Annotated in this window: 53 protein-coding genes (1 of these 53 only partly in view); 27 read left to right on the forward strand and 26 right to left on the reverse strand. The window is 68.8% G+C overall.

Annotation, left to right across the window (positions count from 1 at the left end):
* Positions 1-351 precede the first annotated feature (351 nt).
* Positions 352-624: a 30S ribosomal protein S20 gene (gene rpsT, locus CFB82_RS14365; protein ID WP_006482211.1), complete on the forward strand. Its 273-nt coding sequence runs from the start codon at positions 352-354 to the stop codon at positions 622-624.
* A gap of 157 nt (positions 625-781) precedes the next feature.
* On the opposite strand, the gene CFB82_RS14370 is transcribed toward rpsT, so the two are convergent.
* Positions 782-1,102, reverse strand: a complete 321-nt coding sequence (locus CFB82_RS14370) for a DUF3579 domain-containing protein (RefSeq protein WP_069248689.1) — start codon at positions 1,100-1,102, stop codon at positions 782-784.
* Between the two features lie 413 nt (positions 1,103-1,515).
* Here CFB82_RS14370 and argF point away from each other — a divergent pair, with 413 nt between their 5' ends.
* A complete protein-coding gene (gene argF, locus CFB82_RS14380; RefSeq protein WP_069248690.1) occupies positions 1,516-2,445 on the forward strand; it encodes an ornithine carbamoyltransferase in 930 nt (309 codons plus the stop codon).
* Positions 2,446-2,535: 90 nt separating this feature from the next.
* Here the strand turns inward: argF and murB are convergent, their stop codons facing one another.
* On the reverse strand, positions 2,536-3,585 hold the full coding sequence (gene murB, locus CFB82_RS14385) for a UDP-N-acetylmuramate dehydrogenase (RefSeq protein ID WP_089484475.1): 1,050 nt from the start codon (positions 3,583-3,585) through the stop codon (positions 2,536-2,538).
* 137 nt (positions 3,586-3,722) lie between these two features.
* On the opposite strand from murB, the gene CFB82_RS14390 reads away from it, so the two are divergent.
* Positions 3,723-4,208: a YajQ family cyclic di-GMP-binding protein gene (locus CFB82_RS14390; protein WP_039368282.1), complete on the forward strand. Its 486-nt coding sequence runs from the start codon at positions 3,723-3,725 to the stop codon at positions 4,206-4,208.
* Between the two features lie 79 nt (positions 4,209-4,287).
* Here the strand turns inward: CFB82_RS14390 and plsY are convergent, their stop codons facing one another.
* Positions 4,288-4,926, reverse strand: coding sequence for a glycerol-3-phosphate 1-O-acyltransferase PlsY (gene plsY / locus CFB82_RS14395; protein ID WP_027789279.1), 639 nt, complete (start codon positions 4,924-4,926; stop codon positions 4,288-4,290).
* A gap of 108 nt (positions 4,927-5,034) precedes the next feature.
* Positions 5,035-5,526 (reverse strand): Cys-tRNA(Pro) deacylase, encoded by a 492-nt coding sequence (ybaK, locus tag CFB82_RS14400; protein ID WP_069248692.1) that lies wholly within the window; start codon positions 5,524-5,526, stop codon positions 5,035-5,037.
* A gap of 243 nt (positions 5,527-5,769) precedes the next feature.
* Between ybaK and CFB82_RS14405 the strand changes: the two genes are divergently transcribed.
* Entirely contained in the window at positions 5,770-7,332 is a 1,563-nt protein-coding gene (locus CFB82_RS14405; protein ID WP_089484476.1) for a class I adenylate-forming enzyme family protein, read from the forward strand.
* Positions 7,333-7,380: 48 nt separating this feature from the next.
* On the opposite strand, the gene xerD is transcribed toward CFB82_RS14405, so the two are convergent.
* The 3 genes from xerD to queG form a co-directional block, all read right to left on the reverse strand.
* Positions 7,381-8,331, reverse strand: coding sequence for a site-specific tyrosine recombinase XerD (xerD, locus tag CFB82_RS14410; RefSeq protein ID WP_089484477.1), 951 nt, complete (start codon positions 8,329-8,331; stop codon positions 7,381-7,383).
* Entirely contained in the window at positions 8,331-8,798 is a 468-nt protein-coding gene (locus CFB82_RS14415; protein WP_034190552.1) for a methylated-DNA--[protein]-cysteine S-methyltransferase, read from the reverse strand. The genes xerD and CFB82_RS14415 overlap by 1 nt, the downstream gene beginning before the upstream one ends.
* Before the next feature lie 64 nt (positions 8,799-8,862).
* Positions 8,863-10,098, reverse strand: a complete 1,236-nt coding sequence (queG, locus tag CFB82_RS14420) for a tRNA epoxyqueuosine(34) reductase QueG (protein ID WP_069248696.1) — start codon at positions 10,096-10,098, stop codon at positions 8,863-8,865.
* Between the two features lie 17 nt (positions 10,099-10,115).
* Here queG and tsaE point away from each other — a divergent pair, with 17 nt between their 5' ends.
* Together tsaE and CFB82_RS14430 are read left to right on the forward strand one after the other, a co-directional pair.
* The gene (gene tsaE / locus CFB82_RS14425; RefSeq protein WP_089426181.1) at positions 10,116-10,670 is read left to right on the forward strand and encodes a tRNA (adenosine(37)-N6)-threonylcarbamoyltransferase complex ATPase subunit type 1 TsaE; all 555 of its coding nucleotides are present in this window, start codon (positions 10,116-10,118) and stop codon (positions 10,668-10,670) included.
* Positions 10,652-12,172, forward strand: a complete 1,521-nt coding sequence (locus tag CFB82_RS14430; protein WP_089484478.1) for an N-acetylmuramoyl-L-alanine amidase — start codon at positions 10,652-10,654, stop codon at positions 12,170-12,172. The genes tsaE and CFB82_RS14430 overlap by 19 nt, the downstream gene beginning before the upstream one ends.
* A gap of 54 nt (positions 12,173-12,226) precedes the next feature.
* Here CFB82_RS14430 and CFB82_RS14435 read toward each other — a convergent pair whose 3' ends face one another.
* Positions 12,227-13,105, reverse strand: coding sequence for an EamA family transporter (locus CFB82_RS14435; protein ID WP_174943614.1), 879 nt, complete (start codon positions 13,103-13,105; stop codon positions 12,227-12,229).
* 247 nt (positions 13,106-13,352) lie between these two features.
* Here CFB82_RS14435 and CFB82_RS14440 point away from each other — a divergent pair, with 247 nt between their 5' ends.
* Together CFB82_RS14440 and trxA are read left to right on the forward strand one after the other, a co-directional pair.
* The gene (locus tag CFB82_RS14440; protein ID WP_089484480.1) at positions 13,353-14,234 is read left to right on the forward strand and encodes a pirin family protein; all 882 of its coding nucleotides are present in this window, start codon (positions 13,353-13,355) and stop codon (positions 14,232-14,234) included.
* Positions 14,235-14,286: 52 nt separating this feature from the next.
* Positions 14,287-15,135 (forward strand): thioredoxin, encoded by an 849-nt coding sequence (trxA, locus tag CFB82_RS14445; protein ID WP_069248701.1) that lies wholly within the window; start codon positions 14,287-14,289, stop codon positions 15,133-15,135.
* Between the two features lie 113 nt (positions 15,136-15,248).
* Here the strand turns inward: trxA and tcdA are convergent, their stop codons facing one another.
* A complete protein-coding gene (gene tcdA, locus CFB82_RS14450; RefSeq protein WP_089484481.1) occupies positions 15,249-16,106 on the reverse strand; it encodes a tRNA cyclic N6-threonylcarbamoyladenosine(37) synthase TcdA in 858 nt (285 codons plus the stop codon).
* A gap of 128 nt (positions 16,107-16,234) precedes the next feature.
* Between tcdA and pdxH the strand changes: the two genes are divergently transcribed.
* The 3 genes from pdxH (at position 16,235) to CFB82_RS14465 (ending at position 19,540) form a co-directional block, all read left to right on the forward strand.
* The gene (gene pdxH, locus CFB82_RS14455) at positions 16,235-16,879 is read left to right on the forward strand and encodes a pyridoxamine 5'-phosphate oxidase (protein WP_069248703.1); all 645 of its coding nucleotides are present in this window, start codon (positions 16,235-16,237) and stop codon (positions 16,877-16,879) included.
* 121 nt (positions 16,880-17,000) lie between these two features.
* Positions 17,001-18,221 carry an SAM-dependent methyltransferase gene (locus CFB82_RS14460; protein ID WP_069248704.1) on the forward strand — a complete coding sequence of 407 codons (1,221 nt, stop codon included), beginning with the start codon at positions 17,001-17,003 and terminating at the stop codon, positions 18,219-18,221.
* Positions 18,222-18,244: 23 nt separating this feature from the next.
* Positions 18,245-19,540 (forward strand): DUF72 domain-containing protein, encoded by a 1,296-nt coding sequence (locus CFB82_RS14465; RefSeq protein WP_089484482.1) that lies wholly within the window; start codon positions 18,245-18,247, stop codon positions 19,538-19,540.
* 42 nt (positions 19,541-19,582) lie between these two features.
* On the opposite strand, the gene msrA is transcribed toward CFB82_RS14465, so the two are convergent.
* Positions 19,583-20,143 (reverse strand): peptide-methionine (S)-S-oxide reductase MsrA, encoded by a 561-nt coding sequence (gene msrA / locus CFB82_RS14470; RefSeq protein ID WP_046544550.1) that lies wholly within the window; start codon positions 20,141-20,143, stop codon positions 19,583-19,585.
* 580 nt (positions 20,144-20,723) lie between these two features.
* Between msrA and CFB82_RS14475 the strand changes: the two genes are divergently transcribed.
* The 3 genes from CFB82_RS14475 to CFB82_RS14485 all read left to right on the forward strand — a co-directional run bounded on the left by CFB82_RS14475 (position 20,724) and on the right by CFB82_RS14485 (position 23,606).
* Positions 20,724-22,130, forward strand: a complete 1,407-nt coding sequence (locus CFB82_RS14475; protein ID WP_089484483.1) for a selenium-binding protein SBP56-related protein — start codon at positions 20,724-20,726, stop codon at positions 22,128-22,130.
* The gene (locus CFB82_RS14480; protein ID WP_069248707.1) at positions 22,127-22,792 is read left to right on the forward strand and encodes a hypothetical protein; all 666 of its coding nucleotides are present in this window, start codon (positions 22,127-22,129) and stop codon (positions 22,790-22,792) included. The genes CFB82_RS14475 and CFB82_RS14480 overlap by 4 nt, the downstream gene beginning before the upstream one ends.
* A 304-nt stretch (positions 22,793-23,096) precedes the next feature.
* The gene (locus CFB82_RS14485; protein WP_069248708.1) at positions 23,097-23,606 is read left to right on the forward strand and encodes a flavin reductase family protein; all 510 of its coding nucleotides are present in this window, start codon (positions 23,097-23,099) and stop codon (positions 23,604-23,606) included.
* Here the strand turns inward: CFB82_RS14485 and CFB82_RS14490 are convergent.
* Positions 23,593-24,093 carry an Lrp/AsnC family transcriptional regulator gene (locus CFB82_RS14490; RefSeq protein ID WP_006477992.1) on the reverse strand — a complete coding sequence of 167 codons (501 nt, stop codon included), beginning with the start codon at positions 24,091-24,093 and terminating at the stop codon, positions 23,593-23,595. The two genes, CFB82_RS14485 and CFB82_RS14490, sit on opposite strands and share 14 nt — an antisense overlap.
* A gap of 130 nt (positions 24,094-24,223) precedes the next feature.
* Here CFB82_RS14490 and kynB point away from each other — a divergent pair, with 130 nt between their 5' ends.
* The 3 genes from kynB (at position 24,224) to kynA (ending at position 27,155) form a co-directional block, all read left to right on the forward strand.
* A complete protein-coding gene (gene kynB / locus CFB82_RS14495; RefSeq protein WP_089484484.1) occupies positions 24,224-24,865 on the forward strand; it encodes an arylformamidase in 642 nt (213 codons plus the stop codon).
* A gap of 25 nt (positions 24,866-24,890) precedes the next feature.
* Positions 24,891-26,144, forward strand: coding sequence for a kynureninase (gene kynU, locus CFB82_RS14500; RefSeq protein WP_205191042.1), 1,254 nt, complete (start codon positions 24,891-24,893; stop codon positions 26,142-26,144).
* 78 nt (positions 26,145-26,222) lie between these two features.
* Positions 26,223-27,155: a tryptophan 2,3-dioxygenase gene (gene kynA, locus CFB82_RS14505; protein ID WP_069248711.1), complete on the forward strand. Its 933-nt coding sequence runs from the start codon at positions 26,223-26,225 to the stop codon at positions 27,153-27,155.
* 30 nt (positions 27,156-27,185) lie between these two features.
* On the opposite strand, the gene CFB82_RS14510 is transcribed toward kynA, so the two are convergent.
* The 4 genes from CFB82_RS14510 to mdlC all read right to left on the reverse strand — a co-directional run bounded on the left by CFB82_RS14510 (position 27,186) and on the right by mdlC (position 32,900).
* Positions 27,186-28,583 carry an MFS transporter gene (locus CFB82_RS14510; protein WP_089484485.1) on the reverse strand — a complete coding sequence of 466 codons (1,398 nt, stop codon included), beginning with the start codon at positions 28,581-28,583 and terminating at the stop codon, positions 27,186-27,188.
* A 266-nt stretch (positions 28,584-28,849) separates the two neighbouring features.
* Complete coding sequence (locus CFB82_RS14515; RefSeq protein WP_089484486.1) at positions 28,850-29,788, reverse strand: ketopantoate reductase family protein; 939 nt, start codon at positions 29,786-29,788, stop codon at positions 28,850-28,852.
* A gap of 14 nt (positions 29,789-29,802) precedes the next feature.
* A complete protein-coding gene (locus tag CFB82_RS14520; RefSeq protein WP_089484487.1) occupies positions 29,803-31,254 on the reverse strand; it encodes an aldehyde dehydrogenase in 1,452 nt (483 codons plus the stop codon).
* Positions 31,255-31,292: 38 nt separating this feature from the next.
* Positions 31,293-32,900 (reverse strand): benzoylformate decarboxylase, encoded by a 1,608-nt coding sequence (gene mdlC, locus CFB82_RS14525; RefSeq protein WP_089484488.1) that lies wholly within the window; start codon positions 32,898-32,900, stop codon positions 31,293-31,295.
* Positions 32,901-32,997: 97 nt separating this feature from the next.
* Between mdlC and CFB82_RS14530 the strand changes: the two genes are divergently transcribed.
* The 4 genes from CFB82_RS14530 (at position 32,998) to CFB82_RS14545 (ending at position 38,137) form a co-directional block, all read left to right on the forward strand.
* Positions 32,998-33,909: a LysR family transcriptional regulator gene (locus CFB82_RS14530; protein WP_089484489.1), complete on the forward strand. Its 912-nt coding sequence runs from the start codon at positions 32,998-33,000 to the stop codon at positions 33,907-33,909.
* 187 nt (positions 33,910-34,096) lie between these two features.
* Positions 34,097-35,491 carry a D-arabinitol 4-dehydrogenase gene (dalD, locus tag CFB82_RS14535; protein ID WP_089484490.1) on the forward strand — a complete coding sequence of 465 codons (1,395 nt, stop codon included), beginning with the start codon at positions 34,097-34,099 and terminating at the stop codon, positions 35,489-35,491.
* A gap of 83 nt (positions 35,492-35,574) precedes the next feature.
* Entirely contained in the window at positions 35,575-37,056 is a 1,482-nt protein-coding gene (xylB, locus tag CFB82_RS14540) for a xylulokinase (protein ID WP_089484491.1), read from the forward strand.
* 124 nt (positions 37,057-37,180) lie between these two features.
* A complete protein-coding gene (locus CFB82_RS14545; protein ID WP_089484492.1) occupies positions 37,181-38,137 on the forward strand; it encodes a sugar-binding transcriptional regulator in 957 nt (318 codons plus the stop codon).
* Here the strand turns inward: CFB82_RS14545 and CFB82_RS14550 are convergent.
* A complete protein-coding gene (locus CFB82_RS14550; protein WP_373558803.1) occupies positions 38,088-39,413 on the reverse strand; it encodes an MFS transporter in 1,326 nt (441 codons plus the stop codon). The genes CFB82_RS14545 and CFB82_RS14550 overlap by 50 nt on opposite strands.
* Entirely contained in the window at positions 39,410-40,606 is a 1,197-nt protein-coding gene (locus CFB82_RS14555; protein ID WP_089484493.1) for a serine hydrolase domain-containing protein, read from the reverse strand. Before CFB82_RS14555 ends, CFB82_RS14550 begins: the two co-directional genes overlap by 4 nt.
* 113 nt (positions 40,607-40,719) lie before the next feature.
* On the opposite strand from CFB82_RS14555, the gene CFB82_RS14560 reads away from it, so the two are divergent.
* Positions 40,720-41,604, forward strand: a complete 885-nt coding sequence (locus tag CFB82_RS14560; RefSeq protein ID WP_089484494.1) for a LysR family transcriptional regulator — start codon at positions 40,720-40,722, stop codon at positions 41,602-41,604.
* Positions 41,605-41,630: 26 nt separating this feature from the next.
* Here the strand turns inward: CFB82_RS14560 and CFB82_RS14565 are convergent, their stop codons facing one another.
* The 7 genes from CFB82_RS14565 to CFB82_RS14595 form a co-directional block, all read right to left on the reverse strand.
* On the reverse strand, positions 41,631-42,740 hold the full coding sequence (locus CFB82_RS14565) for an ABC transporter ATP-binding protein (protein WP_089484495.1): 1,110 nt from the start codon (positions 42,738-42,740) through the stop codon (positions 41,631-41,633).
* Positions 42,741-42,802: 62 nt separating this feature from the next.
* Positions 42,803-43,489: an HAD family hydrolase gene (locus tag CFB82_RS14570; protein ID WP_069248724.1), complete on the reverse strand. Its 687-nt coding sequence runs from the start codon at positions 43,487-43,489 to the stop codon at positions 42,803-42,805.
* Complete coding sequence (locus CFB82_RS14575) at positions 43,486-44,337, reverse strand: carbohydrate ABC transporter permease (protein WP_089484496.1); 852 nt, start codon at positions 44,335-44,337, stop codon at positions 43,486-43,488. The genes CFB82_RS14570 and CFB82_RS14575 overlap by 4 nt, the downstream gene beginning before the upstream one ends.
* Entirely contained in the window at positions 44,334-45,287 is a 954-nt protein-coding gene (locus CFB82_RS14580; protein ID WP_069248726.1) for a carbohydrate ABC transporter permease, read from the reverse strand. Before CFB82_RS14580 ends, CFB82_RS14575 begins: the two co-directional genes overlap by 4 nt.
* A 99-nt stretch (positions 45,288-45,386) precedes the next feature.
* Entirely contained in the window at positions 45,387-46,712 is a 1,326-nt protein-coding gene (locus tag CFB82_RS14585; RefSeq protein ID WP_089484497.1) for an ABC transporter substrate-binding protein, read from the reverse strand.
* Positions 46,713-46,770: 58 nt separating this feature from the next.
* The gene (locus tag CFB82_RS14590; protein WP_089484498.1) at positions 46,771-48,129 is read right to left on the reverse strand and encodes a D-tagatose-bisphosphate aldolase, class II, non-catalytic subunit; all 1,359 of its coding nucleotides are present in this window, start codon (positions 48,127-48,129) and stop codon (positions 46,771-46,773) included.
* A complete protein-coding gene (locus CFB82_RS14595) occupies positions 48,117-49,073 on the reverse strand; it encodes a sugar kinase (RefSeq protein ID WP_089484499.1) in 957 nt (318 codons plus the stop codon). Before CFB82_RS14595 ends, CFB82_RS14590 begins: the two co-directional genes overlap by 13 nt.
* A gap of 170 nt (positions 49,074-49,243) precedes the next feature.
* Here CFB82_RS14595 and CFB82_RS14600 point away from each other — a divergent pair, with 170 nt between their 5' ends.
* The gene (locus CFB82_RS14600; RefSeq protein WP_089484505.1) at positions 49,244-50,296 is read left to right on the forward strand and encodes an RNA-guided endonuclease InsQ/TnpB family protein; all 1,053 of its coding nucleotides are present in this window, start codon (positions 49,244-49,246) and stop codon (positions 50,294-50,296) included.
* 18 nt (positions 50,297-50,314) lie between these two features.
* On the opposite strand, the gene CFB82_RS14605 is transcribed toward CFB82_RS14600, so the two are convergent.
* Positions 50,315-51,091: an L-iditol 2-dehydrogenase gene (locus CFB82_RS14605; RefSeq protein ID WP_089484500.1), complete on the reverse strand. Its 777-nt coding sequence runs from the start codon at positions 51,089-51,091 to the stop codon at positions 50,315-50,317.
* Positions 51,092-51,418: 327 nt separating this feature from the next.
* Between CFB82_RS14605 and CFB82_RS14610 the strand changes: the two genes are divergently transcribed.
* From CFB82_RS14610 to CFB82_RS14625, 4 genes are read left to right on the forward strand one after another with little or no spacing between them, the layout of a single operon-like run.
* Entirely contained in the window at positions 51,419-51,880 is a 462-nt protein-coding gene (locus tag CFB82_RS14610) for a Fur family transcriptional regulator (protein WP_046546250.1), read from the forward strand.
* A 46-nt stretch (positions 51,881-51,926) separates the two neighbouring features.
* Positions 51,927-52,841, forward strand: coding sequence for a metal ABC transporter solute-binding protein (locus CFB82_RS14615; RefSeq protein ID WP_089484501.1), 915 nt, complete (start codon positions 51,927-51,929; stop codon positions 52,839-52,841).
* 15 nt (positions 52,842-52,856) lie between these two features.
* Complete coding sequence (locus CFB82_RS14620; RefSeq protein WP_069248732.1) at positions 52,857-53,747, forward strand: ABC transporter ATP-binding protein; 891 nt, start codon at positions 52,857-52,859, stop codon at positions 53,745-53,747.
* A complete protein-coding gene (locus CFB82_RS14625) occupies positions 53,740-54,522 on the forward strand; it encodes a metal ABC transporter permease (RefSeq protein ID WP_027789245.1) in 783 nt (260 codons plus the stop codon). The genes CFB82_RS14620 and CFB82_RS14625 overlap by 8 nt, the downstream gene beginning before the upstream one ends.
* Positions 54,523-54,659: 137 nt before the next feature.
* On the opposite strand, the gene fghA is transcribed toward CFB82_RS14625, so the two are convergent.
* Positions 54,660-55,329, reverse strand: the 3' portion of a protein-coding gene (fghA, locus tag CFB82_RS14630) for an S-formylglutathione hydrolase (RefSeq protein ID WP_060312451.1). Its footprint extends 179 nt past the window's final position; the window shows 670 of its 849 coding nt (coding positions 180-849); the start codon falls outside the window, past its right edge; it ends in the stop codon at positions 54,660-54,662.

The following is a 55,329-nucleotide window of genomic DNA, read 5'->3' on the forward strand; positions in this document are numbered from 1 at the left end:
ATGGCACAACAGCAGCAGCCCAAAAAGGTCAGCCTGAAAAACATTCGCAACCTCGCCGCATGGGACACCGCTATGCGCGAGTCCGTTCTGGGCCTTGCCTGACAAGGGCCTTCATGCGGAAGCCCTGGGCGGGTGTCACGTTGAACTTGCCACGCGCTTGATTTTGTTGCTATAATCGCCGGTTTCTGGGCTCGTACATGCACGGCAACTGCCGTTTTCATGTCCCTGCCTCGGTTAAAATCACCGTTTTTTTATGCGCCCCTGGGCAATCGTTCTCAGGGGACGGATCGAAAAGCAGCGCTTGGCCGTCAGGCTCCAAGCTCTGGAAACAGGACAGGATAAGGAACCGTCATGGCTAACTCCGCACAAGCACGCAAGCGCGCCCGCCAGGCCGCGAAGGCAAACTCGCACAACTCGGCGCTGCGCTCGAAATTCCGTACCGCGATCAAGTCGGTTCGCAAGGCTGTTGAAGCCGGCGACCAGGCAAAGGCTGCCGAGCTGTTCAAGGCTGCCGTGAAGACGATCGACACGATCGCCGACAAGAAGATCGTTCACAAGAACAAGGCCGCTCGCAGCAAGAGCCGCCTGGCCGCAGCCGTCAAGGGTCTGCAGGCAGCAGCGTAAATCCGGTGCGCCCGCTCACGCGGGCGTTCCTGTTTCCTGCGATCGCAAAAAAGCCCGCCTAGGCGGGCTTTTTTGTCGCCTGTCGCCGGCGCATCCTGCCAGCCGACGACGGTTGCCACGAGGGCGGGCGCGGCAAGCGCCCTCGCCCGCACCGGCATCACTTCTTCGCGCCGTAGTCCGGCAGTTCGCACGCCTCGGTCACGACGAGGTTGTTGTCCTTCGCGAAATTCAGCACGAAATCGAACGCCATCGGCTCGACATCGCGCAGCCGGGAATCGAGGATCACGCATTTCAGGTCGCCGAGCATCGTCGGACGCACGTAGAGCGAATACTTGAGGCGCGCGTTCGGCCCGCTCGCCCCCGGCCCGAAGCAGGCCATCACACCGGCCAGACGTTCCGACCAGTCGCTCGGGCGAAACTTTTTCCCGTCTTTCGTGATGCCCTGGATGAAGAATTCGGTCGGAGGGGTTTCAGCCATGTGGTTACCCAAGTGACGGCCCGGCGATGTCCAGGCAACGGCGCCTGGATACGCGAACACAAAGCTGAAACGGACGGCGGCACAAGCAGTCCGATATCCCGAAAACGGGACGTCGGTGCGCGCCACCGGCGGACTGCACCGGATTTGTGCAGCGCACGGCTTGTGTCCGGCAGAGCGCGAAAAGGCTTGCCTGCCGGGCTGGAGAAAACTTTTGGATTATACCGCAGCGCGCCATCGCGCGCCGTCCCGACACCCCTCCTCCTGCGTCGCCTGCCGCGCGCGGCGATCGAGCCCCGGCTCTTTCCGCGGCTCGTCAAAGCACAGAAAATCCTTTATGCTGCTTTGAGTTATCCACACCCGACGGCGGCGCCGTCCGGCCTTGCTGCCGGGTGCAACCCGCCGTATTTCGCTTCATGACCGCCAAAACCATTCGTCACTACCTGCAGTTCAAGGATTTCTCGCTGGAAGACTACGAGTACGTGCTCGAACGCACGGGTATCCTGAAGCGCAAGTTCAAGAACTACGAGACCTATCACCCGCTGCACGACCGCACGCTCGCGATGATCTTCGAGAAGAGCTCGACGCGCACGCGCCTGTCGTTCGAAGCCGGGATCTTCCAGCTCGGCGGCCACGCCGTCTTCATGAGCACGCGCGACACGCAGCTCGGCCGCGGCGAACCCGTCGAGGATTCCGCTCAGGTCATCTCGCGGATGGTCGACATCATCATGATCCGCACGTTCGAGCAGGACGTCATCAAGCGCTTCGCGGACAATTCCCGCGTGCCGGTGATCAACGGCCTGACGAACGAGTACCACCCGTGCCAGGTGCTCGCCGACATCTTCACGTATTACGAGCACCGCGGCCCGATCGCCGGCAAGACCGTCGCGTGGGTCGGCGATGCGAACAACATGCTCTACACGTGGATCGAAGCCGCGCAGATCCTCGGCTTCAAGCTGCGCCTGTCCACGCCGCCCGGCTACGCGCTCGACATGAAGCTCGTATCGCCCGACAGCGCGCCGTTCTACGAAGTGTTCGACGATCCGAACGAAGCGTGCAAGGGCGCCGATCTCGTCACCACCGACGTATGGACGAGCATGGGCTTCGAGGCCGAGAACGAGGCCCGCAAGCAGGCGTTCGCCGACTGGTGTGTCGACGAGGAAATGATGGGCCACGCGAACCCGGACGCCCTCTTCATGCACTGCCTGCCCGCGCACCGCGGCGAGGAAGTGACGGCCGGCGTGATCGACGGCCCGCAGAGCGTCGTGTGGGACGAAGCGGAAAACCGCCTGCACGTGCAGAAGGCACTGATGGAGTTCCTGCTGCTCGGCCGCCTCAAGCACTGACGCGCCGGCAACTCACCATCCATGAAAAAAGCGCCGATCGTCGATCGGCGCTTTTTGTTTGGGCGCGAGACAAGCTGCGCCAAACCCGCGTTACAGACAGACCGGTTCGGGCTCGAGTTCGACGCCGAAACGTGCGCGTACGTCGGCCTGGATCGCCTGCGCCAGCGCAAGCACGTCGGCACCGGTCGCGCCGCCGCGATTGACGAGCACGAGCGCCTGGCGGTCGTGCACGGCCGCCGCGCCCAGCGCGCGCCCCTTCCAGCCGCAGCGGTCGATCAGCCAGCCGGCCGCGAGCTTGACCTGCCCGTCCGGCTGCGGATACGACACGACTTCCGGCGCGCGGGCGCGCAGCGCATCGAACTGCGCGGCATCGATCACCGGATTCTTGAAGAAACTGCCCGCGTTGCCGAGGACGAGCGGATCGGGCAGCTTCGCGCGGCGGATCGCGACGACCGCGTCGAACACGTCGCGCGCCGTGGCCGCGTCGGCTGCAATGCCACGTGCGTCGAGCTCGCGTGTGACGTCCGCGTAGCCGAGCCGCGGCGCCCATTGCTTCGGCAACCGGAACGTCACCGACACGATCGCGAACCGGCCGCGCCCTTCCCGCTTGAAGAAGCTGTCGCGATAGCCGAACGCGCAGCGCGCGGCGTCGAAATGCTCGCTGCGCCCCGTCGCCAGCTCGACCGCGACCAGCGAGTCGAAATACGCCTTCATCTCGAGGCCGTATGCGCCGATGTTCTGGATGGGCGCGGCGCCGACCGTGCCGGGAATCAGCGCGAGGTTCTCGAGGCCCGCCATCCCGTGCTCGAGCGTCCACGCGACGAATGCGTGCCAGTTCTCGCCGCCGCCGGCCTCGACGTACCACGCGTCGTCGTCCTCGCGCACGACGCGGCGCCCCGCGATCTCGTCGAGCAGCACGACGCCGTCGAAGTCGCGCGTGAACACGACGTTGCTGCCGCCGCCGAGCACGAGCTGCGGCAGGTTCGCGACGCGCGGGTCGCGATGGAGCGCCTCGAACTGCGACGCGTGCGTAATGCGCGCGGCAAAGCGCGCGGTCGCGGCGATGCCGAACGTGTTGTGCGCGGCGAGCGGATGGTCGGGAAGCAGCGACAGGGTGGAATCGTCAGGAGGCATCGGCATTCGCGGTCACGTCCGCCCGGTCGGCGCATGGCCGGCCTTGGGCAAACGGAGGGGCATCGGTAAAATGGCAAACAGTCCGCAATTATAGCGAGTGCCCGCGCGCGAGCCGGGTGCCCGCATCTCAAGGGAGGAATGCCATGCCATCGTTCGACGTCGTTTCCGAAGCGAACATGATCGAAGTGAAGAACGCCATCGAGCAGTCGAACAAGGAAATTTCGACGCGCTTCGACTTCAAGGGCTCCGACGCGCGCGTCGAGCAGAAGGAACGCGAGCTGACGCTGTTCGCCGATGACGATTTCAAGCTGGGCCAGGTCAAGGACGTGCTGATCGGCAAGCTGGCGAAGCGCAACGTCGACGTGCGCTTCCTCGACTACGGCAAGGTCGAGAAGATCGGCGGCGACAAGGTCAAGCAGATCGTCACCGTGAAGAAAGGCGTGACCGGCGATCTCGCGAAGAAGATCGTGCGCCTCGTGAAGGACAGCAAGATCAAGGTGCAGGCGAGCATCCAGGGCGACGCCGTGCGCGTGAACGGCACGAAGCGCGACGACCTGCAGAGCGTGATCGCGATGCTGCGCAAGGACGTGACCGACACGCCGCTCGACTTCAACAACTTCCGCGACTGATCGCCGGGCGATCCGTCACGTCATCCCGCCGGGCCCCGCACACGCGGCGCGCCCGGCTGCGGCCAAGCGCCGCGCTTCCTCAGGCTTTCCCGCCGTCCTGCGCGCCGCCATCCGCGGCCGCCTTCTTCTTGTCGCCGATCCGGCTTTCCTGCCCCGCCAGCAGCTTCGAAATGTTGCCGCGGTGGCGCCACACGAGCAGCACGCTCATCGCGAGCACGGCCCACGCGACCGGGTTGTGGCCCGTGCCGAACAGGAACACGTCGAACACCGGCGCGAACACGGCCGCCACCAACGCCGCGAGCGACGAATAGCGGAAGAAGAACGCGACGATCAGCCAGGTCAGCGCGGTCGCGAGCCCGAGCACCGGGTGCACCGCGAGCAGTACACCGGCCGCGGTCGCGACGCCCTTGCCGCCCTGGAAGCGGAAGAACACCGGATACAGGTGGCCGAGGAACACGGCGATCGCGACCCATGCGACCGCGACGTCGGGCAGGCCGAAGCGCCGGGCGAGCCAGACGGCAATCCAGCCCTTGAATGCATCCCCGACGAGCGTCAGGATCGCGGCCTTCTTGTTGCCGCTGCGCAGCACGTTGGTCGCGCCGGGATTCTTCGACCCGTACGAACGCGGGTCGGCCAGGCCCATCGCGCCACTGACGACGACGGCGAATGACACCGAACCGATCAGGTAGGCAACGAGGGCGGCGAGCAGGATCTGCATGCGGAGGACTCTTCTTTCAACGTATCGGTAAAGGGACGGCTGCGCGCGGCACGCCGAAACGGCGCCCATTCTACCGAACGCGCGCGGCCTGCCACGAAGGTGAAACCCTCAGTCGGCACTGGCGCACTGCACGGGCTGCGCGCCGAGCAGCGACGTGAGCACGGCCGGCGCGAGGCTGACGAGGTAGCCGCGACGCCCGCCGTTCAGGTAGATCGTCGGCAGCTCGAGGATCGTCGCCTCGACGTAGACGGGCATCGTCTTGCGCGTGCCGAACGGCGACGTGCCGCCGACGAGATAGCCCGAATGGCGGTTCGCGACCTCGGGCTTGCACGGCTCGACGCGCTTCGCGCCGATCTGCCGCGCGAGGTTCTTCGTCGACACGGTGCGGTCGCCGTGCATCAGCACGATCAGCGGCTTCGCGTGCTCGTCTTCCATCACGAGCGTCTTCACGACGCTGTGCTCGTCGACGCCGAGCTGGCGGGCCGATTCGCCGGTGCCGCCGTGCTCGACGTAGTCGTACGGATGCTCGCCGAACGCAACGCCGTGGCGGCGCAGCAACTGGGTCGCGGGGGTTTCGGACACATGCCTGGATTTGCTCATGGCGGCATTTTAATGGTGAACGACCGGCGCGCGCGATAACGCCCTCGCGCCGGCCCGGCGGTATACTCGCGGCCCGTTTTTTCGCCGGGCGGCCTGCTGCGGCGCCGCAACGATTCCGTCCATCATCATTGCGGACATCGCGAAGCGCTATTGCCCGAATGGCCGATTGTGGCGCGCGCGCCGTCATGGCACGATCGTTCGCCAACCTCGTCAGCCGCCGCCCGCCCTTTTTCTGGAGACGCCATGCTCTCGTCCCTCCGTTCTTCCGAGCCGCTCGACGTCGACGCACTGCTCGCCGCGCTGCCTCGCCGCATCGCCGACGTGCCCGCACGGTGGGCCGCGCAGGCGCCCGCGCATCCGGCGCTGATCGAGGACGCGCGCCGCCTGTCGTACGGCGACCTGTCGCAGGCCGTCGATGCGGCAGCCGCGCTGCTTGCCAACCTCGGCGTGCAAGGCGGCGACCGCGTGATGATCGTCGCCGAAAACTGCGTCGCGCAAATCGTGCTGCTGTTCGCAGTCGCCCGCCTCGACGCGTGGGCACTCGTGTCGAACGCGCGGTTGTCCGCCGGTGAGCTCGACGCGATCGCCGCGCATGCGCGGCCGAAGCTGATCGCGTTCACCACCGACGCATCGCCCGACGCGCGCACGCATGCCGCGCGGTACGCCGCAACGCCCGCCGGCGCACTGCCGGTCGACGTCGGCGCATGGTCGTACCACGTCGACGCGAGCGCGCCGGGCGAACCGGTCGCCGCCGACGGTGCCGCGCAATGCGCGGCGCTGATCTACACGACCGGCACGACCGGCACGCCGAAAGGCGTGATGCTGTCGCATCGCAACCTGCTGTTCATCGCGGCGACCTCGAGCACGCTGCGCCGCGTGTCGCCCGACGACGTCGTCTACACGGTGCTGCCCGTGTCGCACGTGTACGGGCTCGCGTCGGTCTGCCTCGGCAGCCTGTACGCGGGCGCGACGCTGCGGCTCGCGCCGCGCTTCTCGCCGGAAGCCGTGCGCGTCGCGCTCGCCGACGAAGGCGTCACGATCTTCCAGGGCGTACCCGCGATGCACGCCAAGCTGCTCGAACACCTGCACACGCACGGTCACGCGTGGCGCGCACCGCGCCTGCGCTTCGCGTATTCGGGCGGCTCGCCGCTCGACGCGAACCTGAAGGCGCGTGTCGAGCGCCTGTACGGCGTGCCGCTGCACAACGGCTACGGGATGACCGAAAGCAGCCCGACGATCACGCAGACGCCGCTCGACGCGCCGCGCACCGACAGCTCGGTCGGCGTGCCGATTCCCGGCGTGGAGATGCGGATCGTCGCGCCGGACGGCACCGACGTGCCGCCGGGTGAAGTCGGCGAGATCCGCGTGCGAGGGCCGAACGTGATGCTCGGCTACTACCGCAACGCGGACGCCACGCACGCGGCCGTGTCGCCGGACGGCTGGCTGAGCACCGGCGACCTCGCGCGGCAGGAGGCGGACGGCGCGGTAACGATCGCGGGCCGGAGCAAGGAGCTGATCATCCGGTCGGGCTTCAACGTCTATCCGGTCGAAGTCGAGCAGGTACTGAACGCGCATCCGGACGTCGTGCAGGCGGCCGTCATCGGCCGCGCGGTCGAAGGCAACGAGGAAGTGCTCGCGTTCGTCGAGCTCGTGCCCGGCGCGACGGCAGACGAAGCGGCATTGCACGCATGGTGTGCGGAGCGGCTCGCGCCTTACAAGCGCCCCGCGCACCTCCGCGTGCTCGACGCGCTGCCGGCCGCGTCGACGGGCAAGGTGCTGAAGCACAAGTTGCGCGAGCTGGTCTGAATTGGGCAGGCCGTCGCACGTGGCGCGGGCGGCGCCGCGCCGGATGCGCTAACCGCGCGGATGGTGTTGCGCGTGCAGCGTCTTCAAGCGCTCGCGTGCAACGTGCGTATAGATCTGCGTGGTCGAGATATCGCTGTGGCCGAGCAGCAGCTGCACGACGCGCAGGTCGGCGCCATGGTTCAGCAAGTGCGTCGCGAACGCGTGCCGCAGCGTGTGCGGCGACAGGTGCGCGCGCACGTCCGCGTGCTGCGCGTGGCGCTTGATGATGTTCCAGAACTGCTGGCGCGTCATCCCGTCGCCGCGCGCGGTCACGAACAGCGCGTCGGCCGCGCGCGCACCGAGCAGCGCCGGCCGCGCCTCGCGCAGGTAGCGCTCGATCCACCCTTGCGCGACTTCGCCGAACGGCACGAGCCGCTCCTTCGAGCCCTTGCCCATCACGCGCACGACGCCCTCGTTGAGCCCGACCTCGACGGTCTTCAGCATCACGAGCTCGCTCACGCGCAGCCCGCTCGCATACATCAGCTCGAGCATCGTGCGATCGCGCAGGCCGAGCGGCGTGCCGACGTCGGGCGCACCGAGCAGCGCCTCGACCTGCGCCTCCGACAGCGTCGACGGAAACCGGGCGGCCTGTTTCGCGGACAGGATCCGCAGCGTCGGGTCGGCGCTCGCACGATGCTCGCGCACGGCCCAGCCGTAATAGCGCCGGAACACGGAAAGCCGCCGGTTCGACGACGTCGCCTTGCCGTCGCTGCGCGCGGCGATGTAGCCCGTCACCATCGCTTCGTCGACCGAATCGAGCGACGCGTCGTACGTCTCCGCCAGCCATTGTGAAAACAGCACCAGATCACGCCGATACGCATCGAGCGTGTTGCGCGCAAGCCCGTGCTCGAGCCACAGCGCATCGCAAAACACGTCGATCGACGCGCGGCTCGCGAGCAACGCGGGCGACATCTCGACGGCATCGCCGTCGACTTCGGGGGACATCAGCGATTCACTCATCAGTACGGCACGCCTTCGTGCGCCAGCAGCCAGCGCTTCACTTTCTGGTAATAACCGTTGTCGTCGTGGTTTGCGAAGCCGCCGAGGCCGCCCGCCGCGACGACGCGATGGCACGGGATCACGAGCGGGAAGTAGTTCGCGCCGCACGCCTGGCCGACCGCGCGCGGCGCGCTGCCGATCCGCTTCGCGACCTGCCCGTAGGTCAGCACCGTGCCGGGCGGAATATCGCTGATCACGTCCCACACGCGGTGCTGGAACGCGCTGCCGACTTCGGCGAGCGGCAGGTCGAAGCGCGCCGACGCACGCTCGAAATACCGTTCGATCTGCTTGACCGCGCGCTTCGCGAGCGGCGAATCCGGATCGACCGACTTCACCGATTCGGGCAGATAGACGATCTCGCGCACCACCGCGGCATCCGTGCGGATGCCGACCTTGCCGAACGGCGCGTCGATGACTGCATTGAACATGGCCCTCTCCTGACCGATGGATGCGCGCGGCACCCCCGCGCGCCGACGACACTTTACGCCGCCTTCACGCGGCACGCAGCGCCCATTCAACGTGCTCGCGCACGACCGGCGACGGATCGTCGGCCCGCGCGCGCAACGCGGCGACGATCGCATCGCGCGCCTGCGGCGTGAGCCGGCCCGCGTCCGCGCGCAGCGCATTGCCGAGCCCGACCGCGAGATTGCGCAGCCAGCTTTCGTAGCCGATGCGCCGGATCGCACTGCCCTGCATCCGCGTATCGAACGCGTCCGCGTCCCACGCAAACAGCTCGACGAGCGTCGCGCGATCGAGGCCGTGCCGCACGTCGAAATCGGCGACGGGCGCGGCCTGCGCGAACTTGTTCCACGGGCACACGAGCTGGCAGTCGTCGCAGCCGTACACGCGATTGCCGATCATCGGCCGCAGCGGCTCGGGGATACTGCCTTTCAGTTCGATCGTCAGGTACGAGATGCAGCGGCGCGCATCGACGCGGTACGGCTCGACGATCGCACCGGTCGGGCAGGCGTCGATGCAGCGGGTGCAACTGCCGCAGTGCGCGCCGGGTGTCTCGGGCGCGGTGTCGGGGGACGTGTGCGCGTCGGTCGGCAGCGGAACGTCGACGTAGATCTCGCCGAGGAAGAACAGCGAGCCCGCATCGCGCTGCAGCAGCAGCGTGTGCTTGCCGCGCCAGCCGACGCCGGCCTTCTGCGCGAGCTCGACCTCGAGCACGGGCGCCGAATCGGTGAACACGCGGTAGCCGAACGCGCCGATCTCCTGCTCGATGCGCTCGGCGAGCGTCTGCAGGCGGTTGCGCAGCACCTTGTGATAGTCGCGGCCGCGCGCGTAGATCGATACGACGGCCGCCTGCGGATCGTCGAGCCGGGCCCGTTCGCGTGCACGCCAGTCGTGCAGTACGAGCGCGCCCGGCTCGCTTTCAGCCGCGTCGGCGGCGAGCGTTTCGGCCGGTAAATAGGCGAGCCGGGCGGAGATCACGCGTCGCGTACCGGCCACAAGTTCGGCCGGACGCGCGCGTTTCATCCCATGTTTCGCCATATAATCCATTTCGCCGTGGTATCCGGCTTCCAGCCAGGCGGCGAGGCCTGCTTCGGCATCCGAGAGATCGGTATCGCTGATGCCGATCGCCCCGAAACCCAATTCGCGCCCCCACGCCCTGATGCGCGCGGCGAGCGCAGTCAACGCCGCATCGTCGAGCGCGCACGGTGCCGCGCCTTCGGCACGAGTCGAAGGTCTGTCGGATGCGGCGAGTTCCGGTAATCGGTTCATCGCACTATTTTACGAGAATGCCAGCCACGCCAAGCCATCCGCCTCACGACGCCATGCTGCCCGCCCCGCTCGCGGAGCGCGTGATCGCGCTCGCCGACGAAGCGGCGACCGAGGCCTTCGGCACCCGCTTCGCGCACGCGCTCGACGCGGCGCGCACCGAGCTCGCCCGCGCGCATGCGTTCGACGGGCTGCAGATCCAGCTGGTCGGCGATCTCGGCGCGGGCAAGACGTCCCTCGTGCGCGCGATCCTGCGCGGCCTCGGCCACACGGGGCGCGTGCGCAGCCCGACCTATACGCTCGTCGAGCCGTACGCGCTCGAACGCGACGATGGGGAACTCGAGGTCTATCACTTCGATCTGTATCGTTTCAACGATCCGGCCGAATGGTCCGACGCGGGCTTTCGCGAATATTTCAATTCCAGCGCGATCTGCCTCGTCGAATGGCCACAACAGGCAGGCACGCTGCTCGGCGTACCCGATCTGGTTTTCTCGCTCGACGTGGACGGCGACGGCCGCGCCCTCACCGTCCGGGCGTACAGCGCTTCAGGAAAGGCATGTCTCGAAAGATGTTGATCAAACCGTTCCGCTCGATCGAATCGGCGGCCACCGCGACGCACAACTGGCGGCGCCGCCAGATCCTGTGCGCGGGCGCGTCGACGCTGGTGCTCGGTCTCGTCGCACCGCGGCTCGCACGCGCGTCGTCGGTGCTCGGCGTGCGCGTGTGGCCCGCTCGCGATTACACGCGCGTCACGATCGAATCCGACCAGCCGCTGCAGAATAGCCAACAGCTGCTGCAGGGTCCCGACCGTCTCGTCGTCGACCTGACCGGCCTCGACCTCGACCAGGCGCTGCGCGACCTCGTGTCGAAGATCGCGCCGAACGATCCGCAAATCCAGTCGGTGCGTGTCGGCCAGTATCAGCCGCACGTCGTGCGGATGGTGTTCGACCTGAAAGGCTCGGTGAAGCCGCAGGTGTTCACGCTGCCGCCGGTCGGCACCTACAAGTACCGGCTCGTGTTCGACCTGTATCCGGCCGTCGCGCCCGATCCGCTGTCCGACCTGATCGCGCAGACGGAACGCAAGGAACAGGCGCTCAACGACAACGCGCGCGCGCAGCAGATGCAGCCGCCGTCCACGCTGGCCGGCCCCGGTACCCCGCCTCCCGGCGCGGGCGACAACAGCGATGCGTTCTTCCAGCGCTTCGCGCAGAACACGCCGGCCACGCCGCACACGCCGCCCGCCACGCCTTCGACGCCCGCGAAGCCGGCCGTCAAGCCGCCGCCCGTCATCGCACGCCGCGACGACAGCGACGACGATGGCGACACCTACAAGTTCACCGCGCCGAAATCCGGCAAGGGCAGCACCGTTCGCCTGCTGACGGTGGCGATCGATCCGGGCCACGGCGGCGAGGATCCGGGCGCGATCGGCGGCGGCGGCACGTACGAGAAGCATATCGCGCTCGACATCGCGAAGAAGCTGCGCGCGAAGATCGACAGCGCACCGAACATGCGCGCGATGATGACGCGCGACGCCGATTTCTTCGTGCCGCTGAACGTGCGCGTGCAGAAGGCGCGCCGCGTGGGCGCCGACCTGTTCGTGTCGATCCACGCCGATGCATTCACGACGCCGTCCGCACGCGGCTCGTCGGTGTTCGCGCTGTCCGACCACGGCGCGACGAGCGCCGCGGCGCGCTGGATGGCGAACAAGGAGAATTCGTCCGACCTGATCGGCGGCATCAACATCAAGACGGCGGACGCGGCCGTGAACCGCGCGCTGTTCGACATGTCGACGACCGCGCAGATCCGCGATTCGCTGCGCTACGGCAACTACGTGCTGAAGGAAGTCGGCGGCATCAACAAGCTGCACAAGGGCTCGGTCGAGCAGGCCGGGTTCGCGGTACTGAAGGCGCCCGACATTCCGTCGATCCTCGTTGAAACGGCCTTCATCAGCAACCCGGAAGAAGAGAGCCGGCTGAACGACGACGGCTATCGCGACCAGATGGCCGACGCGATCTTCCGCGGCATCAAGCGTTATTTCGCCGCGAATCCGCCGCTTGCGAAGAGCCGGATGGCCTGACGGCCGTACCCGGCCACCCCGCCCCGCCGCCGGCACGCAGTGCGTGCCGGCGCGTCACGACGCCGCGAAGCGGCGCATCAGTTTCCCGCCGAACACGTTCACCGCGAGCCCGCCCATCACGAGCGCGGTGCCGATCAGTTGCGTTTGCGTCAGATGCTCGTCGAGCAGCAGCGCCGACGACGCGAGGCCGACGATCGGCACCAGCAGCGAGAACTGCGCGACCTGCGCGGCCGGATAGCGCGACAACAGGCGGCTCCACAGCCCGTAGCCGAGCAGCGTCGCGACGAACGCGAGATAGACGACCGCGAAGATCGACGCACCGTTCAGCCCGGCGAGCGCGGTCGCGATCCGCTGCGGCCCTTCGAACCACAGCGACAGCAGGAAAAACGGCACGGGCGGCACGAGGCTAGCCCACACGACGAGCGACACGAGGTTCGCACGGCCGACCTTCTTCGTGACGATGTTGCCGAACGCCCACATCGCGGCCGAGCAGATCGTCAGCAGGAAGCCCGCGAGCGTCATCGCGCGGCCGCCCTGCGCCGCGATCACGACGAGCCCGCCCGCGGCGATCGCAAGGCCGAGCAGGTTCTGCATGCGCAGCCGCTCGCCGAGGAACAGCATCGCAAAGACGAGCGTGAAGAATGCCTGCGACTGCAGCACGAGCGACGCGAGGCCGGCCGGCATGCCGACGTACATGCCGGTGAACAGGAACACGAACTGGCCGAGCTGGATCGTCGCGCCGTACAGCACCAGCAGGCGCCACGGAATCTGCGGCCGGCGCACGAAGAACACCGCGGGCACGGCCGCGAGCGTGAAGCGCAGCGCGCCGAGCAGCATCGGCGGCATCCCGTGCAGGCCGACCTTGATCACGACGAAGTTCACGCCCCATGCCAGGATCACGACCAGCGCAAGCAGCAAGTCCTTCGGGGCCATCATCGGCGTCTCCTCGATTGTCGAATGGTCGTGCAAGGTGCGCTCAGGCCCTGTCGCGTTGCGACGGACGCCCCGAGAGGACTGCCTTCGAGGCGGAAAACCCGGGGCGGCCCGGCGTTTTCCTCTGAGAAGCCGGTCAGTCTACCGGGTTTCAGCCCCCGGCCCGATACCCGCGCGGCGCACATGGAATCGGCGGCGGAGGCCAGTACAATGACCGGCATCCCCCGCCGCCCCCACAGGATCCGTCATGACCGCTCCGATCAAAGCCCTGCTGAAGCCGCACGTTCGCGACATCGGCAACCTGCAGGTGCGCCGCACGCTGCCCGCGCTCGCCGCCCGCCTCGTCGGCCCGTTCATCTTCTTCGATCACATGGGGCCCGCCACGCTGCCACCCGGCACGGGGCTCGACGTGCGCCCGCACCCGCATATCGGCCTCGCCACCGTCACCTACCTGTTCGACGGCGCGATCCTGCACCGCGACAGCCTCGGCTCGCTGCAGGAGATCGTGCCCGGTGACGTGAACTGGATGACGGCCGGCCGCGGGATCGTCCACTCCGAACGCACGCCCGACGCGCAGCGCGAACACGGCCACACCGTGCACGGGATCCAGACCTGGGTCGCGCTGCCGCGCGCGCACGAGACGACCGAGCCGTCGTTCGAGCACCATGCGGCCGACACGCTGCCGAAGCGCAGCGAGGACGGCGTATCGCTGACGGTGATCGCCGGCGACGCGTTCGGGCTGCGCTCGCCGGTCACGACGTTCTCGCGCACGCTGTACGTCGCGGCTGAATTCGCGGCCGGCGGCCGTCTCGCACTCGACGCGTCGCACGAGGAGCGCGCGGTCTACGTGGTCGATGGCGAGCTCGCGATCGACGGCACGCCCGTGCCGGCCGAGCAGATGGCCGTGCTCGCCCCCGGCGCCGTGGTCACGCTGACGAGCGGCAGCGGCGCGCGTGCGATGCTGCTCGGCGGCGACAAGATCGACGGCGAGCGCTTCATCGAATGGAATTTCGTCGCCAGCAGCCGCGAGGCGATCGAGCGAGCGAAAGAAGCCTGGACGCGCCAGGAAATGGGCAAGGTGCCGGGCGAGACGGAGTGGATTCCGCTGCCCGAGTCGAAGCCGCGTTGAAAAAGGGGCGCGCCGCCCCCATCCTGACGATATTCGAACGGAAGAGAACGACATGGACACCACGCTTGCCACATTCGAGAAAGACGTCATCGAGGCGTCGCTGGACGCACCCGTGCTGGTCGACTTCTGGGCGCCGTGGTGCGGCCCCTGCAAGACGCTCGGCCCGCTGCTGGAAAAGCTCGAAGGCGACTACGAAGGCCGCTGGAAGCTCGTGAAGGTCAACGTCGACGAGAACCAGGAACTGGCCGCGCACTTCCAGACGCGCAGCATCCCGCACGTGATCGCGTTCGCCGACGGGCGCCCGGTCGACCAGTTCGTCGGCGTGCTGCCCGAAGGCCAGCTGCGCGCCTTCCTCGACCGGCTGCTGCCGGCACCCGAGGAAGCCGAACGGCGTGCCGCGCAGTACGCGATGGCCGAGGCGCGCTACGACGACGCGCTCACGCACCTCGAGGCGGCGCTCGCGCTGAACCCCGGCTTCGACGACGCCCGCCTTGATTTGATCGAACTGCTGCTCGCGAACAACCAGGTCGACGCGGCACGCGCCGAGACCGAGCGCCTGTCGCCGCAGACCGTGCAGAACGGCGATCCACGCTACCAGGCGATCAAGACCCGTTTCGACGCACTCGACGCCACGGCCGACCTGCCGCCGACCGATGCGCTCGAAGCGCGCATCGCGGCGAACCCGGCCGACCTCGACGCGCGCTTCGATCTGGCGCAGAGCCTGATCGCGCGGCGGGCGTACGAAGGCGCGGTGGAGCAGTTGCTGGAAATCGTCACGCGCGACCGCGCGTACGGCGACGATCTCGGCCGCCGCACGCTGATCTCGGTGTTCGAACTGGCCGGCGATCGCCCGGATCTCGTCGCCGGGTGGCGGCGCAGGCTGAGCATGGCGCTCAACTGAACGGATGTGTGACCGGCCGGGCCGCAACGGCCCGGCTGCGGGATCGCCCCGCATGACGGACGACGGCGCGCGTCACGCGCCGCAATGCCTCGACGACCGCGATTCGCAGCGGCTCAGCCGGCGGCCTGCGCCGCGATCGCGCGCAGCGCATGCGCGGCGGCCGCGAAGCCGAAGCTCGCGGTCACGCACACGCTCGAACCGAACCCCGCACAGTTGAGCCCCGCGACGTGCGCAGCCGTGGACGGCTCGGTGCCGTCCTCGAGGTCGCACGCGGCTGCTTCCGGATAGATCAGCGGCTCGTCCGAATACACGGCGCTGACCTTGAAACGCGCCTTCGGCCCGCGCGGAAAGCCGTGCTGCTTGCGCAATTGCGCGCGCACTTTCGACAGCAGCGGATCCTGGATCGTCAGCGCGAGATCGTCGATCCGGATGCGCGTCGGGTCGAGCTGGCCGCCCGCGCCGCCGACCACGACGAGCGGCTGGCGCTTCGCGACGCACCATGCGATCAGCGCAACCTTCGTGCGCACGCTGTCGATCGCGTCGATCACGTAGTCGAAGCCGCCGCCGAGCAGCGCGTCGAAGTTGTCGGGCTCGACGAAATCCTCGATCCGGTTCACGCGGCACGCGGGATCGATCAGCGCGATCCGTTCGGCCATCGCGTCGACCTTCGGCTTGCCGTAATTGCCGTCGAGCGCATGGATCTGCCGGTTCGTATTGCTTTCGGCAACGTTGTCGAGATCGATCAGCGTCAGCGTGCCGACCGCGTTGCGCGCGAGCGCCTCGGCCACCCACGAGCCGACGCCGCCGATCCCGATCACCGCGACGTGCGCGCGCTCGAACGCGGCGGCGGCCGGTGCGCCGTACAGCCGCGCAACGCCGCCGAAACGCCGCGCGCGATCCACGTCAAGCTGGATTTCCGGGGTCGGGGTAAGATCAGAGGAACTGGGCGGGGCAGCGTCGGCGACGGACATGGCAGCAAGGAAAACGTAAGTCGTGCAGCCCTCTATTTTGCCTGAACTCCCCGCTCGCACGCGCCACTGTGCACGCACGTTTCTTGCGCGTTGGCTACAATGGTTCCAGATTGAAGCGTTTGCATAACATGACGACTCTCGCCGATCTCCGCATCAATTACTCACGCGCTTCGCTCGACGAGGCCGACGTCGCCCACGACCCGTTCGCCCAGTTCGACCGCTGGTTCAAGGAGGCGCTCGCCGCCAAGCTACCCGAGCCGAACACGATGACGCTCGCGACCGTCGGCGCCGACGGCCGACCGTCGGCACGCATCGTGCTCATCAAGGGCGTCGACGAACGCGGGTTCGTCTTCTTTACCAATTACGAAAGCCGCAAGGGGCGCGATCTCGCCGCGCACCCGCAGGCCGCGCTGCTGTTCTACTGGATCGAGCTCGAACGCCAGGTGCGCATCGAAGGCCGGATCGAGAAAACCAGCGCAGAAGAAAGCGACCGCTATTTCGCATCACGCCCGCTCGGCTCGCGCATCGGCGCCTGGGCATCCGCGCAGAGCGCGGTGATCGACAGCCGCGCGACGCTCGAAGCGCAGGAAAAGGCCGTCAGCGAACGCTACGGCGACAACCCGCCGCGCCCGCCGCACTGGGGCGGCTACCGCCTCGTGCCCGACTCGATCGAGTTCTGGCAGGGCCGCCCGTCGCGGCTGCACGACCGCCTGCTCTACACGCGCGACGCCGGCACGTCGACGGGCTGGTCGATTTCGCGCCTGTCGCCTTAAGCGCGGCGCCGGCGCGCGCCGGTCGTGTCTCGTGTTGCATCCGGGTGCCCGCGCCGCAAGCGGCGGGCGCCGGTCAAGATACTTGGCTGTATTCGATTCAACGAACAAACGGAGAATCCAAATGTTCTGGGAAAAGAAGCTGGCACAGTGGGCGGACGAAGTACGGGCGAAGGCGAACATACCGGCGCGCCTCGTGCTGTGGAACGGCGACCAACTCGATTTCGGCACCTTCAGCGCGCCGCAGGTCACGCTGAAGGTCAACAGCGCGTCGGCGTTGCCGCTCCTGCTCGAACCGAGCCTCGACAATCTCGGCGAGGCGTACGTGAAGGGCAAGATCGACATCGAAGGCAAGCTGTCGGACATCATCAACATCGGCTACTCGCTCGCGCGCAGCACGGTGACGAGCGCGAGCAAGCTGGCGCGCGTGAAGCGCTACTTCAATCACTCGAAGAGCACCGACAAGAAGGCGATCCAGTATCACTACGACGTCTCGAACGAGTTCTACAAACTGTGGCTCGACGAGAACATGGTGTACTCGTGCGCGTACTTCGAGAACGGCGACGAGGATCTCGCCACCGCGCAGATCAAGAAGATCGACCACATCCTGACGAAGATCCGGCTCCAGCCCGGCCAGCGCCTGCTCGACATCGGCTGCGGCTGGGGCGCGCTCGTGCTGCGCGCCGCGCAGAAGTTCGGCGCGCAGTGCCTCGGCGTCACGCTGTCGCAGAACCAGTTCGACCTCGCGACCGCGCGCGTGAAGGCCGCCGGGCTGGAAGACAGGATCGAGATCCGGCTGCAGGACTACCGCGAGATCGACGGGCAATTCGACCGCATCACGAGCGTCGGGATGTTCGAGCACGTCGGGCGCAAGAACCTGCCGCTCTATTTCTCGCGAATCCATGACCTGCTCACCGACGACGGCATCGCGATGAACCACGGGATCACGTCGACCGACGCGGAAAGCGGCGAGACGGCGCTCGGCGGCGGCGAGTTCATCGACCGTTACGTGTTCCCGGACGGCGAACTGCCGCACATCAGCCTCGCGCTGGAAGCCGCGCAGCGCGGCGGGCTCGAAGCGATTGACGTCGAAAGCCTGCGCCGGCACTATGCGCGCACGCTCGATATCTGGACGGAAAACTTCGAGGCGAAGGCCGACGCCGCGCGACAACTCGTCGACGACGAAAAATTCCGCATCTGGCGCGTGTATCTGGCCGGCTGCGCATATGCGTTCGAGCACGACGACGTGTCGATCTTCCAGATCGTGTGCCGCAAGGCCGGGCAGAGCGCGAAAACGCTGCCGTGGTCGCGGCGCTATATGTACGAACACGCGCTGCCGCGCTAGGCGGCGCTTCACGCTGGGCATGCATGGGTGACGGCAGGACGCGGCGCAAGGCGCCGCCGGAACGACAGCAGCACGACGACGCCAACGCGCCGCACGCCGACGGGCAATTCGACCTGTTCGGCGTGCCGGCCGACACCGCACGCGCGTCGCCCGAGAACGACGGCCCGCCTGCCGACGCCGACGGCCATGTGAACCCGGGCACGCCTGACGACGCGCAGCCGGCCCCGCGCACCCGCACCGCCCCCCGTTCTTCGGACGAAACACCGCCCGCCGCTTCCGGCCTGCTGTGGGACGAGCCGTCCCCGCCCGCTGAGCCGCCGAAGAAAGGCCGGCGCCGGCGCGGCGTGCTGCCCGCGCCGATCGCGCCGGATGTGGCCGACGCAGCGGCCGGCCTGCCGCCGAACGTCCGGCTCGGCACGTCGTCGTGGACCTTCCCGGGCTGGGACGGCATCGTCTACGACGGCGATTTTGCTCAGACGAAACTCTCACGCGAAGGGCTCGAAGCGTATGGCGCGCATCCGCTGCTGAAGAGCGTGAGCCTCGACCGGTCGTTCTACGGCCCGCTGTCGGTGGCCGACTACCTGCGTTATGCGCAGCAGGTACCCGACGATTTCCGCTTCGTCGTGAAGGCGCCGGCCTCCGTGACCGATGCAGTGATCCGCGGCCGGCGCGGCGAACCGTCGGGACCGAACCCGACCTTCCTCGACGCGGATCTCGCCACCCGGGAATTCGTGCAGCCGTGCCGCGAAGGGCTCGGCCGGAAAGCCGGCGTGCTCGTGTTCCAGTTCTCGCCGTTGCCCGACCAGATGCTTGCCCAGCCGGCGGCGCTGATCGACCGGCTGGCCGCGTTCTTCGCGGCGCTGCCGCCGCTGCCGCCGGAAGCCGACGGCACCCGCTACGCGATCGAGATTCGCGACGCGAGCCTGCTCACGCCGCGCTTCATCCGCGCGCTCGCCGCGCTCGGCGTGCGCTACTGCGTCGGCCTGCACGCGCGGATGCCCGACCCGCTGCGCCAGGCGGCCGCGCTCGCGCTGCTCGACGGCGACGCGCCGGGCCCGCTGATCGTGCGCTGGAGCCTGCACGGCGGCTTCAAGTATGAACAGGCGAAAGCGAAGTACGAGCCGTTCGACAAGCTCGTCGACGAGGATCCGGCCACGCGCTCGGCGCTCGCCGAGCTGGCCGCGCGCTATGCGCTGGCCGGGCAGCCGGTGATCATCACGATCAACAACAAGGCGGAAGGCTCCGCGCCGCTGTCGTGCATCGCGCTTGCGCGCGAGATCGCCGCCGCGTGCGCGCAGTGGCGCAACGAGGCGGCTTGATACCCGCTTGATACCGGCTTGCGCCGGCCGCGGTCACGACGCTTACGCGCCGCGCAGCGACTTCAGCCGGTGCGAGAACTTCTGCCGGAATTTCGCGAGCTTCGGCCCGATCACGACCGAGCAGTAGCCCTGCCCCGGATTACGCGCGTAATAGTTCTGGTGATAGTCCTCGGCCGGCCAGTAGTTGTCGTCGAGCGGCACGACCTGCGTGACGATCGGCTGCCCGAACACCTGCTCGCGCTCCAGTTCGCGGATCACGTCGAGCGCCGTGTCGCGCTGCGCGTCCGAATGGGTGAACACGACCGAACGGTACTGCGTGCCAACGTCGTTGCCCTGCCGGTTCAACTGGGTCGGATCGTGCGTCGCGAAGAAGATCTCGAGGATCTCGCGATAGCCGATGCGCGCCGGATCGAACGTCACGTTGACGACTTCCGCGTGGCCCGTGTCGCCCTCGCAGATGTCGCGATAGCCGGGATTGCGCGTATGGCCGCCCGCGTAGCCCGACTGGACGGCCGTCACGCCGTCGACGTCGAGAAACACCGCCTCCGTGCACCAGAAACACCCGCCTCCCAATGTCGCGGTTTCAAGCATCTCGTTCACCATGAAATCAGTCCCTCGTTGATGTCGGCAGCCGGCACGCATGCGCCGGCGCCACCGTTCCGTCTCGCCGCTGCCCACCCGCACGCGGGTCGCAACGGCACGTCGGCAAGTATCTCACTCGCGCGCGAACCTGACAGAGTGCACAGGTGTCGCGCGCGACCGGCCGCCCGTTTTCTCGACTACACTTAGGCACGCGCGAGCGCGGCGGCAAACCCGCTGTCTCGCGCAACGCGCCCGATGCATGCCCGACCCTGATGCAAACATCATCTGCCGGAACATCGCTATGCACGCCTTAACAGACATCACCCGCGTCACGCACCCGGCCGTCGCCGCGTCGCGGGCCGCGGCTTCGATTGCATCACCCCCTGGCCGCGCATCCGCCTCGCCCCGCGTGCGGCGATCCGGAACACCGCCTTTATCCGCTTTCACGATCTGATGCACGGCGTCACACGCACGCCGACGCGTGCGTCCGCCTGCCGATCGCTCCCGCCGGCGTGATGCGCGCCGTGCGGCAACCCCGACTCGCACGCCCGCAATGAACGGCCGTGCGACCACGATCCGACACCATCGAGAGGGCATCACCATGAGCATGCGGCCTGACCCGACGTTTCACGCTTCGCCGGAACTTGCGATGCAGGCGCCGCCGGAAGCGTTTGCCTATACGTTGTTGCTGAGCCCCGATTTTTCCAGACCCGACGCGCTCGCCGTGATCGACGTGAAGCCTGGCTCGTCGACCTACGGAAAAATCGTGCACACGGTCACGATGCCGAACACCGGCGACGAGTTTCACCACTTCGGCTGGAATGCGTGCTCGTCGTCGCTGTCGCCGCTGACCGGCCATGCGTTCCTCGAACGCCGCTTCCTGATCATCCCGGGCCTGCGCTCGTCGCGCATCTACGTGATCGACACGAAGCCGCATCCGACGCAGGCGCGCATCCACAAGATCATCGAGCCCGACGAGATCTTCTCGAAGACCGGCTATTCGCGGCCGCACACCGTGCACTGCGGGCCCGAGGGCATTTACGTGAGCACGCTCGGCGGCGCCGGCAAGGACGGCACCGACGGTGCGCCCGGCATCTTCATCATGGATTGCGAGACCTTCGACGTGCTCGGCCGCTGGGAGATCGACCGCGGCCCGCAGGACAAGCATTACGACTTCTGGTGGAACCTGCCGCGCGACTACATGGTGTCGAGCGAATGGGCGCTGCCGCCGCAATTCGAGAACGGGATCGTGCCCGAGGACCTGCTCGCGAACAAATACGGGCATCGCCTGCATTTCTGGGACCTGCGCGCGCGGCGCAACGTGCAGACGATCGATCTCGGCGCGCAGCACCAGATGGCGCTCGAGGTGCGGCCCGCGCACGACCCGGCGCGCGAATACGGGTTCGTCGGCGTCGTGGTCGACACGACCAATCTCGAAGGCTCGATCTGGACCTGGTGGCGCGAAGGCGGCAAGTTCCATGTGAAGGAGACGGCGACGATCCCGGCCGAGCCGGCCTCGGCCGACGAACTGCCGCCGCTGCTGCAAGGATTCGGTGCGGTGCCGCCGCTCGTGACCGACATCGACCTGTCGCTCGACGATCGCTTCCTCTACGTGTCCTGCTGGGGCACCGGCGAGATGCGCCAGTACGACGTGTCGGACCCGCACAACCCGGTGCTCGCGGGGTCGGTCCGGATCGGCGGCATCGCGCGCCGCGCGCCGCACTCGAACGGCCGCACGTTCGCGGGCGGCCCGCAGATGGTCGAGATCAGCCGCGACGGGAAACGCGTGTACTGGACCAACTCGCTGTATTCGACGTGGGACGACCAGTTCTATCCGGACGGCGTGCCGGGCGCGCAGGTGCTCGCGCACGTGGGGCCGGAAGGCGGGCTGACGCTCGCCGACGATTACTGGGTCGAGTTCCCCGACGGCTATCGCGCGCACCAGATCCGGCTCGAAGGCGGCGACTGCTCGACCGACTCGTTCTGCTATCCGTCGGTCAAGCGTTGAACGCCGGCGTTCACGCCCCGTTCGCGCTGTGGGCGGCCGTGCTCGCGAGCGGGGTGTATCACGGGCTCAACCCCGCGATGGGCTGGCCGCTCGCGGTGTCGAACGCGCTGATGACGCGCCGCGGCGGCGCGCTTGTCGCGGCGCTCGGCTATCTCGCGCTCGGCCATGCGCTCGCCGTGTTCGCGGTGATGCTGCCGTTCGGGCTGCTCGCCGCGCTGCTCGCGTGGCAAACGGCGATCCGGATCGGCGCGAGCGCGCTCGTGATCGGCTTCGGCGCCGTGCTGCTGATCCGGCGCCGGCATCCGCGGGCGCTCGCGCGGATCCCGCCCGCGCGGCTCGGCCTGTGGTCGTTCGCGGTCGCGATCGCGCATGGCGCGGGGCTGATGCTGGTACCGATCTACCTCGGGCTGTGCGGGCTCGACCAGGACGCCGGCCACCGCGCGGCGGCCACGCTCGTCGATGCGCATCTCGGGATGGCGCTCGTCGTCGCGGCCGTGCATGCCGTCGCGATGATCGGCGCCGGCGGCGGGCTCGCCTGGCTCGTGTACCGCTATCTCGGGCTGAAGTTCGTATCGCGGAGCTGGTTCAATCTCGACGCGGTGTGGGCGTCGAGCCTGATCGTGACGGGCGCGTTGTCGCTCGGGCTGGCGGCGACGCGATAGTGCGGGGGGATCTGCGGCCAATGTCGAGCAAGGGTGCCGGGCGCAGCGGCGATGCCGCACGAAAATCGCGACAGAACGGCCGTGCCGGCAGCGTGCAATCGCGCATCCGGCAGCGCGCCGCAGTGTTCGCTACGTCACCCTGCCCCCGCAATGCGCCGTCCGGCCGGGCCCGGCGGCCCCGATTCCGCTAAAATCGGGCCATGCGCACCCCTTCCCCCTCGACCGCCTTGTCGCCTTTCGTCCGCCGTGCCCGCCCCATCCGCGTCGCGCTGCGCCCGCCCGTCTCGTTCCGGATGGCCGCGCGATGAGCCACGCCAATCCTCCGGATTTCGACTCGGCCGCCTTCCGGCAAGCCCTCGGCCAGTTCGCCACGGGCGTAACGGTGATCACGACGCGCGCGCCGTCCGGCCAGCTGATCGGCATCACCGCCAGCTCGTTCAACTCGGTCTCGCTCGATCCGCCGCTCGTGCTGTGGAGCCTCGCGCACAAATCGGCGTCCACGCCCGTGTTCCGCGGCAACAGCCATTACGTGGTGAACGTGCTCGCGGCCTCGCAGCTCGACCTGTGCAAGCGCTTCTCGACCTACAAGGGCGACCGCTTCGAAGGGATCGCGCATGCGGCCGGCAACTCGGGGATGCCCGTGCTCGACGGCGCGCTCGCGTGGTTCGAATGCCACAACCGCAGCCGCTACGATGAAGGCGACCACGTGATCTTCGTCGGCGAAGTGGAGCGCTGCGGCGTGCGCACGGAATCGGACACGGCACCGCCGCTCGTGTTCCACGGCGGCGGCTTCCACGGCCTTACACCGCTTTGATCGCCCCCGTGCGCGCCAGCCCGACCGGCGCGCCGGCTTCATCCTTCAGCGTCTGCAGCACGATGTTGGACCGGATGTCCATCACGCCCGGCGCCTTGTAGAGCCGGTTCAGCACGAAATCCGAATAGTGCTTGAGGTTGTGCGCGAGCACGCGCAGCAGATAGTGGCTCTCGCCCGTCACGACGAACGCGCCGACCACCTCCGGCCATTCGCGCAGCGCTTCCGCGAAGCGCTCGTGCCATTGATTCTCTTCGTTGCGCATCGACACCTGAACGAACGCCTCGAGCTCGAAGCCGAGCTTCTCGCGGCTCAGGCACGCGCGATAGTGCTCGATCACGCCCTGCTCCTCGAGCAGGCGCATGCGGCGCAGACAGGCGGATGGCGAAAGCGAAATCCGTTCCGCCAGGTCGAGATTGCTGATTCTGCCCTCTTCCTGCAGTACCGCCAGAATCCGGCAGTCGGTGGCATCGAGCGTGATCGCGTGCATTTTTGGTCCCCGTTTTCCCTCTGAGTCGAATTATCTGCCAATCCGGCGGATTGTCCATGTTTATTTCGCAAGCACTTTCTGCGAGCGTCCACCTATCATTCGAAGGATCGACTCACCGAATCGTCATGCCATGGACACCCTCTGGGACATCTCGCCGCCTGTCAGCCCCGCCACCCCCGTGTGGCCGGGCGATACGCCGGTTTCCGTCGAACGCGTGTGGCGGATGGAGGCCGGCTCCCCGGTCAACGTCGCACGCCTGACGCTGTCGCCGCACACGGGCGCGCACTGCGACGCGCCGCTGCACTACGACGCCGACGGCGCGCCGATCGGCGCCGTGCCGCTCGACACCTACCTCGGCCCGTGCCGCGTGATCCATTGCATCGGCGCATCGCCGGTCGTGCGGCCGGCCGATGTCGCGGCCGCGCTCGACGGCGTACCGGCGCGCGTGCTGCTGCGCACCTGCGCCCGCGCCAGCGTCGAGCAGTGGGACAGCAATTTCTGCGCGGTCGCGCCCGAGACCATCGACCTGCTCGCCGCGCACGGCGTGAAGCTGATCGGCATCGACACGCCGTCGCTCGACCCGCAGGAATCGAAGACGATGGATGCGCATCACCGCGTGCGCACGCACCGGATGGCAATCCTCGAAGGCATCGTGCTCGACGACGTGCCGCCCGACGACTATGAACTGATCGCACTGCCGCTGAAATTCGCGACGCTCGACGCGAGCCCCGTGCGCGCAGTGCTGCGCGCGCTGCCCGCGCGTGCCGCCTGATTACCCCGACTGACGACCCCACATCATGATCAAGACCCGTGAAGACGCGCTCGCGCTCGACCGCGACGACCCGCTCGCCCCGCTGCGCGACCAGTTCTCCCTGCCCGACGGCGTGATCTACCTCGACGGCAACTCGCTCGGCGCGCAGCCGCGCGCCTCGGCCGCCCGCGCGCAGCAGGTGATCGGCGCCGAATGGGGCGAAGGCCTGATCCGCAGCTGGAACACGGCCGGCTGGTTCGCGCTGCCGCGCCGTCTCGGCGACAAACTCGCGACGCTGATCGGCGGCGCCCCCGGCGAGACGGTCGTGACCGACACGATCTCGATCAACCTGTTCAAGCTGCTGTCGGCGATGGTGCGCCACCAGGCCGGGCGCGCGCCCGAGCGCCGCGTGATCGTGTCGGAACGCTCGAACTTCCCGACCGACCTGTATATCGCGCAGGGGCTGATCGAGCAGCTCGGCGGCGACTACGAACTGCGCCTGATCGACGACCCGGCCGACCTGCCCGACGCGCTCGGCGCGGACACGGCCGTCGCGATGATCACGCACGTGAACTACCGCACCGGCTACATGCACGACATGCCGGCCGTCACGCAGCTCGTGCACGACGCAGGCGGGCTGATGCTGTGGGATCTCGCGCATTCGGCCGGCGCGGTGCCGGTCGACCTGAACGGCGCACGCGCGGACGGCGCGGTCGGCTGCACGTACAAGTACCTGAACGGCGGCCCCGGTTCGCCCGCCTTCGTGTGGGTGCCGCAGCGCCATCACGCGCACTTCTCGCAGCCGCTGTCCGGCTGGTGGGGCCACCGCGCACCGTTCGCGATGCAGCCGGGCTTCGCGCCCGATCCGGGCATCGCCCGCTTCCTGTGCGGCACGCAGCCGATCGTGTCGATGTCGATGGTCGAATGCGGGCTCGACGTGTTCCTGCAGACCGACATGCACGCGATCCGCCGCAAGTCGCTCGCGCTGACCGATGCGTTCATCGCGCTCGTCGAGGCACGCTGCGCGGGCCTGTCGCTGAAGCTCGTCACGCCGCGCGCGCATCACCAGCGCGGCTCGCAGGCGAGCTTCGAGCATCCGCACGGCTACGAGGTGATGCAGGCGCTGATCGCGCGCGGCGTGATCGGCGACTACCGCGAGCCGTACGTGCTGCGCTTCGGCTTCACGCCGCTCTATACGCGCTTCGCCGACGTGTGGGATGCCGTCGAGACGCTGCGCGACATCCTCGCCACCGACGCGTGGAAGGCGCCCGAGTTCGCCGAACGCGGCGCGGTGACCTGATCGGCCTTGCCCGGCGCGCGACAGCCGCGCGCCGCGCCCCGTCATTCAAATCTGGAGAGAGTCGTGAATTCTGGTCATATGCAGCCACCCGGCGACGACGCGCCGGCGGGCTGCCCGTTCTCGGGCGCACGCGCCACTCATTCGGCACCAGCGGCCCAGGTGGCGCACGAAGCGTCGCACGTGCCCGGCGATGCCGGCTGGCACAACGCGCAGCTCGATTTCTCGAAGTCGATGAGCTACGGCGACTACCTGTCGCTGAATTCGATCCTCGACGCGCAGCATCCGCTGTCGCCCGATCACAACGAGATGCTGTTCATCATCCAGCATCAGACGAGCGAGCTGTGGATGAAGCTCGCACTGTTCGAACTGCGCGGCGCCCTCGACGCGGTGCGCACCGACGCGCTGCCGCCGGCGTTCAAGATGCTCGCGCGTGTGTCGCGCATCCTCGAGCAACTGGTACAGGCGTGGAACGTGCTGTCGACGATGACGCCGTCCGAGTATTCGGCGATGCGGCCGTATCTCGGGCAGTCGTCGGGTTTCCAGTCTTATCAGTATCGGCAGCTCGAATTCCTGCTCGGCAACAAGAACGTGCAGATGCTGCAGCCGCATGCGCACCGGCCCGACATCCTCGAACAGGTGCGTGCGACGCTCGAGGCGCCGTCGTTCTACGACGAAGTCGTGCGCCTGCTCGCGCGGCGCGGCTTCCCGATCGCGGCGGAGCGGCTCGAGCGCGACTGGACGCAGCCGACCCGGCACGACGAGACGGTCGAAGCCGCGTGGCTCGAGGTGTACCGTCACCCGCAGCAGCACTGGGAGCTCTACGAGATGGCCGAGGAACTCGTCGATCTCGAGGATGCGTTCCGCCAGTGGCGCTTCCGTCACGTGACGACCGTCGAGCGCATCATCGGCTTCAAGCAGGGTACGGGCGGCACCAGCGGCGCGCCGTACCTGCGCAAGATGCTCGACGTCGTGCTGTTCCCTGAACTCTGGCACGTACGCACCACGCTGTAACGTGCGACGCACTCCCGGGCCCGCCCGCCGTCACGACGACGTGCGGGCCAGCTCCTTCCCGTCGCGCGGCTGCACTGCCGCGCGCGACAGTCGCGGAATATGCCGTCGCACGACGAGCAGCGCGACGCAGACAATCCCCATCGCAATCGCCAGCATCGTCAGATAGGCCGCGGCGCCGCCCGTGGTGATCACGATCGCGCCCGCGAACGCGCTGAGGATCGCGCCGAGCCGGCCGAACGCAAGCGCGCTCGCGGTGCCGGTCGCGCGCACGGCCGTCGGGTAGATGTACGCGCAGAGCGCATACATCGTCGACTGCACCGCGTTGACGAACAACCCGTGCAGGCCGAGCCCGACGATCAGCCAGCCCGTGTGGCGGCTCGCGTCGACACCCATCAGCCAGACCGCACTCGCCGCGCCGCCGATACTGCACAGCACGAGCGGCCAGCGCGATCCGGCATGCGCGATCGTCCACGCGCACAACAGCGCGCCGATCACGCCGCCGAGGTTGTACGCGGTGAGCCCCGTCCCCGCGACCGACACGCTCAGCCCGCTCGCCGCCAGCATCGTCGGCAGCCAGCTGAACGCCGCATACACGGCAAGCAGGCACATGAAGAACGCACACCACAGCGCGATCGTGTCGCGCGCCTGGCCGCTCGCGAACAGCGCGCCGAAGCCGCCGCGGCCGCCTGCCGCGCGTGCGTCCCTCAGGTCGGTGAAGGCGGTGCCCGGTGCGACGGGCCGCTCCATCCGCGCGAGCAGCGCGCCGAGTTCCGGCCAGCGCGCCGGGCGCCGCGCGAGATAGCGCGGCGATTCGGGCAGCCCACGCACGAGCACGAAGCCGAGCACGAGCGGCAACGCGCCGCCAGCGAAGAACAGCCCGCGCCAGCCGTAGCGCGGCAGCACCTCGTGCGCGAACAGGCCGGCCAGCATTCCGCCGAGCGGCACGCAGACGATCGTCGCGGTCACCATCATCGTGCGACGCCGCGCGGGCGTGTATTCGGCCGTCATCGTCGTGGCCGTCGGCAATGCGCCGCCGATCCCGAGGCCCGCGACGAATCGCAGCACCGCGATCGCCGTGACGTCCGGTGCAAAGCCGATCGCGCAGGTCGCGATACCGAACAGGAACACGCTGCCGATCACGGCCTGGCGGCGGCCGAAGCGGTCCGCGACGATCCCCGCGCACGCACTGCCGATGCCCATCCCGACCAGCCCGGCCGCCACCGCCGGCGCGAACGCACCACGCGTGATGCCCCATTCGCGGATCAGCACCGGGATCGCGAAGCCGATCAGCTGGCCGTCGAAGCCGTCGAGCACGATCGCGAGCGCGGCGAGCAGCACCACGCAGCGCTGCATCGTCGTGAACGGCCCGTCGTCGAGCGTCGCGCCGATGTCAACGGACGGCGGTTGCAATCCGTCGCGCGTGCTCATGCGACCTCCCGTGCGCCGCGCTCGGGCGGCAACATGCGCAAGCGGCGCGCGGCAAGACAACGGCATTCGATGGCGTTCATGGCGTCTCCGGTTGCCCGGGCTGGCGCAGCGGCGCGTGCCCGGATCTCGTGCTGCGCAGGCGGCCGGCGTCGACGCATCGGCGCCGCCTCCGGTGTCTCGTCCAACCTGTCCCGATCCGGCGCCGTCGCCTGCGCGCGACGCGCTCGTCTCGTCGTGCGACGCAAGCCGCGCCGCACGCCTGATGCTCAGTTCACCCGCGCGTCGATCAGCCTGACCAGCGCGAGCAGCGTCTCCGCATGCGGCACCGCGACGCCTGCTTCACGCGCTGCCGCGACGACCTTGCCGCTGATCGCGTCGATTTCCGTGCGACGGCCCGCGAGCACGTCCTGCAGCATCGACGGGCGATGGCCGCGATGCGTGCGGATCGCATGCTCGACGTTGCGCGCGATGCGCTCGCCGTCGACCGCGATGCCCTTCGCGCGCGCGACCGCCGCCGTCTCGGCAGCGATCGCCTGCGCAAGCCGCGGCCCGTCGTGATGTTCGCCGAGCTGGTCGACCGTGCAGCCCGTCACCGCGCACAGCGTGTTGAGCGCCGCATTGAACGCGACCTTTTCCCAGATCGCGGCCCACACGTCGTCATCGAGCGAGCACGCGAGCCCCGCGCGCGACAGCGCGTCGGCGACGGCTGTCGCGAACGAGCGCTCCGCGCCGTCGGCCGTCATCATCCTGACGACGCCCGCGCCGTGCGAATGCACATGGCCGGGCCCCGCGAGATCGGCCGGCCAGGTCGTGACGCCGACGAGAATGCGCTCGATCGGCACGAACGCATTCAGCGTCTCGACGTTGCCGAGCCCGTTCTGCAGCGTCAGCACGTACGTGTAGGGGCTCAGCAGCGCACGCACGCCGTCCAGCGCGTGGCGCGTGTGCAGCGATTTCGTGAAGACGATCAGCAGGTCGAATGGTGTGTCGGGCGACGCCTGCGCGTTCGCAGCTTCCGGCCGGAGCACGTGCAGCGCGCGGAGGGTACGTTCACCACGATCGTCGTCGATGCGCAGCCCGTCGCGGTGAATCGCATCGAGATGCGCGTCGTTCACGTCGATCAGCGTGACGGCCTCGCCGCTTTCGGCCAGCAGCCCGCCGAACAGCGAGCCCATCGCGCCGGCGCCCAGAATCGCAATCCTCATCGTCGGCGGCCTCGTCAGAACGGATAGTGGCGCGGTGCGGTCTGCACCGTGATCCAGCGCAGGTCCGTGAACGCCGCGATGCCGGCCTTGCCGCCGAAGTGGCCGAAGCCGCTGTCCTTCACGCCGCCGAACGGCATCTGCGCCTCGTCGTGCACGGTCGGACCGTTCACGTGGCAGATGCCCGATTCGATGCGCGCCGCGACGCGCATCGCACGCGCGACATCACGGCTGAACACGGCCGACGACAGCCCGAACGCGTTGTCGTTCGCGCAACGGATCGCGGCGTCCTCGCCATCGACGCGCACGATGCCCTTCACCGGGCCGAACGACTCCTCGGCATAGATGCGCATCGCCGGCGTCACATGGTCGAGCAGCGTGGCCGGGAACAGCGTGCTGTCGGCCTTGCCGCCGCACACGAGCGTCGCGCCGTGCGCGAGCGCGTCGTCGATCAGCGCGTTGCAGCGCTCGACGGCCTTCATGTCGATCAGCGAACCGAGCACGACCGGCCCGTTGCGAGGATCGCCGAGCGGCAGCGACGCGGCCTTGTCGGCAAGCTTCGCGACGAACGCATCGGCGATCGCGGCGTCGACGACGATGCGCTCGGTCGACATGCAGATCTGCCCGGAATTCGCGAACGCGCCGAACGCGGCCGCCGCGACCGCCGCGTCGAGATCGGCATCGTCGAGCACGACGAACGGCGCCTTGCCGCCGAGCTCCAGCACCGACGGCTTCAGGTTGCGCGCGCAGGCTTCGGCGACGATCCTGCCGACACGCGTCGAGCCCGTGAAATTCACGCGGCGCACGGCCGGATGCGCGATCAGTGCATCGACGATGGCGCCCGCATCCTCGGGCGCGTTCGTCACGAAATTGACGACGCCCGCCGGCAGCCCCGCTTCCTGCAGCGCCTCGACGATCAGACCGTGCGTGACGGGACACAGCTCCGACCCCTTCAGCACGACCGTGTTGCCGCACGCGAGCGGCAGCGCGAGCGCGCGCGTCGCAAGGATCACCGGCGCATTCCACGGCGCGATGCCGAGCACGACGCCGGCCGGCTGCCGCACGCCCATCGCGAGCGACCCGGGTACGTCGGACGGGATCAGCTCGCCGCCGACCTGCGTGGTCAGCGACGCAGCCTCGACGAGCCCGCTCGCGGCAAGCTGCACGTTGAAGCCGGCCCACAGCGCGGACGCGCCCGTCTCCGCCGCCATCGCGGCGACGAACTGTTCGTGCTTCGCTTCGAGCGCGGCGGCCGCTTTCAGCAGCAGCGCGCGCCGTGCGCCGGGGCCGAGCGCGGCCCAACCAGGAAATGCGCGGGCGGCCGCGTCGGCCGCCGCGCGCGCATCGTCGACGGTACACGCGGGCGCTGCGGACGCGACTTCGCCATCAAGCGGGTTGCGGCGCACGAAGGTCGCGCCGCTGGATGAATGACGGCGTTCGCCGCCGATCAGCATCGATACGGTTTGCATGGAATCTCCGGAAGGACGCGCGCTGCGCATCACGTAATTCAGGCAATCTCGACTTCGACGACGACCGGCGTCGCGGCACGCAGTGCGTCGGCCAGCGTGTCGCGCAGGTATGTGGCAGCGATCACTCGCACGCCACGGCAGCCCATCCCTTGCGCGAGCGCGACGAAATCCAGGTTCGGCAGATCGGTGCCCTGCACGGGATCGCCCGGGCCGAATCCGAACACGGGTGCGAAATCCTGCAGCGCCGCGTAGCGCCGGTTGTTCAGGATCACGAACGTGATCGGCAGCTTCAGTTGCGCGGCGCTCCACAACGCCTGGATCGAATACAGGCTCGACCCGTCGCCGATCAGCCCGATCACGCGCCGGCCCGGCTGCGCGAGCGCGACGCCGACGGCGGCCGGCATCCCGTAGCCGAGCCCGCCGCTGTCCATCGTGTAGAACGTGCCGCTGCGCGTGAACGGCAGGTGCTCCTGCATCACGGGCCGTGCACTCGGCGCTTCCTCGACGACGATGTCGTGCGCGTCGCGCACGTCCGCGAGCGTCTGCAGCGCGAACGCGACCGACATGCGCTCGCCGGCGGCGGGTGGCTCGACGCGCGCACGCGGCGGCCGCGGCGCGGGCATCGGCCGCTCGGGCGGTGCCGGGCGCGCGAGCAGGTCGCGCGCGGCGAGCCGCAGGTTGCCGACGACCGCATCGCCCGACGGCGTCCACGCGGCGATGCCCGGATCATCGACGAGCTGCACGAGCGTGGCTCCCGGCGGCACGTGCGGGCCGAAGCCCTCGATGTGATAGGTGAACGCGGGCGCGCCGAACGCGAACACGAGGTCGTGCCCGTCGAGCCGCGCGACGATCTTCTCGCGGATCGCGGGCAGGAAGCCGGCGAACAGCGGATGGTCCTCGGGGAAACTGCAGCGCCCCGACATCGGCGCAACGTACACGCGCGCACGGTGCCGCTCGGCGAGCCGCACGACGTCGTCCCACGCACCGGCGCGATCGACGGCCGCCCCGACCACGAATGCGGGACGCCGCGCGGCGTCGAGCGTGTCGCCAAGCCGCGCGAGCGCGTCCGGGTCGGGCCGCACGACGCTGCTGACGTCGCGGCGCGGCAGCCGCTCGGCCGGCTGGTCCCAGTCGTCGACCGGGATCGACACGAACACGGGGCCGCGCGGTTCCTGCATCGCGATGCGGTACGCACGCGCGATCGCGGCCGGCACATCCTGCGCGCGCGCAGGCTCGATGCTCCACTTCACGTACGGCTTCGGCAGCTCGGCGGCCTGCGTCGCGCCGAGGAACGGGTCGAACGGCAGGATCGCGCGCGCCTGCTGGCCCGCGGTAACGATCAGCGGCGTGCGGTTCTTGAAGGCGGTGAAGAGATTGCCCATCGCGTTGCCGACGCCCGCCGCCGAATGCAGGTTGACGACCGCCGCATTGCCGGTGGCCTGCGCGTGGCCGTCGGCCATCCCGACCACGACGGCTTCATGCAGGCCGAGCACGTAGCGGAAATCGTCCGGGAAGTCGCGGAACATCGGCAGCTCGGTCGAGCCGGGATTGCCGAACACGCGGTCGATGCCGAACTGGCGAAGCAGGTCGATCACCGCATCGCGGACGGTGATCGGTGCGGCGGAAGGGGGCAGATGGCCGGACATGTTCGGCGCTCCTCGATGGCTTGGCGGTTTCCACAGTATCGAAGCGCAAGCCATTCTCTGATACTGTATTTTTTGCGAAAAGCCATACCGATCCGACATGACTTTCGATCTCCGACAATTGCGCGCCTTCACGACGATCGTCGCGTGCGGCAGCCTCGGCCGCGCCGCCGACGCGCTGCACGTGACGCAGCCGGCGCTGAGCCGGATCCTGAAGCGGCTCGAGGAGCAGGTCGGCGCGCCCCTGTTCGAGCGCCACTCGAAGGGGGTGCAACTCACCGCGTTCGGCGAGGCGCTGCTGCCGCACGCGACACTGCTGCAGCACGAGGCCGAGCACGCGCGCGAGGAGCTCGACGCGATGCGCGGGCTCGCGAAAGGCACGATCAAGGTCGGCACGGTGGGCAGCATCGCGAGCCTCGTGCTGCCGGTCGCGGTGGGCCGCGTGCTCGACCGCTGGCCGAACCTGCGCGTCGAGATCATCGAAGGCGTGTGGGACCGGCTCGCGGAAGGGCTGAACAAGCACGAGATCGATCTCGCGCTGTCCGCGCACGGGCCCGACACCGACGAGATCGTCGCGATTCCCGAGTGCCGCTGGGAGGATCGCAGCCACATCGTTGCGGCGCCGCACCATCCGCTGCGCGGCCTCGGCCGGGCGCCGACGCTCGCCGATACGCTGCACGCGCGCTGGGCGATTCCGCCGCGCGGCACCGCGCCGTTCGACCACATGCGCGCGACCTTCGACGCGCACGGGCTGGCGCTGCCCGACATCGCGGTCGAGACGCGCTCGGTGACGACGCTGAAAAGCCTCGTCGCGCATGCCGGCTTCCTGAGCTGGATGGCCGAGCCGATGTACGGCGCCGAGCAGCGCGCCGGCACGATCGACACGCTGCCCGTGCGCGAGGTCGTCGCGGTGCGCACGCTCACCGCGTTCCGGCGCCGCCACGGCATCCTGCCGGGGCCGGCCGGCAAGCTGCTCGAGGAACTCGTCGCGTTGACGCGCGAAGGTCGCTGACGGCGCTTTCCGCACCGGCCGCCCGTTCGCGGCCTCCCCACCCTGCTGCCCACACGCCACCGCAGCGCACCATCGAAATGCCGTTTCCCCGCCTTGACTTTCGCTCGCCCGAATACGATCATTCGCTCACACAAAGAGCAAATGATCGTATTCGACAGGACTGTCAGGCACGAACAGGAGACACCGGATGAGCGCATCGCCCTCCGCCCGCGCGCCCGTGCTGCTGCACATCGGCGCGGGCTCGTTTCACCGCGCGCACCAGGCGTGGTATCTGCACCGCGTGAACGCGGCCGTCCCGGCCGACGAGCGCTGGTCGCTGACCGTCGGCAACATCCGCGACGACATGCACGCGACGATGGACGCGCTCGCCGCGCAGCACGGCGCCTACACGCTCGAAACCGTCACGCCGCAAGGCGAGCGCGCGTACGAGACGATCCGCGCGATCACGCGCGTACTGCCGTGGTCGATCGACCTCGCCGCGCTGATCGACGCCGGCGCCGACCCGGCCTGCCGGATCGTGTCGTTCACCGTTACCGAAGGCGGCTACTACCTCGACGAACACAACCGGCTCGACCTCGCGAACGCCGATCTCGCGGCCGACCTGCAGGGCGCGCGCACGACGCTGTACGGTGCGCTCGCGGCGCTGCTCGCCGAACGCGTGAAGCGCAACGCGGGCCCGCTCACGCTGCAGAGCTGCGACAACCTGCGCAACAACGGCGCGCGCTTTCGCGCGGGGATGCGTGAATTCCTCGAACGGCGCGGGCTCCCCGACCTGCTCGCATGGTTCGATGCGAACGTCGCCACGCCGAGCGCGATGGTCGACCGCATCACGCCGCGCCCGACCGCCGACGTGCGCGAGCGCGTGCTGGCCGCCACCGGCTTCGACGACGCATGCCCGGTGATGGGCGAATCGTTCATCCAGTGGGTGATCGAGGACCGCTTCGCGGCCGGCCGTCCGCGCTGGGAGCTGGCCGGCGCCGAACTCGTCGACGACGTGCACCCGTACGAGGAAGCGAAGATCCGCATCCTCAATGCGACGCACAGCTGCATCGCGTGGGCCGGCACGCTCGCGGGCCATACGTATATCCACGAAGGCACGCACGACGCGGCGATCCGCCGCTTCGCGCACGACTACGTGACGCAGGACGTGATCCCGTGCCTCACGCCGAGCCCGCTCGACCTCGCGCGCTACCGCGACGTCGTGCTCGAACGCTTCGGCAACCCGTACGTGCTCGACACCAACCAGCGCGTCGCGGCCGACGGCTTCTCGAAGATTCCCGGCTTCATCGCGCCGACGCTCGTCGAATCGTTCGCACGCGGCGCGGCGCCGGTCGCCACCGCCGTGCTGCCCGCGCTGTTCCTGCGCTTTCTCGAACGCTGGGCGCGCGGCGCGTTGCCGTACGCGTACCAGGACGGCGTGATGGACGAAAGCGTCGCACGGGCGATCGTCCAGGCCGACGACCCGGTTGTCGCGCTGTGCGCGAACCGGCAGCTATGGGGCTCGCTCGCCGGCAACGCCGCGCTGTTCGAGGCCATGCGCGGCGGACTCCGGCGTGTCGACGCATGGCTCGCGGCACGCTGACCGGCATCCGGGCGAACCTGCCTTGGCACGGGCGCGGCCGCGCGGCTAAAGTAGCGACTCCCCACTGACGGAACGGATCGCTCATGTATCTCGGCATCGACCTCGGCACCTCGGAAGTGAAGGTGCTGCTGCTCGCCCCGGACGGCACGGTCGTCGGCACCGCCGGCTCGCCGTTCACCGTGTCGCGGCCGCATCCGCGCTGGGCCGAACAGCATCCGGACGACTGGTGGCACGGCACGCTCGCCGCGCTCGCGGCGCTGCGCGAACGGCACCGCGACGCGTTCGCGGCCGTGCGCGGCATCGGCCTGTCGGGCCAGATGCACGGCGCCGTGCTGCTCGGCCGCGACGACCGCGTGCTGCGCCCCGCGATCCTGTGGAACGACATGCGCAGCGCCGACGAATGCGCGCTGCTCACCGAACGCGCGCCCGATCTTCACGCACTGGCCGGCAACCTCGCGATGCCGGGCTTCACCGCGCCGAAACTGCTGTGGGTCGCGAAGCACGAACCCGACGTGTTCGCGGCGACCGCCTGCGTGCTGATGCCGAAGGATTACCTGCGGTTCCGGCTGACCGGCGCGAAGGTGTCCGATCCGTCGGACGCAGCCGGCACGCTGTGGCTCGACGTCGCGCGCCGCGACTGGTCCGACGCGCTGCTCGCCGCGTGCGGGATGACGCGTGAGCAGATGCCCCGCATCGTCGAAGGCAACGCGCCGTCCGGCACGCTGCGCGCGGACATCGCACGCGAACTCGGGCTGTCGGAGGCCGTCGTGGTGGCGGGCGGCGGTGGCGACAACGCGACGAGTGCACTCGGCATCGGCGCGATCCACGCAGGCGACGGCTTCGTCTCGCTCGGCACGTCCGGCGTGCTGAGCGTGGTCGGCGATCGCTTCATGCCGAACCCCGCATCGGCCGTGCATGCGTTCTGCCATGCGATTCCCGATCGCTGGCAATTGATGAGCGTCGTGCTGTCGGCCGCGAGTTGCCTGCGCTGGGTCTGCAAGCTGACCGGCACCGACGAGCCCGCGCTGCTCGCCGAAGTCGAAACGCTCGACGCCGACGCGCTCGCGACGGCCCCGCTGTTCCTGCCCTACCTGTCCGGCGAGCGCACGCCGCACAACGATCCGTACGCGCAAGGCGTGTTCTTCGGGATGACGCATGCGACCGAACGCGCGCATCTCGGCTATGCGGTGCTCGAAGGCGTGACGCTCGGCCTCGCCGACGGCCTCGACGCGCTGCATGCGGCCGGTGTCGAAACCGACCAGCTGTCGCTGATCGGCGGCGGCGCGCGCAGCGCGTTCTGGGCGCAGCTGATCGCCGATGCGCTGAACGTGCGCACGCGCCAGCACGGCGGCGGCGAAACCGGCGCGGCGCTCGGCGCGGCGCGGCTCGGCTGGCTGGCCGTCGGCGGCGATCCGCATGCGGTGCTGACCAAGCCGCCGGTGCGCGCCGAATACGCGCCCGATGCGGCACGCCATGCGCTGCTGCGCGAACGCCTCGACGCGTTCCGCGCGCTGTACCGTCACGTGCAGCCGCTGTACGAACCGTCGCGCACGCGGCTCGCATAAGCGCCGCACGTCACGCGTGGCGGCCATCGGCCGCGTGCGCGACATGCGGTACAGTGGATGCCGTCATGCGGCCCGCGGGGCGGCCCCCAGGGCGGCCCCCCCAGATCCGAACCGAATCGCTATCGTGTCCAAGTCCTCAGAAAAACTCGATCTCGCCACGCGTGCCGCGTGGCTCTACTACGTCGCGGGCGACACGCAGAACGAAATCGCGGAAAAGCTGCAGGTGTCGCGCCCGGTCGCGCAGCGTCTCGTCGCGTTCGCGGTCGAGAAGAACCTGATCCGCGTGCGCGTCGACCACCGGCTCGCCGACTGTCTCGATCTCGGCGCGCAGCTGTCGAAGCGCTACGGCCTCGCGATGTGCGAAATCGTGCCCGTCGATGCCGATGCGCCCGACGCGATCGACCGCAAGCTCGCGGTCGCCGGCGCGCAGGTGATGGAGCGCTACCTGAACGAAACGCGGCCGATGGTGATCGCGGTCAGCAGCGGCCGGACGCTGAAGGCCGCGGTCGCGCAGATCGCGCAGATCGACCGCCCGCAGCACCGGCTCGTGTCGATGGTCGGCGCGATCGCGGCCGACGGTTCGTCGAACCGCTACGACGTCGCGCAGTACATCTCCGAGAAAACCGGCAGCAAGCACTTCCTGCTGCCCGCGCCGCTGTTCGCCGACAGCGACGCCGAGCGCGCGCAGTGGTGCAATCACCGGCTGTACCGGATCGTCGAGGCGCTGTCGGGCAAGGCCGACGTCGCGTTCGTCGGGATCGGCAACATCGGCCCGCACTGCCCGCTCTACGAAGACGGCTTCATCACCGAACAGGAGCGCGACGAGATGACCGCGCTCGGCGCGGTGGCCGAGTTGCTCGGCGTACCGATCGACGCGCAGGGCACGCAGATCGCCGTGTCGACGAGCGCGCGCGTGACGAGCGTCGCGCTCGCCACGCCGCCGAAGCTGCCGACGATCGCGTTCGCCGGCGGCCCGAAGAAACACGACGCGGTGATTGCCGCGCTGCGCGGCGGCTGGCTGTCGGGGCTCGTCACCGACGAAGCGTGCGCGCGCGCCGCGCTCGCCGCGAAAGCGGCCTGACGCCGAAGCCGCGCGCGGCTGTCGAACGCTCACGCTGCTTGCGGCGCGGAAACGCATGTCGGCGCGCACGCCACGCACCGACCCACGCAGCCGCCAGCAGCGCGACGAGCACCCACGGAATCGCACCGGCGCCCGTTGCGCCGAGCAGCATTCCGCCCGCGATGCCGCCGCCCGCGATCGCGAGGTTCCACACCGTCACGAGCATCGACTGCGCAACGTCGGCCGCCTCCCCCGCCGCATTCGCGGCGGCCGTCTGGAACAGCGTCGGCGCACCGCCGAACGCGAGCCCCCACAACGCGACGCCCGCATAGACGATCGCCATGCCGGAACCTGCGCCGAGCATCGCCGCCGCGATCGCGAACAGCGCGATGCTGGCGAGCGTCAGGCGTCGCTGCGCGGCGCCGATCCACGCGCCCGTCAGCGCGATGCCGACCAGCGACGCGAGACCGAACACGAGCAGCACCGCATCGACCTGCGCGCCCATCCGCACGCCCGCGAGAAACGGCGCGACGTACGTGTACAGCATGTTGTGCGCGAGCACGTACGCGAACATCACGGTCAGCACCGGCCGCACACCGGGCAGCGTCATCACGCCGAGCACCGGCTCGCGCGCGCCGGCCTGCTGCCCCGGATAGTCGGGCACGCGTACGCGAATCCAGCCGATCAGCGCCAGCGCCGCGACCGTGATCCCCGCGAACGCGACGCGCCAGCCGAACATCGCGCCGAGCGCGGTGCCGGCCGGAATGCCGATCGACATTGCTGCCGGTATGCCGAGCATCGCGACCGCGATCGCCCGGCCGCGCAGCGACGGGTCGACCAGCCGGCTCGCGTAGCCCGCCAGCAGCGCCCACAGCAGCCCGGCGGACATCCCGGCGACGAAGCGCGCGGCCAGCGTGAGCGCGTAGTACGGCGACGCGGCCGTCACCGCATTCGACACGACGAACCCGGCGAGCGCCGCGAGCAACAGGCCGCGCCGGCGCATCGCGCGCGTCGCGGCGACGAGCGGAATCGCCGCGACGATCGAGCCGAGCGCATAGACAGTCACCAGTTGGCCGATCAGCGCTTCGGTCACGTGCAGGTCGACGCTCATCAGTGGCAGCAGGCCGGCCGGCAGGGCTTCGGTGAGCACCGTGATGAAGCCGGCAGTGGCAAGCGCGAGCAGGTTCGCGACGGGCAGGCGCTCGCGGCCCGGTGCAGACGAGCCGGCTGCAGAATCGGCAGCCCGGTCGGCGGCGGACGCGGAAGCGGACGGAGAAGCGGATACGCATTCGCTCATGCCGCGCTCCGGTCGTCGACGCCATACACCGCATCGCGCACGTCGGTGACGATGCGCCCGTGCATCCCTTCGTACAACGTATTGGTCAGCGCGACGACCGTCAGCCCGGCCGCACGGTCGACGAACCACGCATGCCCGTACGCGCCGCCCCAGCGCCAGGTGCCGACCGACTCCGGCGACTGCGCGGCCGCCGGATCGCGCAGCACCGAAAAGCCGAGCCCGAAACCGAATCCCGGCGCATCCGGCAAGTCGTGCGCGCCCGGCTGCACCCGCGCCATCTCGTCGATCCAGCGCGGTGCGAGCCAGCCGTCGAGGCCCGTGCGCAGCGTATCGAGCAGCGTCAGGCAATCGTGCGCGGTGCCGACCATGCCCGCGCCGCCCGACGGCCACGCGGTGGCATCGAACGCGCGCGCCGTCTCGAAGCGGATACCGACCGTGCCGTCGAACACCGGCACGAGATCGTCGTCGGCCATCCGGCGCGGCGCGCCCGGCGTGCTCACGTAAGGCGTCGCGACGCGCGCGGCGTCATGCGCGACGAATCCGGTATCGGCCATCCCGAGCGGTGTCGTGACGAGCGCGGCCACGGCCTGCGCGAGCGGGCGGCCGTCGACCGCCTCGATCAGCGCGCCCACCACGTCGGTCGCGAGCGAGTAGCCCCACGACGTGCCGGGCGCGAACTGCAGCGGCACGCCGGCGATGCGCCGCACGTTCTCGGCGAGCGACAGGCTCGCGCGATCCATCCCGTCGGATACGCCTGCACGCGCATACGGGCCGTCGCCGTCCGCTTCGAAGAAGCGATAGCCGAGCCCGGCCGTATGCGACAGCAGATGGCGCAACGTGATGTTCGCGGGCGTGCCGTCCGCGAGCGTCGGCGTGAACGCGGGGAGCCAGCGCGCGACCGGCTCGTCGAGCCCGATGCGGCCTGCCGCGACCAGCCGCATCGCGGCGGCCGTCACGATCGGCTTCGACACCGACGCGAGCCGGAACACCGTGTCCTCGCGCATCGGCGTGCCGGCTTCGCGATCGGCCAGCCCGGCCGCGCGTGCATAACGCAATTCCCCGTCGCGGGCGACCAGCACGACCGCGCCGACCACGCGCGCGTCGGCCAGTGCGCGATCGAGCACGGCGTCGAGCCGCGCGCGCAGCGCGGCGTCCGGTTCTCCGCGGTGGGTGGTGACAGGCAGGGATGACATGGCGTGACCTCGAACGATGAAGGAACGCCCATCGTAGGGAGCCAGCGCGGGACGAAAAACCGGGGTAGAGTTCCGGACACTCCGGACATCGATGTCCGCAATCGGGAACCTGCATGGAAAATCTGGGCGGTTTCGTCGTATTCGTTCAGGTCGCGGAAACGCGCAGCTTCGTCGCGGCCGGCCGCGCGCTCGGGCTGTCGGCGTCGGCGATCGGCAAGCGCATCGCGCGCCTGGAAGCGCGCCTGAACGTGCGACTGTTTCACCGCAGCACGCGCAGCATCACGCTGACGGCCGAAGGCGCGCGCTTTCTCGAACGGTGTCGGCGCGTGATCGCGGAGATCGACGCGGCCGAGCAGGAACTGACGCACAGCGCCGAAGCGCCGCGCGGGCGGCTGCGCGTGAGCCTGCCGACGATCGGCACGCTGCTGCTGCCGGTGCTCGCCGATTTCATGGCCGCGTATCCGGAGATCGAGCTCGACATCGATTTCAGCGACCGGCTCGTCGACGTCGTCGACGAAGGGTTCGACGTGGTGCTGCGCACCGGCCAGCCGTCGGATTCGCGGCTGTCGTCGCGGCGGCTCGGCCATTTCCGCCAGCACCTCGTCGCGTCGCCCGACTATCTCGAGCGGCACGGCACGCCGCGCACGCCGGCCGATCTCGCGCGGCACCGCTGCCTGCACTACCGCTTCCCCAGCAGCGGCCGGCTCGAGATCTGGCCGTTGCGCGCGTCGCGCGCCGGCACGCCGCCGGAGGTGCCGGTATCGATGGTCAGCAACAACGCGGAAACACGGCTGTGCTTCGCGCTGCGCGGGCTCGGCATCGCCTGCCTGCCCGAGTTTTTCGTACACGGCGCGCTGGCCGACGGCACGCTGCGCACGGTGCTCGACGAACACGTCGAGAGCCGCACGCCGTTCTACGTACTGTGGCCGTCAGGCCGCCATCCGACGCCGAAGCTGCGCGCGTTCGTCGACTACGTGGCCGAGCACCTGCGCCTCTGAGCACCGCAGGCGCACGTGCCGACGCGTCACGCCGCCTTCGCGTGCACGCTCAGCCGCCGGAACGCCTGCCCGTTTTCGTCGAACAGATGGCAGTGCTCGGCTTCCGCATGCACGTGCAGCGCGTCGCCGGTCCGGTACGTGTCGAGCGGCGGAATCCGCGCGATCAGTCCGTCCGGCGCGACAGGTGACTCCGCATACAGATACGCGGCGTCACCGAGCGACTCGACGGCCATCGTCCTGGCAGCGACGCCGGTAGCCGCGGCTTCGACTTTCAGGTGCTCGGGCCGCACGCCGACCGTCACCGCCGCACCGCGCTGCAGCCCCGCCGCGTCGACCGCGACGCGCTGTGTCTCGCCGCTGTCGAAACGCACGAGCACGCCGCCCGCGTCGACCGATTCGACGGTGCCCTTCAGGAAGTTCATCTTCGGCGAACCGATGAAGCCCGCGACGAACTGGTTCGCCGGCGCGTGGTACAGCTCGTTCGGTGTGCCGACCTGCTGCACCGCGCCGCCCGACAGCACGACGATCTTGTCGGCGAGCGTCATCGCCTCGACCTGGTCGTGCGTCACGTAGATCATCGTCGTCTTCAGCTCGTCGTGCAGCCGCGCGAACTCCAGCCGCATCTTCACGCGCAGCGCCGCGTCGAGGTTCGACAGCGGCTCGTCGAACAGGAACACCTTCGGCTTGCGCGTGATCGCGCGGCCGATCGCGACGCGCTGCCGCTGGCCGCCCGACAGCTGCTTCGGCTTGCGGTCGAGCAGGTGGTCGATGTGCAGGATCTTCGCGGCCTGCTTCACGGCCTGGTCGATCTCCGGCTTCTTCGCGCCCGCGAGCTTCAGGCCGAACGCCATGTTGTCGTACAGCGTCATGTGCGGGTACAGCGCATACGACTGGAACACCATCGCGATGCCGCGCTTCGCGCTCGGCACGTCGTTGACCTTCGCGCCGTCGATCACCAGGTCGCCGCTCGAAATATCCTCGAGGCCGGCGATCATCCGCATCAGCGTGGATTTGCCGCAGCCGCTCGGGCCGACGAACACGACGAATTCGCCGTCGGCGATGTCGAGGTTCACGTTGCGCAGCACTTCGGTGTCGTCGTAGCGCTTCGCGATGTTGCGCAGGAGCACGCTTGCCATGATCTGTCTCCGTTCGTTCGTGATGCGCCGCGTCGAACGCGGCGCGCAATCATTCGTGGTGGCTAGTTCGGCAGCACCGCGCCGGTCGCCTGCCAGCGCGCGACGTAGCCGGGCAGCTCGTGCATGTCGTCGAACACGTGACGCGCGCCGATGCCGCGCAGCGCGTCGATCTGCGCGGCCGACGCATGCCCGCCGCCGACGAAGCCGAGCACGGTCATGCCGGCCGCGGCGGCCGCGGTGATGCCGGTCACGCTGTCCTCGACCACGAGGCACTGGGCCGGCGCGACGCCGAGCGTGCGCGCCGCCGCGAGATACACGTCGGGCGCCGGCTTCGGCCGCGCGACGGCGTCCGCGCAGAACAGCCGGTCGCCGAAGAAGCGCGCGAGGCCCGTGCGGGTCAGCGCCGCCTCGACGTACGCGCGGTAGCTGTTGCTCGCGCAGGCCGTCGTCAGTTCAATCGCGGCCAGCGCCGCATCGATGCCGTCGACCATCGGCGCATTGACGGCCGCCGCCTCGACCGCGGCGCGAATTTCGACGACGTCGTCGTTCGACAGCGTGCGGCCGAGCGCGTCGCTCGCGCCGGCCAGCACGCGCTCGATGCGCAGCCCGAGCAGCGGCATCACGGCCGGCCGCGCATCGACGCCCGGCCAGCGGGCATCGAGTTCGCGCACGAGCACGTCGGCCGCCACCGCCTCGCTGTCGATCAGTACGCCGTCGCAATCGCAGATCAGGACGTTCGTCGCGGTCATTTGACGGCTCCGAACGTGAGCCCGCGCACGAGCTGCTTCTGCGACAGCCAGCCGACGATCAGGATCGGCGCGACCGCGAGCAGCGAAGCGGCGGACAGCTTCGCCCAGAACAGCCCCTCGGGGCTCGAGTACGACGCGATGAACACGGTCAGCGGCGCCGCGTTCGAACTCGACAGGTTGATGCTCCAGAACGCCTCGTTCCACGACAGGATCACGAGCAGCAGCGCGGTGGATGCGAGCCCCGGCAGCGCCATCGGCATCAGCAGGTAGACGATCTCCTGCCAGGTCGACGCGCCGTCGATGCGCCCCGCTTCGAGGATGTCCTTCGGGATTTCGTTGAAGTACGTGAAGGTCATCCACACCGCGATCGGCAGGTTGATCAGCGTGTAGACGATCACGAGGCCCGACACGGTATCGAGCAGCCCCGCGTTCTTCCACAGCAGGTAGATCGGCACCAGCACGCCGACCGACGGCATCATCTTCGTCGACAGCATCCACAGCAGCACCTTCTGCGTGCGGTGGTTCGGGAAGAACGCCATCGCGTACGCGGCCGGCACCGCGAACAGCAGCGAGATCACCGTGACGCCCGCCGAGATCAAAACCGAGTTCCATGCGAACGCGAAGTAGTTGCTGCGCGCGAACACCTCGCGGAAGCTGTCGAGCGTCGGGATGAAGAACAGCGTCGACGCATACGCCTGCTGCTCGGTCTTGAACGCGGTGATCGCCATCCAGAAGATCGGGAAGAACAGCAGGAGCGCGATCAGCCACGCGAGCGTGCCGGGCAGCGCGCGCCGCACGAGGTCGAACACGGCCGGCACGCGCCGGCTTTCGAAGGTCAGATCGCTCATTTTTCGTACTCTCCCTTCAGGTTGCGTGCGAGCATCCGAACGAGGAAGAACGACACGACGTTCGCGACCACGACGGCGATGATGCCGCCCGCGGACGCAAGGCCGACGTCGAACTGCTGCAGGCCGAGCGCGTAGATCAGGTACGACAGGTTGGTCGTCGCGTCGCCGGGACCGCCGCCGGTCGTCGTGTAGATCTCCGCGAAGATCGAAAGCAGGAAGATCGTCTCCATCATCACGACCACGGCGATCGCGCGCTTCAGGTGCGGCAGCGTGATGTAGAAGAACATCGCGATCGGGCCCGCGCCGTCGATGCGCGCCGCTTCCTTCTGCTCCTGGTCGAGCGACTGGATCGCGGTGAACAGGATCAGGAACGCGAACGGCAGCCACTGCCACGCGACGATGATGATCACCGCGGTGAGCGGGTAATCGGCGAACCAGTCGATCGGCGTCATCCCGAGCGCGCGCATCGCGTTCGCGACGAGCCCGTACACCGGATGCAGGATCATGTTCTTCCAGATCAGCGCGGACACGGTCGGCATCACGAAGAACGGCGCGATCGCGAGCAGGCGCGCGACGCCCTGCCCGTAGAACTTGCGGTCGAACAGCACGGACATCAGCACGCCGCCGATCACCGTGATCGCGAGCACCGCGCCGATCAGCACGAGCGTGTGCCAGATCGCGGGCAGGAACGACGGATCGGTCGCGAGGAAGCGGTAGTTGTCGAACCCGGCGAAGCCCTTCACGTCCGGGTTCAGCAGGTTGTAGCGCGAGAACGAATACCAGATCGTCATCGCGAGCGGAATCGACATCCACAGCAGCAGCACCGCGACGGACGGCGAGACGAGCCAGCTCGCGCCGCCGCGCGCGCGGCGCGGCGCGCCGGGCGGCGACGACGCGTCGCCGACCGACGGCGCGTGAGCGTGGCTCAGGGGAAGACGCAGGTGACGCATGATCGGAGTCCCTCCGGTTGATGCGCGGGCGCGAAGGCCAGCCCGCCTGTCAGCTTCGACGACGCGCACCGTGCGCCACCGCGCACGGTGCGGGCCGCGTTACTTCTTGTAGCCGGCCTGCCGCACCGCGCGGTCGGCGGCGGCCTGCCCGGCGGCAAGCGCCTGGTCGACCGTCATCTGGCCGGCCACCGCACCCGCGATCGACTGGCCGACCACCGTGCCGAACGACTGGAATTCAGGAATCCCGACGTACTGCACGCCCGTGTACGGCACCTTCTTCAGCGACGGATCGTTCGGGTCGGCCGTCTCGATCGCCTTCAGCACGAAGTCCGAGAACGGCGCGGCGGCCTTGTACTCGGGGCGCTGATAGGTCGACGTGCGCGTGCCCGGCGGCACCGACGCCCAGCCTTCGTCCTTGCCGACCATCTCGATGTACTGCTTCGACGTCGCCCACGCGATGAACTTGCGTGCGGCGTCCTGCTGCTTCGATGTCTTCGGCACGGCCAGCGCCCACGCCCACAGCCAGTGCGAGCCCTTCGGCGTGGCGGCGACCGGCGCGGCCGCGAAGCCGATCTTGTCGGCCACCTGCGACTGCTGTTTGTTATAGAGCATGCCGGCCGCGACCGTCGCATCGATCCACATCGCGCACTTGCCCGACGCGGTGAGGGTCAGGTTCTCGTTGAAGCCGTTCGAGCTCGCTCCCGGCGGGCCGTTCTTCTTCAGCAGGTTCACGTAGAAATTGATCGCCTTCTTCCACTCGGGCGACGTGAGCTGCGCATTCCAGTTCTCGTCGAACCAGCGGCCGCCGTACGTGTTCACGACGGTCGACACGTACGCCATGTTCTCGCCCCACCCGGCCTTGCCGCGCAGGCAGATCCCGTAGGTGCCCTTCGCCTTGTCGGTGAGCTTGTCCGCGAATTCGGCGATCTGGTCGTAGGTCGGCTGGTCGGGCATCTTCAGCCCCTTCGCCGCGAACAGGTCCTTGCGGTAGAACGTCATCGAGCTCTCGACGTAGAACGGCAGCGCGTACAGCTGGCCGTTGTACGACAGGCTGTCGCGCGCGGTCTTCACGATGTCGTTCAGGTCGTAGTCGGCGGGCAGGCCCGTCATCGGCGCGAGCCAGCCGCGCTTGCCCCACTGCGGCGTCTCGTAGGTGCCGATCGCCATCACGTCGAACTGGCCGCTGCCGGTCGTGATGTCGGTCGTCGCGCGCTGGCGCAGCACGTTCTCCTCGAGGATCACCCAGTTCAGCTTGATGTCCGGGTTCGCCTTCTCGAAGGCCGGCGACAGCTTCTTCAGCTCGATCATGTCGGGATTGTTCAGCGTCGCGATCGTCAGCGTGCCGGCGGACGCGGCGCAGGCCGCCGTCGCGAGCGCGGCTCCGGCGAAGCAGCGTGCGGCGGCGTCGAGCATCTTTCGTTGCATGGCATGTCTCCTGTGTTTGTTCGAAGTGTCGTCGGTACTGCGTTTCCTTCGCGGCCCGTCACGCCGGCCGCTGCATTCCGCACGCGCGCGCATAGTGCGCGATCACGTCGCGTATCCGGTGCCGCACCCACGCGCGCGGCTCTTTCGCCAGGCCGCCCGCACGGCAGGCTGCGTAGACGTCCGGCAACCACTGCGCGACGAGCGTTTCCGGCACCGGCTGCCGCGCCAGGTTGTCGAACAGTTGCTCGACCGCGGCCGCGACAGCCGGCTGCAGCCAGTAGTAGCGGATCCGGTCGCTGTAGCTGAACTGGCGCGCGAGCCGCTGCTCGGTTTCGTCGCCGCGGTAGTACGGTGCCCAGTGCTCGGGCTGCGCGCGCATCGCGGCATCGACGACGTCGCGCAACCGCGAGCGCTGCGCGACGTCGTCGATCAGCGCGTCCTCGATGAAGGTCAGCGCGAACAGCGCCTCGCGCAACGCGAACGTCAGCGCGGGGCCGACCTTCAGCACCGCGAAGTGGTCGCGCACGAGCGCGGCGAGTGCACCCTCGGTCTGGTAGTCGGTCGAATGCGCCTCGAACACGAGGCCCGGTGTCTGCAGGATACTCGCGCCGAGCGACGCGGCCTTGGCGCTGTCGTAGTCGAGCACGTGGCGATCGTCGAAGTCGACACCCGGCTGCGCGACGATCGCGACGACACGCGTCCACGCGTCGTCGAGCCCGGCCGCTGCGAACGCGTGGCGGTGCGCGTCGAGCGTCGCCGCGATGCTGTCGCTGCGCGTGACCGCGATCTGCGCGATCGCTGCGTCGCCGTCGCCGCCGCTGCCGCTGACTTCGCCGCCCGGCGTCGGCACCTCGGTGCCGATCACGTAGACGGGCGCGATGCCGGCACGTGCCGCCGCGTCTTCCGCCGCGCGGCACAGTTCGGCCGCGCGCGTAGCGATCGTGCGATCGTCGAGCCGCACCGGATCGTCCGCGCACGCCATGCTCGCATCGAGGTGGATCTTTTCGAAGCCGGCTTCGACGTACGCGGCGACCATCGCCGTCGCTTCGCGCATCGCGTCGGCCGCGCGGCGATGCCGCCACGGGTTCGGGCCGAGATGGTCGCCGCCGAGCACGAGCGCCGACGGCGCAAGCCCGCAACGCTGCGCGATCGCGTCGACGTCGCGGCGAAAATCGGCAGGCGTCATGCCCGTATAGCCGCCGAGATGGTTGACCTGGTTGCAGGTCGCCTCGATCAGCAATGGCGAACCGTCCGCGCGCGCCGCTTCGCACGCGGCCTCCAGCACGAGCCGGTGCGCGCTGCAGATCGAATAGATGCCGCGCTGCGCGTCCGCGCGGTTCGCGTCGAAGATCATCCGCAGCACGGCGTCCGCGTGCGCGGTACGCGAACGTTCGGCGAAGGTCGTCAGGCCGGACATGCGATACCTCGTTCGGTCAGGAAGCGGTCGATTTCGGCTGCGCTGCTGTTGCCCTCCATCGGGCCGCGCCGCGTGACCGCGATCGCCCCGGCCGCGTTCGCGCGGCGCAGCGCGGCCTCGATCGGCACGCCGGCGACGAGGCTCGCGACCAGCGTGCCGCCGAAGCAGTCGCCGGCGCCGGTCGGGTCGACTTCGTCGACCTGAAACGCCGGCGCTTCCGCACGGTTCGCGCGGTCGAACGCGACGCTGCCCTGCGCGCCGCGTTTCAGCACGACACGTTCGAGCAGCGGATGCGTCGCGAGCAGGCCCGCGATCGCGCGCTCGGCCGGCTGCGGCCCGCAGAAGAACGGCAGGTCGGCTTCGCTCGGCAGGAACAGGTGGCACGCGGCGAGCATCGCGTCGAGCGCCGCGCGCATCGGGCGAAAGCTCAGCATTTCCGGCCGCACGTTCGGATCGAACGACACCTTCGCGCCGGCGCGCGCGGCCTCGATCACGCCGCGCTGCACCGCCGCGATCGCCGATTCGCTCGTCAGCGACGAGCCCATCACGTGGAAATAGCGGCAGCCGTCGAACATCGCGGTATCGACATCGGACGCGTCGACCCACGCCGCGGCACTGGTCGACAACGTGAAAACGAAGCTGCGCGAGCCGTCGTCGCGATACGCGACGAACGCGGTGCCGGTCGGGCGCGCGACGCGGCGGATGCGCGCGACGTCGACGCCGCCGCGTTCGAGCCGCGCAACGATCGCGTCACCGAACGCGTCGCGGCCGACGCAGCCCGCATACGCAACGCGTGCGCCGAGCCGCGCGGCCTGGTCGGCGAAGATCGCCGGTGCGCCGCTCGGGAACGGCCCCTCGAACAGGCCCGGCGTCTCGAACCCCTGGCCGCGCTCGGCGGCGACGAATTCGGCGAGCAGTTCGCCGGCCACGACGATCTCGGCCATCAGGCGTGCCCTCCCGAAACCGGCGTACAAAGGGTGGCAGCCCGTGGCAGCGGCAATCCAAGCGAACGTGGATGCCACTTCATTCGTTGCTCCGACAAGCCATTGTCGGCGGCGAGAAGGAACGGTACGCGCTTGACAGGCTGTTTCTGCCACGGGTTAGGATCACCGGCATGATTCTTGTCTACCGCTACCGGGTGAAGTCGCTCAACGGGCTGCTTAACAAGCAGAGCCATGCGGTGAACTACGTCTGGAACTTCTGCAACGACACGCAAAAGCACGCGCTCAAGTGGAGCAAGAAGTGGCCAACAGGTTTCGACCTGAATGGATTGACGAGCGGGAGCAGCAAGGAGCTTGGCGTTCACTCCGGCACGATCAACGCAACTTGCGAGCAGTACGCGCAATCGCGCAGCCAGCACCGACGCCCTTACCTGCGCTATCGCGGCAAGAGATCGCTCGGCTGGGTGCCGCTGAAGGGGCGCGACTTGAAGCGCGAGGGTGATGCCTTTCGCTTTGCCGGCAACACCTTTCGCGTGTTCAACAGCAGACCGCTTCCCGAAGGCAAGATCAAGGACGGAACCAGCTTTGCGCAGGACGCGCGCGGCAACTGGTTTCTCAACATCGTGATCGAGGTGCCGGATATTCAGGCCCGCCCAATCCGTTCCGGTGTCGGAATTGATCTCGGCCTGAAAGACTTCGCCACACTTTCGACCGGCGAGAAGCTGCCTAACGATCGGTTCGGTCGATGCGCGGCTGAGAAGCTCGCGAAAGCGCAACGGGCGCGCAAGCACAAGCGACATATCGCGAAGTTGCACGCAAAGGTCGCAAACGCCCGAGCCGATTTCCAGCACAAGCTCGCACTCGATCTGGTGCGGCGGTTCGATTACATCGCGGTCGGCAACGTGTCGGCCACCAAACTCGCCAGAACCAGGATGGCGAAGAGCGTCTACGACGCATCCTGGTCGTCCTTCCGACGCAAACTCCGTTACAAAGCGATCGCGCACGGAGCCACGTTCGAGGAAGTCGACGAAAGCGGCTCTACCCAGTCCTGTTCGGCGTGCGGGTCGAAAGACAGCACGACGCGGCCGAAAGGTATCGCGGGGCTGCGAATAAGAGAGTGGGTCTGCAGTGACTGTGGTGTCGAGCATGATCGTGATACCAACGCTGCGCTAAACATTCTCCGATGCGGACATGCATCGCCAGGTGTGGGAATCCATCGCCTTTAGGCGGCGGAGGACGTCAATTCAGCTCATCCAGTTGCCGCCGTCGACGTTCAGCGTCTGGGCGGTGATGTAGTCGGCATCGGACGACGCGAGGAACAGCGCGGCGCCGGTCAGGTCGCCCGGCACGCCCATGCGGCCGAGCGGCACGGCTTCACCCACCAGCCGCTTCTTCTCGCCGAGCGGCCGGTTCTCGTAGCGCGCGAACAGTGCGTCGACCTGCTCCCACATCGGCGTGTCGACGACGCCCGGTGCGATGCCGTTCACGTTGATCCGGTGCGGCGCGAGCGCGAGCGCGGCCGACTGCGTGTAGCTGATCACCGCGGCCTTGGTCGCACAGTAGTGCGAAACGAGCGCCTCGCCACGACGCCCGGCCTGCGACGACATGTTGACGATCTTGCCGCCACGGCCCTGCTCGACCATCCGCTGCGCGACGGCCTGCATCAGGAAGAACAGCCCTTTCACGTTGACCGAGAACAGCCGGTCGAACACGTCCCACGATTCATCGAGGAGCGGCCGCATGTCGAACAGCGCCGCGTTGTTGAACAGGATGTCGACGCCACCGAAGCGCTCGACCGCCGTGGTGACGATCCGCTCGATGTCGTCGCGGCGCGTGACGTCCGCGGTGACGGCCACCGCGCGGCCGGGGTTCGCCTCGATGAGCCGCGCGAGCGAGCCGCCTGCCGGCTTCAGGTCGACGAGCACGCAGCGTGCGCCCTCGTCCAGATAGCGTTGCGCGACCGCCTCGCCGATGCCGCTTGCGGCGCCCGTCAGGATCGCGACCTTGTCTTCCAGTCTCACTGGCTGTCTCCGGTTCGTTCTGCTTCGACGGCGGCGAGGTGAGCGAACGCTCGCCAACCGATCAATTGCTCTGTTGGTGATCGAATGATCGGATACGCGATTCGCGCTGTCAAGGCGACGTGACGGCTTTCTATGACGCGCTGCGGCACAACGGCGCAGCGTGGCGGCCCGCCGCGCACGCCCGGCAAGGCGCGGCGCGTACGGTGCGGCGCGGTCGGATCGGCAATGAAGGGGACGGAGCAAGGACGGGAACGGGATTTCGCGCTGCACGGCGCGGCGATACGTTATATCATCGCCGTACTTTGTTTCATCGCCCTGCTTCACGCCATGGCTACCTCCTCGTCCATTGACGCCCGGCTGTCCCGGGCCGACGCATTCGCCGCCGAGCACGGGCTCGCGTGGACGCCACTGCGCCGCCAGGTCTACGAACGCGTGCTGGCCGCGCAGCGCCCGATCGGCGCGTACGACCTGCTCGCCGAGCTCGAGCCGCAGCGCGGCCGCGTGCCGCCCACGACCGTCTATCGCGCGCTGGATTTCCTCGTCGAGCACGGCTTCATCCACCGGATCGAATCGAAGAACGCGTTCTTCGCGTGCTGCGAGATCGGCGTGCCGCACGAAGGCCAGTTCCTGATCTGCGACTCGTGCGGCGACACCGTCGAGATTCCCGGCGGCGACCTCGCGAAGCAGTTGTCCGCGAGCGAGCCCGCGCACGGTTTCGAAGTCCACCACCAGGTCGTCGAGCTGAGCGGCCTGTGCGGGCACTGCAAGCACAAGCCCGCACAACGCTGACGCGTTTCGCGCGGCGCCCGCGCCGCCCCTTCCAACGAGGAGTTCCATGTCCATTGCCCTGAAGCGCACGCCGCGGCGTGCCCTGTCGCCTGTCCGCTGGCTCGCCGCCGCCGTTGCCGCCCTGTCGCTCGCGGCCCCCGCGTTCGCGCAGGCCGCGACCGTCAACGTCGTGGCCGCCGAGAATTTCTACGGCGACGTCGCGTCGCAAATCGGCGGCAGCCACGTCTCGGTGACGAGCATTCTCAGCAATCCGGACCAGGACCCGCACCTGTTCGAAGCGAGCCCGAAGACCGCTCGCGCGCTCCAGCACGCGCAGGTCGTGATCTACAACGGCGCCAACTACGATCCGTGGATGAGCAAGCTGCTCGGCGCGTCGAAGCAGGCGAAGCGCGCGACGATCGTCGTCGCCGATCTGGTCGGCAAGAAGGCCGGCGACAACCCGCACCTGTGGTACGACCCGGCGACGATGCCGGCCGCCGCGCGCGCGATCGCGGCCGAACTCGGCCGCGCCGACCCGGCGAACAAGGCCGACTACGACGCGAACCTGCAGAAGTTCGTTGCGTCGCTGAAGTCCGTCGACGACAAGGTTGCCGCGCTGCGCGCGCAGTACAAGGGCGTGCCGGTCACGGCCACCGAGCCCGTGTTCGGCTACATGTCCGACGCGATCGGCCTCGACATGCGCAACCAGCGCTTCCAGCTCGCGACGATGAACGACACCGAAGCGAGCGCGCAGGACGTCGCCGCGTTCGAGAACGACCTGCGCAAGAAGCAGGTGCGCGTGCTGATCTACAACAGCCAGGCCGAAGAACCGATGACCAAGCGCATGCTGAAGATCGCGCGCGACGGCGGCGTGCCGACCGTCAGCGTCACCGAGACGCAGCCGGCCGGCAAGACCTTCCAGCAATGGATGGCCGGCCAGCTCGACGCGCTCTCGACCGCGCTGGCCGCCGGCAAGAAATAAACACTCCGTAACGAAATGACCGTCACTCCTCACGCACTCGCCGTCGATCGCGTCACGCTCGAACTGGGCGGACGCACGATCCTGCGCGACGTCAGCTTCTCGATCGAACCCGGCGAATTCGTCGGCGTGCTCGGGCCGAACGGCGCGGGCAAGACGACGCTGATGCGCGCGGTGCTCGGCCTCGTGCCCGTGTCGGCCGGTACGCTGTCCGTCGGCGGTGCGCCGGTCGTGCGCGGCAACGCGTCGATCGGCTACATGCCGCAGATCAGAAGCGGCCTCGCGAACCGCCGGATGCGCGGCTACGACTTCGTCGCGATGGCCGCCGACGGCCACCGCTGGGGGCTGCCGCACACGACCGCGGCGACGCGCCGCGACGTCGACCGCGTGCTCGATCTCGTCGGCGGCCAGACGCTCGCGCGCCGGCCGCTGTCGGAATTGTCCGGCGGCGAGCGGCAGCGCCTGCTGCTCGCACAGTGCCTGCTCGGCAACCCGAAGCTGCTGCTGCTCGACGAGCCGCTGATCAGCCTCGACCCGAATCACCAGCGCGGCGTCGTCGAACTCGTGCGCAACGTGCAGCGCGAGCTCGGCATCACCGTGCTGTTCTCCGCGCACGAACTGAATCCGCTGCTGAACGCGCTCGACCGCGTGCTGTATCTCGGCAACGGCGTCGCGGCGCTCGGCACCGTCGACGAGGTGATCACGAAGCCGGTGCTGTCGCGGCTCTACGGTTCGCCGATCGACGTGATGCGCGTGAACGGCAAGATCTTCGTGATGTCGGGCGACGTCGAGATCGAGAAGCACGACCACGAACACGAGGACGACGACGGTCACTCGCACGGCGGTGGCGGCGGCCACGGCCATCACCACCACGGACACGCTCATCCCGGGCATTCGCACGATGTTTGAATACGACTTCATGATCAACGCCTTCGCGGCGTCGGGGATCGTCGCGGTGCTCGCGGGCATCGTCGGCTACTTCCTGGTGCTGCGCGGGCAGACCTTCGCCGGCCATGCGCTGTCGCACGTCGGCTTCACCGGCGCGACGGGCGCGGTGCTGCTCGGCATCTCGCCGATCTGGGGGATGGTCGGCTTCACGCTCGCGGCCGGGATCGGGATGGGCGCGCTCGGCGAGAAGCTCGCGGGCCGCGACGTCGCGATCGGCGTGATCCTGTCCGGCGCGCTCGGCTTCGGCCTGCTGTTCCTGCATTTCTATACGTCGTTCGCGACGCAGGTCACCGCGCTGCTGTTCGGCAACGTGCTCGCGGTGAGCCACGACACGCTCGCGGTGCTCGCCGGCATCGGCGCGGTGAGCCTGCTCGCGCTCGCGCTGATCGCACGGCCGCTGCTGTTCGCGTCGCTGCAGCCCGAACTGGCCGAAGCCAAGGGCGTGTCGCTGCGCACGGTGTCGATGCTGTTCCTCGCGGTGTGCGCGCTCGCCGTGGCCGCGGCAACGCAGATCGTCGGCGTGCTGCTGGTGTTCACGCTGCTGGTCGGGCCGGCTGCCGCCGCGCAGAACGTGACGACGCGGCTGTCGACCGGCGTGCTGCTCGCCGCGCTGTTCGCGCTGTTCGAAGCGTGGCTCGGCATCGTGCTCGCGTATCACACCGACTGGCCGACGAGCTTCTGGATCACCGCGCTGTCGGCGCTCGTATACGGCGCGAGCCTGTTGCGGCGCCACTGAGCGCCGCCAGGCGGATCGCCGCCCGAAGGAAATGAAAAAACGCCGGCGTGCCCGAGGGCAGCGCCGGCGTTTTTTCATGCGCGCGATCGTGCGGCGCGCGGTATGCCGCCGTGTGTTTTACCTGCTTCCCTTCCCGCTCATCGTGCGAGCACGCGCGCATGATGCGCGATGTGATCGGCGATGAACGTCGAGATGAAGTAATACCCGTGGTCGTAGCCCGGATGGCGGCGCAGCGTCAGCGGCTGGCCGGCCTTCGCGCACGCGGCTTCGAACACGTCGGGGTTCAGCTGGTTCGCGAGGAACTGATCGGCGAGACCCTGATCGACGAGGATGCCGTCTGCGAACTTCGGCGCATCGGCGCGCGCGACGAGTTCGCTCGCGTCGTGTGCCTTCCATGCTTCGCGATCGGCGCCCAGATAACCCGAGAACGCCTTCTCGCCCCACGGGCAGCGCGTCGGCGCGGCGATCGGCGCAAACGCCGACACCGACCGGTACAGGCCCGGATGGCGCAGCGCAAGCGTCAGCGCGCCGTGCCCGCCCATCGAGTGGCCGAAAATCCCCAACCGCGCGCCGTCGATCGGCAGCTCGGCCGTGACCAGCTCGCGCAGCTCGCCCGTCACGTACGACTCCATCCGGTAATGCGCGGACCACGGCGCCTCGGTCGCATCGACATAGAAGCCCGCGCCGACGCCGAAGTCCCACGCATCGGTTTCGCCCGGCACGCCCGCGCCGCGCGGGCTCGTATCGGGCATCACGAGCGCGATGCCGTGCTGCGCCGCGTATTGCTGCGCGCCGGCCTTGATCGCG

This window comes from Burkholderia sp. HI2714 (assembly GCF_002223085.1).
In the GTDB taxonomy this organism is placed as follows: domain Bacteria; phylum Pseudomonadota; class Gammaproteobacteria; order Burkholderiales; family Burkholderiaceae; genus Burkholderia; species Burkholderia lata_D.

What these genes read in the sequence shown, in the direction of transcription:
- rpsT (WP_006482211.1), top strand. Translation starts at nt 352, where the DNA reads ATGGCTAACTCCGCACAAGCACGCAAGCGCGCCCGCCAGGCCGCGAAG.
- CFB82_RS14370 (WP_069248689.1), bottom strand. Translation starts at nt 1,102, where the DNA reads ATGGCTGAAACCCCTCCGACCGAATTCTTCATCCAGGGCATCACGAAA.
- argF (WP_069248690.1), top strand. Translation starts at nt 1,516, where the DNA reads ATGACCGCCAAAACCATTCGTCACTACCTGCAGTTCAAGGATTTCTCG.
- murB (WP_089484475.1), bottom strand. Translation starts at nt 3,585, where the DNA reads ATGCCGATGCCTCCTGACGATTCCACCCTGTCGCTGCTTCCCGACCAT.
- CFB82_RS14390 (WP_039368282.1), top strand. Translation starts at nt 3,723, where the DNA reads ATGCCATCGTTCGACGTCGTTTCCGAAGCGAACATGATCGAAGTGAAG.
- plsY (WP_027789279.1), bottom strand. Translation starts at nt 4,926, where the DNA reads ATGCAGATCCTGCTCGCCGCCCTCGTTGCCTACCTGATCGGTTCGGTG.
- ybaK (WP_069248692.1), bottom strand. Translation starts at nt 5,526, where the DNA reads ATGAGCAAATCCAGGCATGTGTCCGAAACCCCCGCGACCCAGTTGCTG.
- CFB82_RS14405 (WP_089484476.1), top strand. Translation starts at nt 5,770, where the DNA reads ATGCTCTCGTCCCTCCGTTCTTCCGAGCCGCTCGACGTCGACGCACTG.
- xerD (WP_089484477.1), bottom strand. Translation starts at nt 8,331, where the DNA reads ATGAGTGAATCGCTGATGTCCCCCGAAGTCGACGGCGATGCCGTCGAG.
- CFB82_RS14415 (WP_034190552.1), bottom strand. Translation starts at nt 8,798, where the DNA reads ATGTTCAATGCAGTCATCGACGCGCCGTTCGGCAAGGTCGGCATCCGC.
- queG (WP_069248696.1), bottom strand. Translation starts at nt 10,098, where the DNA reads ATGAACCGATTACCGGAACTCGCCGCATCCGACAGACCTTCGACTCGT.
- tsaE (WP_089426181.1), top strand. Translation starts at nt 10,116, where the DNA reads ATGCCAGCCACGCCAAGCCATCCGCCTCACGACGCCATGCTGCCCGCC.
- CFB82_RS14430 (WP_089484478.1), top strand. Translation starts at nt 10,652, where the DNA reads ATGTCTCGAAAGATGTTGATCAAACCGTTCCGCTCGATCGAATCGGCG.
- CFB82_RS14435 (WP_174943614.1), bottom strand. Translation starts at nt 13,105, where the DNA reads ATGGCCCCGAAGGACTTGCTGCTTGCGCTGGTCGTGATCCTGGCATGG.
- CFB82_RS14440 (WP_089484480.1), top strand. Translation starts at nt 13,353, where the DNA reads ATGACCGCTCCGATCAAAGCCCTGCTGAAGCCGCACGTTCGCGACATC.
- trxA (WP_069248701.1), top strand. Translation starts at nt 14,287, where the DNA reads ATGGACACCACGCTTGCCACATTCGAGAAAGACGTCATCGAGGCGTCG.
- tcdA (WP_089484481.1), bottom strand. Translation starts at nt 16,106, where the DNA reads ATGTCCGTCGCCGACGCTGCCCCGCCCAGTTCCTCTGATCTTACCCCG.
- pdxH (WP_069248703.1), top strand. Translation starts at nt 16,235, where the DNA reads ATGACGACTCTCGCCGATCTCCGCATCAATTACTCACGCGCTTCGCTC.
- CFB82_RS14460 (WP_069248704.1), top strand. Translation starts at nt 17,001, where the DNA reads ATGTTCTGGGAAAAGAAGCTGGCACAGTGGGCGGACGAAGTACGGGCG.
- CFB82_RS14465 (WP_089484482.1), top strand. Translation starts at nt 18,245, where the DNA reads ATGGGTGACGGCAGGACGCGGCGCAAGGCGCCGCCGGAACGACAGCAG.
- msrA (WP_046544550.1), bottom strand. Translation starts at nt 20,143, where the DNA reads ATGGTGAACGAGATGCTTGAAACCGCGACATTGGGAGGCGGGTGTTTC.
- CFB82_RS14475 (WP_089484483.1), top strand. Translation starts at nt 20,724, where the DNA reads ATGAGCATGCGGCCTGACCCGACGTTTCACGCTTCGCCGGAACTTGCG.
- CFB82_RS14485 (WP_069248708.1), top strand. Translation starts at nt 23,097, where the DNA reads ATGAGCCACGCCAATCCTCCGGATTTCGACTCGGCCGCCTTCCGGCAA.
- CFB82_RS14490 (WP_006477992.1), bottom strand. Translation starts at nt 24,093, where the DNA reads ATGCACGCGATCACGCTCGATGCCACCGACTGCCGGATTCTGGCGGTA.
- kynB (WP_089484484.1), top strand. Translation starts at nt 24,224, where the DNA reads ATGGACACCCTCTGGGACATCTCGCCGCCTGTCAGCCCCGCCACCCCC.
- kynU (WP_205191042.1), top strand. Translation starts at nt 24,891, where the DNA reads ATGATCAAGACCCGTGAAGACGCGCTCGCGCTCGACCGCGACGACCCG.
- kynA (WP_069248711.1), top strand. Translation starts at nt 26,223, where the DNA reads ATGCAGCCACCCGGCGACGACGCGCCGGCGGGCTGCCCGTTCTCGGGC.
- CFB82_RS14510 (WP_089484485.1), bottom strand. Translation starts at nt 28,583, where the DNA reads ATGAGCACGCGCGACGGATTGCAACCGCCGTCCGTTGACATCGGCGCG.
- CFB82_RS14515 (WP_089484486.1), bottom strand. Translation starts at nt 29,788, where the DNA reads ATGAGGATTGCGATTCTGGGCGCCGGCGCGATGGGCTCGCTGTTCGGC.
- CFB82_RS14520 (WP_089484487.1), bottom strand. Translation starts at nt 31,254, where the DNA reads ATGCAAACCGTATCGATGCTGATCGGCGGCGAACGCCGTCATTCATCC.
- mdlC (WP_089484488.1), bottom strand. Translation starts at nt 32,900, where the DNA reads ATGTCCGGCCATCTGCCCCCTTCCGCCGCACCGATCACCGTCCGCGAT.
- CFB82_RS14530 (WP_089484489.1), top strand. Translation starts at nt 32,998, where the DNA reads ATGACTTTCGATCTCCGACAATTGCGCGCCTTCACGACGATCGTCGCG.
- dalD (WP_089484490.1), top strand. Translation starts at nt 34,097, where the DNA reads ATGAGCGCATCGCCCTCCGCCCGCGCGCCCGTGCTGCTGCACATCGGC.
- xylB (WP_089484491.1), top strand. Translation starts at nt 35,575, where the DNA reads ATGTATCTCGGCATCGACCTCGGCACCTCGGAAGTGAAGGTGCTGCTG.
- CFB82_RS14550 (WP_373558803.1), bottom strand. Translation starts at nt 39,413, where the DNA reads ATGAGCGAATGCGTATCCGCTTCTCCGTCCGCTTCCGCGTCCGCCGCC.
- CFB82_RS14555 (WP_089484493.1), bottom strand. Translation starts at nt 40,606, where the DNA reads ATGTCATCCCTGCCTGTCACCACCCACCGCGGAGAACCGGACGCCGCG.
- CFB82_RS14560 (WP_089484494.1), top strand. Translation starts at nt 40,720, where the DNA reads ATGGAAAATCTGGGCGGTTTCGTCGTATTCGTTCAGGTCGCGGAAACG.
- CFB82_RS14565 (WP_089484495.1), bottom strand. Translation starts at nt 42,740, where the DNA reads ATGGCAAGCGTGCTCCTGCGCAACATCGCGAAGCGCTACGACGACACC.
- CFB82_RS14570 (WP_069248724.1), bottom strand. Translation starts at nt 43,489, where the DNA reads ATGACCGCGACGAACGTCCTGATCTGCGATTGCGACGGCGTACTGATC.
- CFB82_RS14575 (WP_089484496.1), bottom strand. Translation starts at nt 44,337, where the DNA reads ATGAGCGATCTGACCTTCGAAAGCCGGCGCGTGCCGGCCGTGTTCGAC.
- CFB82_RS14580 (WP_069248726.1), bottom strand. Translation starts at nt 45,287, where the DNA reads ATGCGTCACCTGCGTCTTCCCCTGAGCCACGCTCACGCGCCGTCGGTC.
- CFB82_RS14585 (WP_089484497.1), bottom strand. Translation starts at nt 46,712, where the DNA reads ATGCAACGAAAGATGCTCGACGCCGCCGCACGCTGCTTCGCCGGAGCC.
- CFB82_RS14590 (WP_089484498.1), bottom strand. Translation starts at nt 48,129, where the DNA reads ATGTCCGGCCTGACGACCTTCGCCGAACGTTCGCGTACCGCGCACGCG.
- CFB82_RS14595 (WP_089484499.1), bottom strand. Translation starts at nt 49,073, where the DNA reads ATGGCCGAGATCGTCGTGGCCGGCGAACTGCTCGCCGAATTCGTCGCC.
- CFB82_RS14600 (WP_089484505.1), top strand. Translation starts at nt 49,244, where the DNA reads ATGATTCTTGTCTACCGCTACCGGGTGAAGTCGCTCAACGGGCTGCTT.
- CFB82_RS14610 (WP_046546250.1), top strand. Translation starts at nt 51,419, where the DNA reads ATGGCTACCTCCTCGTCCATTGACGCCCGGCTGTCCCGGGCCGACGCA.
- CFB82_RS14615 (WP_089484501.1), top strand. Translation starts at nt 51,927, where the DNA reads ATGTCCATTGCCCTGAAGCGCACGCCGCGGCGTGCCCTGTCGCCTGTC.
- CFB82_RS14620 (WP_069248732.1), top strand. Translation starts at nt 52,857, where the DNA reads ATGACCGTCACTCCTCACGCACTCGCCGTCGATCGCGTCACGCTCGAA.
- CFB82_RS14625 (WP_027789245.1), top strand. Translation starts at nt 53,740, where the DNA reads ATGTTTGAATACGACTTCATGATCAACGCCTTCGCGGCGTCGGGGATC.